At 65.7% G+C, this 57245-nt stretch carries 48 protein-coding genes (2 of these 48 cut by a window edge); 29 read left to right on the top strand and 19 right to left on the bottom strand.

Going from position 1 to position 57245, the window contains the following annotated elements:
- Positions 1 to 701, top strand: the 3' portion of a protein-coding gene (locus tag AXW84_RS19205) for a hypothetical protein (RefSeq protein WP_068237022.1). It extends 559 nt beyond the left edge of the window; the window shows 701 of its 1260 coding nt (coding positions 560-1260); its start codon lies beyond the left edge, outside the window; its stop codon occupies positions 699 to 701.
- 53 nt (positions 702 to 754) lie between these two features.
- Here AXW84_RS19205 and AXW84_RS26600 read toward each other — a convergent pair whose 3' ends face one another.
- From AXW84_RS26600 to AXW84_RS19180, 5 genes are all read right to left on the bottom strand, one after another.
- On the bottom strand, positions 755 to 1453 hold the full coding sequence (locus AXW84_RS26600) for an IS630 family transposase (RefSeq protein ID WP_082773711.1): 699 nt from the start codon (positions 1451 to 1453) through the stop codon (positions 755 to 757).
- Positions 1450 to 1812 carry a helix-turn-helix domain-containing protein gene (locus tag AXW84_RS26595; protein WP_442905548.1) on the bottom strand — a complete coding sequence of 121 codons (363 nt, stop codon included), beginning with the start codon at positions 1810 to 1812 and terminating at the stop codon, positions 1450 to 1452. Before AXW84_RS26595 ends, AXW84_RS26600 begins: the two co-directional genes overlap by 4 nt.
- A 199-nt stretch (positions 1813 to 2011) precedes the next feature.
- A complete protein-coding gene (locus AXW84_RS19190) occupies positions 2012 to 2920 on the bottom strand; it encodes a 1-aminocyclopropane-1-carboxylate deaminase/D-cysteine desulfhydrase (RefSeq protein ID WP_236943172.1) in 909 nt (302 codons plus the stop codon).
- 165 nt (positions 2921 to 3085) lie between these two features.
- Positions 3086 to 5719 (bottom strand): hypothetical protein, encoded by a 2634-nt coding sequence (locus tag AXW84_RS19185; protein WP_068237018.1) that lies wholly within the window; start codon positions 5717 to 5719, stop codon positions 3086 to 3088.
- A gap of 62 nt (positions 5720 to 5781) precedes the next feature.
- Positions 5782 to 6198: a winged helix-turn-helix transcriptional regulator gene (locus AXW84_RS19180; protein WP_068237016.1), complete on the bottom strand. Its 417-nt coding sequence runs from the start codon at positions 6196 to 6198 to the stop codon at positions 5782 to 5784.
- A gap of 99 nt (positions 6199 to 6297) precedes the next feature.
- Between AXW84_RS19180 and AXW84_RS19175 the strand changes: the two genes are divergently transcribed.
- The 4 genes from AXW84_RS19175 (at position 6298) to AXW84_RS19160 (ending at position 9718) form a co-directional block, all read left to right on the top strand.
- Positions 6298 to 7164, top strand: coding sequence for an SDR family oxidoreductase (locus tag AXW84_RS19175; RefSeq protein ID WP_068237014.1), 867 nt, complete (start codon positions 6298 to 6300; stop codon positions 7162 to 7164).
- 211 nt (positions 7165 to 7375) lie between these two features.
- The gene (locus AXW84_RS19170) at positions 7376 to 8434 is read left to right on the top strand and encodes a glycosyltransferase family 2 protein (protein WP_236943171.1); all 1059 of its coding nucleotides are present in this window, start codon (positions 7376 to 7378) and stop codon (positions 8432 to 8434) included.
- An 83-nt stretch (positions 8435 to 8517) separates the two neighbouring features.
- Positions 8518 to 8802: a TIGR03643 family protein gene (locus AXW84_RS19165; RefSeq protein WP_068237011.1), complete on the top strand. Its 285-nt coding sequence runs from the start codon at positions 8518 to 8520 to the stop codon at positions 8800 to 8802.
- A 115-nt stretch (positions 8803 to 8917) separates the two neighbouring features.
- Positions 8918 to 9718 carry a carbohydrate deacetylase gene (locus AXW84_RS19160; RefSeq protein WP_068237006.1) on the top strand — a complete coding sequence of 267 codons (801 nt, stop codon included), beginning with the start codon at positions 8918 to 8920 and terminating at the stop codon, positions 9716 to 9718.
- A gap of 93 nt (positions 9719 to 9811) precedes the next feature.
- Here the strand turns inward: AXW84_RS19160 and AXW84_RS19155 are convergent, their stop codons facing one another.
- Positions 9812 to 11461: an FAD-dependent oxidoreductase gene (locus tag AXW84_RS19155; protein ID WP_068236999.1), complete on the bottom strand. Its 1650-nt coding sequence runs from the start codon at positions 11459 to 11461 to the stop codon at positions 9812 to 9814.
- Positions 11462 to 11661: 200 nt separating this feature from the next.
- The gene (locus AXW84_RS19150) at positions 11662 to 13056 is read right to left on the bottom strand and encodes a sensor histidine kinase (RefSeq protein WP_068236996.1); all 1395 of its coding nucleotides are present in this window, start codon (positions 13054 to 13056) and stop codon (positions 11662 to 11664) included.
- 217 nt (positions 13057 to 13273) lie between these two features.
- Between AXW84_RS19150 and AXW84_RS19145 the strand changes: the two genes are divergently transcribed.
- Complete coding sequence (locus AXW84_RS19145) at positions 13274 to 14029, top strand: hypothetical protein (RefSeq protein WP_068236993.1); 756 nt, start codon at positions 13274 to 13276, stop codon at positions 14027 to 14029.
- 49 nt (positions 14030 to 14078) lie between these two features.
- Here AXW84_RS19145 and AXW84_RS19140 read toward each other — a convergent pair whose 3' ends face one another.
- The 3 genes from AXW84_RS19140 to AXW84_RS19130 all read right to left on the bottom strand — a co-directional run bounded on the left by AXW84_RS19140 (position 14079) and on the right by AXW84_RS19130 (position 17846).
- Complete coding sequence (locus AXW84_RS19140; protein ID WP_068236992.1) at positions 14079 to 14960, bottom strand: lysylphosphatidylglycerol synthase transmembrane domain-containing protein; 882 nt, start codon at positions 14958 to 14960, stop codon at positions 14079 to 14081.
- Between the two features lie 93 nt (positions 14961 to 15053).
- Entirely contained in the window at positions 15054 to 16718 is a 1665-nt protein-coding gene (locus AXW84_RS19135) for an ArnT family glycosyltransferase (RefSeq protein WP_068236991.1), read from the bottom strand.
- A 198-nt stretch (positions 16719 to 16916) separates the two neighbouring features.
- Positions 16917 to 17846: a hydrogen peroxide-inducible genes activator gene (locus AXW84_RS19130; protein ID WP_068236988.1), complete on the bottom strand. Its 930-nt coding sequence runs from the start codon at positions 17844 to 17846 to the stop codon at positions 16917 to 16919.
- 457 nt (positions 17847 to 18303) lie between these two features.
- Between AXW84_RS19130 and AXW84_RS19125 the strand changes: the two genes are divergently transcribed.
- Complete coding sequence (locus AXW84_RS19125) at positions 18304 to 19053, top strand: DUF5602 domain-containing protein (RefSeq protein ID WP_068236985.1); 750 nt, start codon at positions 18304 to 18306, stop codon at positions 19051 to 19053.
- A gap of 199 nt (positions 19054 to 19252) precedes the next feature.
- On the opposite strand, the gene AXW84_RS19120 is transcribed toward AXW84_RS19125, so the two are convergent.
- Positions 19253 to 19969, bottom strand: coding sequence for a M16 family metallopeptidase (locus AXW84_RS19120; protein ID WP_082773997.1), 717 nt, complete (start codon positions 19967 to 19969; stop codon positions 19253 to 19255).
- A 274-nt stretch (positions 19970 to 20243) separates the two neighbouring features.
- On the opposite strand from AXW84_RS19120, the gene AXW84_RS19115 reads away from it, so the two are divergent.
- The 3 genes from AXW84_RS19115 to AXW84_RS19105 all read left to right on the top strand — a co-directional run bounded on the left by AXW84_RS19115 (position 20244) and on the right by AXW84_RS19105 (position 25187).
- A complete protein-coding gene (locus AXW84_RS19115; RefSeq protein WP_236943170.1) occupies positions 20244 to 22868 on the top strand; it encodes a bifunctional UDP-N-acetylmuramoyl-tripeptide:D-alanyl-D-alanine ligase/alanine racemase in 2625 nt (874 codons plus the stop codon).
- A gap of 54 nt (positions 22869 to 22922) precedes the next feature.
- Positions 22923 to 23573: an OmpA family protein gene (locus tag AXW84_RS19110; protein ID WP_068236978.1), complete on the top strand. Its 651-nt coding sequence runs from the start codon at positions 22923 to 22925 to the stop codon at positions 23571 to 23573.
- Between the two features lie 219 nt (positions 23574 to 23792).
- On the top strand, positions 23793 to 25187 hold the full coding sequence (locus AXW84_RS19105; protein ID WP_068236976.1) for an alpha/beta hydrolase family protein: 1395 nt from the start codon (positions 23793 to 23795) through the stop codon (positions 25185 to 25187).
- Positions 25188 to 25449: 262 nt separating this feature from the next.
- Here AXW84_RS19105 and AXW84_RS19100 read toward each other — a convergent pair whose 3' ends face one another.
- Together AXW84_RS19100 and AXW84_RS19095 are read right to left on the bottom strand one after the other, a co-directional pair.
- Entirely contained in the window at positions 25450 to 26346 is an 897-nt protein-coding gene (locus tag AXW84_RS19100) for a carboxypeptidase-like regulatory domain-containing protein (protein ID WP_082773995.1), read from the bottom strand.
- A 122-nt stretch (positions 26347 to 26468) separates the two neighbouring features.
- A complete protein-coding gene (locus AXW84_RS19095) occupies positions 26469 to 27299 on the bottom strand; it encodes a carboxypeptidase-like regulatory domain-containing protein (protein ID WP_068236971.1) in 831 nt (276 codons plus the stop codon).
- A gap of 289 nt (positions 27300 to 27588) precedes the next feature.
- On the opposite strand from AXW84_RS19095, the gene AXW84_RS19090 reads away from it, so the two are divergent.
- Positions 27589 to 27846, top strand: a complete 258-nt coding sequence (locus AXW84_RS19090; protein ID WP_236943169.1) for a FeoA family protein — start codon at positions 27589 to 27591, stop codon at positions 27844 to 27846.
- Positions 27847 to 27857: 11 nt separating this feature from the next.
- Positions 27858 to 30023: a ferrous iron transport protein B gene (gene feoB / locus AXW84_RS19085; RefSeq protein WP_082773993.1), complete on the top strand. Its 2166-nt coding sequence runs from the start codon at positions 27858 to 27860 to the stop codon at positions 30021 to 30023.
- 199 nt (positions 30024 to 30222) lie between these two features.
- Here feoB and AXW84_RS19080 read toward each other — a convergent pair whose 3' ends face one another.
- Positions 30223 to 30801, bottom strand: a complete 579-nt coding sequence (locus tag AXW84_RS19080; protein WP_068236966.1) for a hypothetical protein — start codon at positions 30799 to 30801, stop codon at positions 30223 to 30225.
- A gap of 357 nt (positions 30802 to 31158) precedes the next feature.
- Between AXW84_RS19080 and AXW84_RS19075 the strand changes: the two genes are divergently transcribed.
- From AXW84_RS19075 to AXW84_RS19010, 14 genes are all read left to right on the top strand, one after another.
- Positions 31159 to 32406 carry an efflux RND transporter periplasmic adaptor subunit gene (locus tag AXW84_RS19075; RefSeq protein WP_068236963.1) on the top strand — a complete coding sequence of 416 codons (1248 nt, stop codon included), beginning with the start codon at positions 31159 to 31161 and terminating at the stop codon, positions 32404 to 32406.
- Between the two features lie 178 nt (positions 32407 to 32584).
- Positions 32585 to 34060, top strand: a complete 1476-nt coding sequence (locus AXW84_RS19070; RefSeq protein WP_068236960.1) for a TolC family protein — start codon at positions 32585 to 32587, stop codon at positions 34058 to 34060.
- Between the two features lie 17 nt (positions 34061 to 34077).
- A complete protein-coding gene (locus AXW84_RS19065) occupies positions 34078 to 34767 on the top strand; it encodes an ABC transporter ATP-binding protein (protein WP_442905547.1) in 690 nt (229 codons plus the stop codon).
- Positions 34768 to 34791: 24 nt separating this feature from the next.
- The gene (locus tag AXW84_RS19060; protein WP_068239751.1) at positions 34792 to 36036 is read left to right on the top strand and encodes an ABC transporter permease; all 1245 of its coding nucleotides are present in this window, start codon (positions 34792 to 34794) and stop codon (positions 36034 to 36036) included.
- Entirely contained in the window at positions 36036 to 37211 is a 1176-nt protein-coding gene (locus AXW84_RS19055; protein WP_068236957.1) for an ABC transporter permease, read from the top strand. The genes AXW84_RS19060 and AXW84_RS19055 overlap by 1 nt, the downstream gene beginning before the upstream one ends.
- Before the next feature lie 25 nt (positions 37212 to 37236).
- A complete protein-coding gene (locus tag AXW84_RS19050) occupies positions 37237 to 38493 on the top strand; it encodes an ABC transporter permease (RefSeq protein WP_068236954.1) in 1257 nt (418 codons plus the stop codon).
- Complete coding sequence (locus tag AXW84_RS19045; RefSeq protein WP_071892322.1) at positions 38490 to 39674, top strand: ABC transporter permease; 1185 nt, start codon at positions 38490 to 38492, stop codon at positions 39672 to 39674. Before AXW84_RS19050 ends, AXW84_RS19045 begins: the two co-directional genes overlap by 4 nt.
- 27 nt (positions 39675 to 39701) lie before the next feature.
- Positions 39702 to 40955 (top strand): ABC transporter permease, encoded by a 1254-nt coding sequence (locus AXW84_RS19040; protein ID WP_068236948.1) that lies wholly within the window; start codon positions 39702 to 39704, stop codon positions 40953 to 40955.
- Complete coding sequence (locus tag AXW84_RS19035; protein ID WP_068236945.1) at positions 40952 to 42160, top strand: ABC transporter permease; 1209 nt, start codon at positions 40952 to 40954, stop codon at positions 42158 to 42160. The genes AXW84_RS19040 and AXW84_RS19035 overlap by 4 nt, the downstream gene beginning before the upstream one ends.
- A 184-nt stretch (positions 42161 to 42344) precedes the next feature.
- Positions 42345 to 43049: a head GIN domain-containing protein gene (locus tag AXW84_RS19030; protein ID WP_068236942.1), complete on the top strand. Its 705-nt coding sequence runs from the start codon at positions 42345 to 42347 to the stop codon at positions 43047 to 43049.
- A 90-nt stretch (positions 43050 to 43139) separates the two neighbouring features.
- Positions 43140 to 44069, top strand: a complete 930-nt coding sequence (locus AXW84_RS19025; protein ID WP_071892929.1) for a hypothetical protein — start codon at positions 43140 to 43142, stop codon at positions 44067 to 44069.
- 65 nt (positions 44070 to 44134) lie between these two features.
- Positions 44135 to 45517 (top strand): sigma-54-dependent transcriptional regulator, encoded by a 1383-nt coding sequence (locus AXW84_RS19020; protein ID WP_068236936.1) that lies wholly within the window; start codon positions 44135 to 44137, stop codon positions 45515 to 45517.
- Positions 45498 to 46808, top strand: coding sequence for a sensor histidine kinase (locus AXW84_RS19015; RefSeq protein ID WP_236943168.1), 1311 nt, complete (start codon positions 45498 to 45500; stop codon positions 46806 to 46808). The genes AXW84_RS19020 and AXW84_RS19015 overlap by 20 nt, the downstream gene beginning before the upstream one ends.
- A gap of 225 nt (positions 46809 to 47033) precedes the next feature.
- Positions 47034 to 48395: an ammonium transporter gene (locus AXW84_RS19010; RefSeq protein ID WP_082773992.1), complete on the top strand. Its 1362-nt coding sequence runs from the start codon at positions 47034 to 47036 to the stop codon at positions 48393 to 48395.
- 79 nt (positions 48396 to 48474) lie between these two features.
- On the opposite strand, the gene AXW84_RS19005 is transcribed toward AXW84_RS19010, so the two are convergent.
- The 3 genes from AXW84_RS19005 to AXW84_RS18995 all read right to left on the bottom strand — a co-directional run bounded on the left by AXW84_RS19005 (position 48475) and on the right by AXW84_RS18995 (position 50755).
- Positions 48475 to 49179 carry an SAM-dependent methyltransferase gene (locus AXW84_RS19005; protein WP_068236931.1) on the bottom strand — a complete coding sequence of 235 codons (705 nt, stop codon included), beginning with the start codon at positions 49177 to 49179 and terminating at the stop codon, positions 48475 to 48477.
- 152 nt (positions 49180 to 49331) lie between these two features.
- Positions 49332 to 50120: an alpha/beta fold hydrolase gene (locus AXW84_RS19000; protein WP_068239739.1), complete on the bottom strand. Its 789-nt coding sequence runs from the start codon at positions 50118 to 50120 to the stop codon at positions 49332 to 49334.
- A 38-nt stretch (positions 50121 to 50158) separates the two neighbouring features.
- Positions 50159 to 50755 (bottom strand): hypothetical protein, encoded by a 597-nt coding sequence (locus AXW84_RS18995; protein WP_068236928.1) that lies wholly within the window; start codon positions 50753 to 50755, stop codon positions 50159 to 50161.
- Positions 50756 to 50914: 159 nt separating this feature from the next.
- Here AXW84_RS18995 and AXW84_RS18990 point away from each other — a divergent pair, with 159 nt between their 5' ends.
- The 3 genes from AXW84_RS18990 to infB all read left to right on the top strand — a co-directional run bounded on the left by AXW84_RS18990 (position 50915) and on the right by infB (position 56055).
- Positions 50915 to 51388 carry a ribosome maturation factor gene (locus AXW84_RS18990; protein ID WP_082773991.1) on the top strand — a complete coding sequence of 158 codons (474 nt, stop codon included), beginning with the start codon at positions 50915 to 50917 and terminating at the stop codon, positions 51386 to 51388.
- Positions 51389 to 51438: 50 nt separating this feature from the next.
- On the top strand, positions 51439 to 52824 hold the full coding sequence (gene nusA / locus AXW84_RS18985; protein WP_071892319.1) for a transcription termination factor NusA: 1386 nt from the start codon (positions 51439 to 51441) through the stop codon (positions 52822 to 52824).
- Between the two features lie 180 nt (positions 52825 to 53004).
- Complete coding sequence (gene infB, locus AXW84_RS18980) at positions 53005 to 56055, top strand: translation initiation factor IF-2 (protein WP_442905546.1); 3051 nt, start codon at positions 53005 to 53007, stop codon at positions 56053 to 56055.
- Positions 56056 to 56297: 242 nt separating this feature from the next.
- Here the strand turns inward: infB and AXW84_RS18975 are convergent, their stop codons facing one another.
- Together AXW84_RS18975 and mscL are read right to left on the bottom strand one after the other, a co-directional pair.
- Positions 56298 to 56675, bottom strand: coding sequence for a hypothetical protein (locus AXW84_RS18975; protein WP_068236922.1), 378 nt, complete (start codon positions 56673 to 56675; stop codon positions 56298 to 56300).
- 189 nt (positions 56676 to 56864) lie between these two features.
- Positions 56865 to 57245: the 3' portion of a large conductance mechanosensitive channel protein MscL gene (gene mscL, locus AXW84_RS18970; RefSeq protein WP_068236919.1), read on the bottom strand. 51 nt of this gene lie beyond the right edge of the window; only the last 381 of its 432 coding nucleotides appear in the window; its start codon lies off the right edge, out of view; its stop codon occupies positions 56865 to 56867.

Raw genomic sequence — 57245 nt, 5'->3', positions numbered from 1 at the left:
GCCGCGGCGGCCGGCCGGCGGGGGCCCTGCTGCTGCTGCTGCTGCTGGGGCTAACAGCCCTGGCGCGGCCCAACGGCTTTGTGGTGGCGGGCGCAGCGGTGCTGGCGGGCTTGGCCGTGCTGCACGCCCAGCGGCGGGCCTGGTTCTGGGCTGCGCTGGGCGGCGGCGTGCTCGTGGCCCCCCTGCTGCTGCGTGCGCTCGACCATCAGTTGGTGACGTACTTCCTGGTAGAAACTTACCAGCGCGGCGAGCTGATGTACGGTTCGGCGGCCTGGGCCCTGCACCCGGCAGCTCCGCTGCACCTGCCGCCGCCCGGCACGGGCCAGCTGGCGCGGGTGGGCTACTTCGCGGCTCACAATCCGGGCTTCCTGGCGCGGCTCATGGCGGGCAAGGTATTCGTGTTTTTTAGCAGCATCAAGCCCTATTATTCGCTGGCCCACCGCCTGGCGAGCGTGCTGCTACTGTGGCCGCTGTATGCCCTGGCCGTGCGCGGGGCTCGGTGGCAAGCCGTGTGGGCCCCGGCGCGGGTTTTTCTAGTTGGGGTGCCGCTGCTGCAAGCAGCTGTGGTTTCGCTCACCGTGGACGACTACGACGTGCGCTTCCTGGCGCCGGTGCTGCCGTTCGTATTCGCCCTGGCCGCGCTGGGCGTGTGGAAAAGCTGGGGAAATGTGGATAAGTTGAATGGGAAAATGGGTGAATGAAGGAATGGGTGAATGGAAGAATGGCTGTGCTGGATGAATTTCTGGCCTAGTGCCTAGTCAGGGGAATTATTTGCACAAACCTTTTGATAATGGCGGGAGAGTTTCTGTCGGGCCTTGTCAAGCGAAAATTGCCAGTTGACGGTTGCTCGCCGGGCATTGCGCTCCGCCACGCAGGCGTCGACGTGCGCGCGCAGTTCGTCTTGGGTGGGAATGCGCTGGTGCAGGCACTGGCGGGCAATGGCCGATAGTTCGAGTTCGACCATGTTAAGCCAGGAGGCATTTTTGGGTGTGTAGTGGACCTCGAAGCGGGCGGCTAGGGCGCGGGCCTGGGCGGCGGGCAGATGCTGGTAGAAGACGGCATCGGTGTGGGTGTTGAGGTTGTCCTGGACTAGCACGATTTTCTGGGCCTGGGGGTAAGCAGCGTCCAGCGCTTGCATAAAGCGGCAATAGTCGGCCCCGGTGCGGCGGGCCGACACCTCGACCAGGCGCTGCCCCGTGCCCGGCTCGAAGGCCGCCAGTAGGCAGGCCGTACCCTGACGCACATACGTGCTGCTTTCGCGCCGGGGACGGCCGACTTTGGCGGGTCGCTCGCCCACTGCGGGCTGGGCCGGCACAGGCGGCAGCGGTTCGACGGGCTGGCCGTGCAGCACGCAAGGGCGTTCATCGAAACAGACCACCGGAAACTGCGGGTCGTGGACCCGCTCATAGACGGCCAGTACGTCTTCCATACGGGCCAGGAAGGCGGCGTTCATTTCGCCCAGGCACCAGTGTTGCTGGCGGTGGGGCTGTAGCTCGTTTTTTTGAGCACCTGGCTCACGGTTTCGTGCGAAATGGTGTCCACCAGGCACGATTCTACGGCTTTGTCGGCCAGCAGGCGCAGGGTCCAGCGACTGTGCCCTATCGGAGCCGGGGTGCAGGCCAGGGCCGTGAGCGCGGCGCGGGCCGCCCCGTCAAAGCGCCGCGGACCGCCGCTGCGCGGGGCCTCGCCGAGCGCCGTGGCCAGCCCCTGCTCGACGTAGCGGCGGCGCACCTGATATACCGTCTGCACGCAGCAACCCAACTCAGCCCCGACAGGGTAGCCGCTCACCCCATCAGCCAGCCGCAACAGCATCCGCCCGCGTTGGACTGTGCGCCCGGCGTGCCGGCCTTTGCGCGTTAAGCTTTCAATAGTCAGGCGATCAGCCGATGACAGGATAAATGGTGTGAGTGGTCTTCCCATTCAACGGCAACGACCTGCCTCTCTTTTTGTTCGAAAAACTCCCCTGACTAAGCACTAGCGCCTACTCCTACTCATTCCTTTATTTACCCGTTCACCCGCTGCCGAAGCGCGCGTGCCACCCGGCCCAGCCCTGCAAGCCGCCGGTGTGCACCGCTACTACCGTGCTGCCGGGCGCGAAGTATCCTTGTCCGATCAAATCCAGCACCCCAAACAACAGCTTGCCGGTGTAAATGGGGTCGAGCAGCACACCGTGCCGGTCCTCAAACTGCCGGATAAAGGCCAGCAAATCCGCCGAGTATTTGGCGTAGCCGCCGAAATGGTAGTTCGTGGCCAGTGCGTAATTGGCGAAAACCTGCCCGGTAGCCGCACGCGTCAGCGCGTCGATGTCGTCTTTTAAGAAACCACCATTTTTCAGGGCGGTCACGCCCACGGCCGTTTCGGGGCCCCGCAAGCCGGTGAGCAAGCCGGCCAGGGTGCCGCCCGTGCCCACCGCCACGGCCAGCGCAGCGAAACCTATCTGCTGGCGAATTTCAGCCGCTAGTTCGGCCATCCCTTTCAAGGCCAACGCATTGGTGCCGCCCTCGGGCAGCAGGTAGGCGGGGCCGAATTGGGCTTGCATTTCGGCTAGGAAATCGGGCTCGGCTCGGCGGCGGTAGGTGCTACGGTCGAGGTAGCGCAGGGCCATGCCGTCGGCGGCGCAGCGGGCCAGGGTGGGGTTGGGGGCCCCGGCGGCCTCGCCCCGCACCAGGCCCGTGGTGCCGAAGCCGTGCAGCCGCCCGGCCGCCGCCACCGCCGCCAAATGGTTAGAATAGGCCCCGCCAAACGTGAGCAGCTGGCCGTGGCCCAAGCGCCGTGCCTCCAGCAAGTTATACTTGAGCTTACGGGCCTTGTTGCCGGGCAAATCGGGGCTCACCAGGTCGTCGCGCCAGAGCAGTAGGCGCACGCCGCGGGCGGTGGCCACGGGCTCGGGCAGGTCCTGGAGGAAGGGGCTAATTAACAATTGGCTAAGTCTATTGTCAATTCAATCAACCTATTGATTACTAGAAATGAAAAGGCCGTCATGCTGAGCGCAGCCGAAGCATCTCTCCCGCTTACTATATCAACTGATTAGTGCTGCGGGAGAGATGCTTCGGCTGCGCTCAGCATGACCGCCTTTTTGATTCAACTATACCGCGTCTTCCGGCTTGCGCTTAGCTACGTAGGCGCCGGTGCCCAGCAGCACCAGCACGAGGCCGATGCTGGATACCAGCGACACGGTGTTGCCGGTGGCGTATTCTTTGGGCTCGAATTTGAAGTCGATTTTGTGGGCCCCGGCGGGCACGTGCATGGCGCGCAGCACAAAATCGGCGCGGAAATACGGGGCCGGCTGGCCGTCGAGGTAGGCGTTCCAGCCGTCGGCGTAGTATACTTCCGAGAATACCACGGTGCCCGGCTGGGTGGCGTTGTAGCCGTAGCTCAACGCGTCGGGGGCGTAGGTGGTGAGGGTGATGGTAGCCGTGGTGTCGGCGTAGGTGGCGGCCTGCACGGCCGGGAATTTCACGTTGTCGACCACCGCCGTTTGGCCGGGGTTGAGGGTGGCGAGGGCGGCCATTTCGGCGTCGGGCGTGGCCACGGTTTTCACCGCGCGCACAAACCAGGCGTTGCCCAGGGCCCCGGGGTTGCGGATGACGGGCTGCTTCTCGTTGCCCGTCAGGTAGTAGCGGGTGTTCAGCATGTTGAGCACCGGCGTGCGTCGGAAGTCGCCCCCGTTTTGGCTAAACAGCGCCTGCATCTCGGGCGAAATCTCGCGCTCCACCAAATCCTGGTAGCGGCGCAGCTTGGCCCCGTGGTAGCCGCCGATGCTCTTGTGGAAGTACGAAGTTTGGGCCTCGTTGAACGGGTTTTGGATGTTCAATACCCGGTAGCTCAGGTCTTTGTCTTGCAGCACGGCTTGGTCGGCCGCGCTGGGTTCAAAGCTCTGGGCAATGCTGGTGGGCTGGAAGTTCTTCTCGCCCAAGTAGCGCTTGTCCACGCTCCACAGATCCACCAATACCAGCAGGGCCACCAGCGCCGCGGCCGAGCCCGCGCCCAGCTTGCCCTTCAGGTAGAAGTACAGCGTGCCCAGCGCCAGGCCCACAAACAGCAGCCCGCGCCACACGTCGTTGCGCAGCAGCTCGGCGCGGTCGGCGCGCAGGGCCCCGATGAGCGCGGCCGGAAAGCCACCCGGGTTCTGGGGCCCCTGCATGAGGCTGGCGTCCACGGGCGCGGCAAAATCGAAGCTGAAGCTGGCCAGCCAGGCCAGCGCCAGCACCCCGGCCGTCACGGCCCCGGCGTAGAGCAGCTGGCGCAGGCGCGCCTGGGTTTCGGGCGCGCCAGGCAACGCCGCCGGGGCCCCTGCCGCCGCGCGGGCCGCCTTGGCCAGGGCCGGGTGCATGGGCGCCGCCGGGGCCCCCAGGGGGCTAACGGGCACCGCCGCCGCGCGCGGCCGCAGGATGCGCGCCAGGGCCAGCGCCGCCAGCAGCGGCATGGCCAGCTGCGCCATCACCAGGCCCATGCTCACGGCACGAAAGCTGCGGTAGCCGGGCAAGTAGTGGAAAATAAGGCTGTTAACTGATTCGAAGTTTTTGCCCCAGGCCAGCACGAACGAGACTAGCGTGCCGGCCAGCAGCCAGTAGCGGGTGCGCTTGTCCACCACGAACAGGCCCAGCACGAACAGGAAGCACACCACCACGCCGATGTACACGGGGCCCGCCACGTAGGCCTGGTCGCCCCAGTAGGTCGGCATTTGGGAGGCGGCCTGCGGGTCGGCGCCCAGCGTGCTCAATTCGCGGGCGGTGTTCGAGTCGGGGCCCAGGGCCATGCTGCTGCTGCCGCCGTAGAAGTTGGGCACGAGCAGCGTCATGGTTTCGCCCACGCCGTAGCTGTAGGCAAAGGCGTAGTCCTCATCCTGTTGGGCAGCGCTGGCAGCCGGGGCCTGGCCGGGCGCGGCGGGCAAGGTCTTCAGCTCCGACGGGGCCCGGTTGCTGAATTTGCTGTACTCATACGTGGTGTAGAGGCGGCCAAAACTGACGCCCACCGCCAGCAGGGCCCCCACGGCCAGCAGCGCCACCCGCTGCCCAAAGGCCGGCAGGCGCCCGGCGCGGGCGGCCGCCACCAGCTCCACAATCCCGTAAATAACCACCAGCAGCCCAACGTAATAAGTAATTTGGGGGTGGTTGGCGCGCAGGTTCAGCGTGAGGCCCACGGCGAAGAGCGCGGCCCCCAGCCACTTGTCGCGCCGGAACGTGACGAGCAGCCCGCCCAGCACCAGCGGCGCGTAGGCCAGGGCAAACGACTTGGTGTTGTGGCCGGCCAGCAAAATGGCCAGGTTGTAGCTCGAAAAGCCCAGCGCCACCGCGCCCGCCACCGCCACCAGCGGCGGCAGCCCCAGCGCCACGCCCAGCACGTAGCCGCAGAGCAGCGCCAAAAACAGGTTCGACACCGCCGAGGGCAGGCCCAGCGTCAGGGCCTTCTGCAAGTACACCGATAAATCGCCGGGGAAGTGCACCGAAATCAGGTAGGTGGGCATGCCCGAAAACATGGAGTTCGTCCACAGCGGCTCGTGGCCGCCGTGGGTGGCGGCCCAGTTGCGCACCTCCTGGGCCCCGCCCTGGAACTGGGCAATGTCGTGCTGGGCCAACGACTTGCCGTCGAACACGATGGGCGCAAAGTAGGCGCAGGCCAGCACGATAAAGAACAGCACCGCCAGCAGGTGCGGCAGCGCCCGCTGCCACAGCGGCGCGGTACGGGCAAGGGAAGCAGAAGAAACAGCAGCGGCCATCGGGGCGGGGTAGGGGATAGGAAACCGGGCCCGAAGGTAAGGTTTGCGAACCAGGGCCGGCACTAGCCGGCAAACGCTTGGCGCGCCTGGGCAATGGCGGGCGCGTGCGCCGTGGCCCAGTTGCCCAACGCAATGACGGCGCCCAGCAGGCTCTGGCCCAGCGCCGTGAGGCGGTACTCCACGCGGGGCGGCACCTCGGCGTAGGCCGTGCGCGTCACCAGGCCGTCGGCTTCGAGCGAGCGGAGCGTGACGGTGAGCATGCGCTGGGAAATTCCGTCAATTTGCTTGCGCAACTCGTTGAAACGCACGGCTTCCGCGCTGCCCAAGTGCAGGATGGCGAGCAACGACCACTTGTCGCCGACGCGGTCCAGCACGTCGCGCACGGGGCAAAGCCGGGGGCCCCGCTTCGAAACGGTCAAAATATTTTGAATCGCCGCCGCTACGCTAGCGGCCTGGGGGTCAACAACGGTTACGTCCATGTGCCTGGGGAAGCTTAAAGTGCCTTCTTGCGAGGCGTAAAAAGGGCCAATACCTTTGGGTTACCAAAAGTAACCTTTAACCTTTTAACCGCCAAACGTATGATTGCCATTACCGGCGCCACGGGCCAGCTCGGCCGCGCCACCCTCCAAGCCCTGCTGCCCCAGGTAGGGGCCCCCAACCTCGTCGCCGTGGTGCGCGACCCCCAAAAAGCCCAGGACCTCCGCCCGCTCGGCGTGCAGGTGCGCCCGGGCGATTACGACGACCCCGCCGCGTTGGCGGCGGCGTTCCAAGGCATCGACACGGTGCTGCTGGTATCGACCAGCGAGTTTGACTACGCCACGCGGGTGCAGCAGCACCGCAACGCCATCGACGCCGCGAAGCAGGCCGGCGTGCGGCACGTGGTGTACACCAGCATCTTCCGGCCGTCGGCCGCGTCGCACTTCGGCTCCAATCGGAGCCACGCCGCCACGGAAGCGTACCTGCTGGCCTCGGGCCTGACGTACACGCTGCTGCGCAACACCCTGTACCTGGACCTGGTGCCGATGTTCGTGGGCGAAGGCGCACTGGCCAGCGGCAAAATCTACTTTGCGGCCGGTGCGGGCCGGGTGAGCTTCGCCCTGCGCGAAGAAATTGCCCAGGCCACCGCTCACGTGCTGGCCACCCAAGGCCACGACAACAAAGCCTACGACATTGCGCCCGCGCCGCCCTGTTCCTTCCACGGCATTGCCGCGGTGCTCGGCGAGGTAACGGGCCAGGCGGTGACGTACGTGCCCATCGCGGGCGAAGACCTGGCCGCCGGCATGCGCCAGCACCAAGTGCCCGGGCCCGTGGTGGCGATGATGGGCGAGCTGGCCAGCGCCATCGCGGCCAACGAATTTGACGCCAGCAGCCCCGACTTCGAACAACTCCTGGGCCGCAAGCCCACGGACCTGAAAACTTACTTAACCGCTGTTTACGGTAAGTAAACAAACGACAGCCGCGCCTGAAAATGCCCGGGGCCCCCGCCGTAGCGCTGGAGTTCCGGGCATTTTTTAGGGCCCCGGGCGCGGCGGGCGCCGGGGCCCCCAGCGCCGTTTGGCTTCCCGCCGCGGCGCAAAGGCCGTTCCAGTTGGGCCCCAGCGGAGAGCCCGGGGCCCCGGCCGTACCTTCGCCGTCCGTTTTTTGCCGCCGCTGCCCATGCCCACTACCTTCCCGATGGCCCCCGCCACCCCGCCGCCCTTCGACGCCGACGAGCTGATTTCCGTCGTCGTGCCGCTCTACAACGAGGCGCAGAGCGTGCGCACCCTGGCCGGCCAAATCGTGGAGGTGATGGAAACCCACGGCTTCCGCTACGAATTAATCCTGGTGAACGACGGCAGCGCCGACCAAACCTGGGGCCACATCAGCGCCCTGGCCGCGGCCAACCCGCACATCATCGGCCTCGACCTGGCCGGCAACTACGGCCAAACGCTGGGCCTGCGCGCCGGCTTCGAGCAGGCCCAGGGCAGCATCGTGGTGGCCATGGACGGCGACTTGCAGCACGACCCGGCCTACCTGCCCGAGTTCGTGCGCCTCATCCGCGCGGGCTACGATATGGTGGGCGGCGCCAAGAGCAAGCGCCCCGAAGGCTTCCTCAAAACGCTGATTTCCAACGGGGCCCACAACATCATCAGCCGCCTGTCGGGTGTGAAGCTGGAGTACTTCGGGGCCACTTACAAGGCCTACCGCCGCTACCTGCTCACCAACGTGGAGATGCTCGGCGACGCCCACCGCTTCCTGGGGGCCCTGGTGGCGCGCAAGGGCGTGCGATACATCGAGTTTCCCATCGAAATCCGGGCCCGCGAGTTCGGCACCAGCAACTACGGCCTCAACAAAGTCTTTAAAGTCATCGTCGACTTGCTGATTTTGCGCTTCACCGTGGTCTACGCCCGCAAGCCGTTCCGGCTGTTCGGCGTGCTCGGCATCCTGAGCCTGCTCATCGGCGGGGCCCTCACCTCGGGCTTCCTGGTGGCGGCCGTGTTTTTCGGGCTGAACATCTCGGCGCGCTTCCCGATGGAGTTCATCTTCAGCCTGTTCCTCATCATGGGCGGTATCTTTCTGCTGAGCTTCGGGGTGCTGGCCGAAATTGGTACTTACACCTACTTCGCCCGCCGCAACCGCCGGCCCTACGTGCTGCGGCACCTGGCGCACCACGCCGCTGGGGCCCCCGCGGCCGCTCCGGTGCCCATGCCCGCGGCGGCCGCGGCAATTAAATAGGGCCCCGGGCCGCGCCGGCCGCAACCTATCCGGCGCGGCTCCGCTTAAAGGAGCGGCGCGCCACTCCCGCGGCCCCACCCCACATGGAAATTCCCACCCTCACCGCTGAAGACACCAACCGCGTAATCGAAATGGCCTGGGAAGACCGCACGCCGTTCGAGGCCATCCTGGCGCAATTCGGCCTGTCCGAGCAAGCCGTTATTGAGTTGATGCGCCGCGAGTTAAAGGCGGCCTCGTGGCGCCGGTGGCGGGCCCGGGTGCAGGGCCGCCCCACCAAGCACCGCGCCAAGAGCGCCGTCGACGACGCCCGCTTCAAGTCGCAGGCCCAGCGCAGCATCACGTTCAACAAAATCGCCAAGCGGCCCTGATTTTTCTTTGCATCGGAGCGGTTTGGGTTAATAAAAACGGTCATGCGCGGACACTAGATGAGCATGACGGCCTAAAAACATCCTTCAGCTAACTCAAACCGCTCCATTTCCCTCAATGCGCCGGCTCATCATCAACTGCGACGACTACGGCTGGGACGCGCCCGCCACCGCCGCTATCCAGGAGCTGGCCGCGCAGCGCCGCATCAGCAGCACCACCGTGATGGCCAACCTGGCCACCGACGCCGACCTGCGCGCCCTGGGGCCCTTGCAAGCGCACATCTCCACCGGCCTGCACCTCAACCTGATAGACGGCGCGCCGCTGAGCCGCGCCTCCGCCGTGCGCACGCTGTTGGGCCCCGACGGGCAGTTTTTTAAGGGCCAGCAGCTGCTGGCGCGCTTCCTCAGCGGCCGCGTGCGGGTGGGCGAGTTGGAAACCGAGGTGGTGGCCCAACTGGCCCGCCTGGCGCGGTTCGACGTCCCCGTTTCGCACGCCGACAGCCACCAGCACCAGCACCTGTATCCGGCGCTGGGGCCCGTGCTCACCGGCATCTTGCGGCGGCACGGCATCCGTCGCCTGCGCCGCTGGAGCAGCCAGCCCGGCTACGCCCTGCGTGGCCAGCTGCTCAACGCCTTCGGTGTGGCCTCGCGCTACGGCCTGCGCGGGTTTCAATCGCCCAACGCGCTAGTGGCCGACTTCTCGGCCGCCCAGGATGCCACGCTGCCGATCTTCGCCCAGGGCCTGGCGCGGGCCTTCCGCCGGGGCCCCCTGGTGGAGTTCATGACCCACCCAGGCCTCACGAACCGCGAAACCTCGTACCTCAACCGCGTGGCCGAGTACGAATTCTGGCGCGACGCCGCGTGGCCCGAATACCTGAGGGAGAACGAGATACAGCTGGTGCGCTACGACGAGTTGTAGCGTGGACTCTGCGCGTCCGCGCGTCTCGCTTCGTCCTATTGTTAGCCGTGTAGCTGCGTTTCGCCGCGCGGACGCGCAGAGTCCACGCTACACTTACTCGTCCAAGTACTGGTGCACGAACTTGATGGCCGTGGAGCCGTCGCCGACGGCGGCGGCCACGCGGGCCATGGCCCCGGCGCGGCCGTCGCCGGCGGCAAACACGCCGGGCACGCAGGTTTCGAGGGCGAAGGGCTCGCGCTGGCGTTTCCAGCTGGTGGCGTAGCGCGGGTCGGCCACCAGGTCGCGGCCGGTGAGGACGTAGCCCTTGGCGTCGCAAATGACCGTGCCGCACACCCACTCCGTACTGGGCTTGGCCCCGATGAACACGAACAGGGCCCGGGCGGGCCGCTCCTCGGTTTGCTCGCCCACTTGCAACACCACGGCTTCGAGGTGGCCGTCGCCGCGCACCTCTTTCACCTGGGCAAAAGGCAGGATTTCGATGTTCTCGGTGCCCGCAATCTGCTCGATCAGGTAGGCCGACATGCTGCTGGCCAACGACTTACCGCGGATGACGATGAACACCCGGCGGGCGTAGGTGGCCAGGTACATGGCCGCCTGCCCGGCCGAGTTGCCGCCGCCCACGATGTACACATCCTGCTGGTCGCAGGAGCGGGCCTCGGTGCGGGCGGCCCCGTAGTACACGCCCGCGCCGCTGAGCGCGTCGATGCCCGGCACCTCCAGCTTGCGGTAGCTGACGCCGGTGGTGAGCACCACGGCCCGGGTGCGCACCTCGCTCCCATTGCTGAGGGTGAGGACTTTGTAGCCGTCCTGCACGCACAGGTTGGTCACTTCCTCGGCCAGGAACTCGGCACCCAGGCGCACGGCCTGCGTCCAGGCGCGGTGGGCCAGCTCGGTACCGCTGAGGCCCGTGGGGAAGCCCAGGTAATTCTCGATGCGCGAGCTGGTGCCGGCCTGCCCACCGGGCGCTTCGCGCTCAATCAGCAGCGTTTTCAGGCCTTCCGAAGCGCCGTACACGGCCGCGCCCAGCCCCGAGGGCCCCGCGCCAATCACCACCACGTCGTACAAATCGCCCGAGGGCTGGGTGAGCAGGCCCAGGTACTGCGTGAGGTCGGCGCGGGTGGGGCGGGCCACGGCGTGGCCGTCGGCGTACACCACCACGGGCAAGTCGGCGGCCTCGAACTCGGTGCTTTCGAGCAGCTTGGCCGCGGTGGGGTTGGTCTCGAAATCGAGCCATTCGAAGGGCACCATGTAGCCGGCCAGGGCGCTCTTGACGGCGTGCGACAGCGGCGACCATTGAAACCCAATCAGCCGCAGGCCCTGAAACGCGGGCTTGTGCTGGGCCTGCCAGGCGGCCAGCAAGTCGTGCAGCGTGGGGTAGAGCAGCTCCTGGGGCGGGTCCCAGGGCTTGAGCAAATAATAGTCGATGCGGGCCCCGTTGATGGCCCGGATGGCGGCCTCGGTGTCGGCGTAGGCCGTGAGCAGCACGCGCTTGGCGTCCGGAAACAGGGCCCGGGATTTTTCCAGCAGCTCCACGCCTTCCATGCCGGGCATGCGCTGGTCGGCCAGCAGCAGGGCCAGGGGCTCGGCGCGGGTTTGCAGCTCGCGCAAAATTTCCAGGGCCCCGGCGCCCGAGTCGGCCCGCAGTACGCGGTAGTCGCGGCGGAACTCGGCGCGCAGGTCGCGCTCAACGGCGTTGAGGACCTGCAAGTCGTCGTCGACGGCTAGGATAACGGGTTTTTTCATCAGGAGGCAAGTTATTTATTATCAGTTGGTAATGCGTAGTAAGAACAACTGATTTAGAACGTCATGCTCATCTGTCGTCCGCGTAGTGAAGCATCTCAACCGCAGCAGGAATCAATTGAATTAGTTAGTGGGAGAGATGCTTCGGCTGCGCGGACGACAGATGAGCATGACGGCCTAATTCTCTTCTGCCCTTCCTGCCCTCACGCCACCGGCAGCCAGGCGCAAAACTCCGTGCCCTGGGGCCCCGAGGTGACTTCGAGCCGGCCGCCGTGGTTTTGCACGATGCGCTGGGCAATGTCGAGCCCGAGGCCGGTGCCCTCGCCGGCTTCCTTGGTGGTGTAGAAGGGTTCGAAGATGTGGGGCAGCACATCGGCCGCAATGCCGGGCCCGTCGTCGGCCACGCACACCTGTACGAATCCAGGGGCCAGGCGGGTACGCAAGGTAAGGCCGCCGCCGGGGGGTAGCGCGTCCACGGCGTTGTCGATGAGGTTGGTCCACACCTGGTTGAGGCTGCTGACCTGGCCGCGCACGAGCGGCAAATCGGCCGCGTAGTCGCGGGTAAGCCGGATGTTTTTGGCCCGCAGCTGGTGCCCAAAAATGTTGAGCGTGCTCTCGAGCCCGGCCGCCGCGTCGAGGGGTGCGAAGTCGCCGCCGCGGTCCATGTGCGAGTACGTTTTCACGTTGTCCACCAGCGTGCTGATGCGGCTGCTGGCTTCCTGCACATCGCGCAGCAGCCCCTGGGTGCTGAGCTGCCCTTCGAGCCAGGCGAAGGCGGCGGGGCGGGCGGCGGGCGGCAGCAGCGCGGCCACTTCTTCGAGGGCGGGGCGGGCCAGGCCGGCGGCCAGCAGGCCCCCGGCCAGCGCCGAGCCGTCGGGCACGGCCTGGGTTTCGAGCCAGTCGGCCAGCTCGTCTTCCGCATCGGCCCGGTCCAGGGCCGAAGCCGTGGGGGCCCCCGCTGCGGCGGGCTGCGGGTGGGCCAGCAGCGTGAGGGCGTGCAGGGCCTCGGGGGCGGGGCAGTGGCTGGCTAGGGCCGAGAGCAGCGCGGGTTGGATCCCCAGCCGGGCCCCCAGCGTAGCGGCGGCCCGGCTGATGGCGGCGGCGGGGTTGTTGAGCTCGTGGGCCAGGCCGGCGGAGAGCTTGCCCAGCGCCCGCAGCTTCTCGTCGCGCTCCTGGCCGCGGGTTTGCTCGCGCACCCGGTCGCTCATCAGGCCCACTAGGCGCTGGATCAGCTCGGGGCTGGTGCGCTCCAGCTCGGGGAATAAGTCGCGGTGCAGCAGCAAGATGTGGGTCTCGCCCACGGCCACGCCCCGGCCGCCGATGGTGCGCAGCCGCGAGTAGGGCAGTACCCCGCTCACCTGCCCCGCCTCGATGCGGAACACCGGCTCCGCACGGCCGTTGCGCTCGGCATAAAACTGGAGGCCGCCCGCTAGGATGGCCATCATGTACTGGGCCGCGTCGCCGGCTTGCACCACGGTTTCGTCGGGGCCGTAGCGGCGGTCTTCGCCGTGGGCCAGCAGCCAGGCCAGGGTATCGTCGGGCAGCCCGGCAAAGGCCGTGACGGTGGATAAATCGGCGGCGGTGAGGGGAGCGGGCATGGGCGGGGAAGAGAATGGGCCGGCGGGACAACAAATTTCGGCCGGTTTCGGCCGGTAAGGTGCGCTGGCATGCATTTGCCCCGGCTATATACTGCGCAGCCACTGTATATTGCGGGGCCACTGCGCGCTTGGTTTTACTGCTTATTATCAACCCAATATGCAAATTTCTCCCAGGTTGTTGCTGCTTTTCGCTGGGGTGCTCGGTTTGCTTTCTCTGATGAGCCAGAAGGCTGCGCCGCTGCCCGCGGAAAGCGCGGCGTTTGGCCGCGCTGCGCTGGCTGGCACCGCGTTGCGCCCGGCCGAAAAGCTAGGGCAGTACACGAAATACAACTTTGGGCCCCTGCTGCTGCAAGCCTCGGCCACGGTGGTCGTGGGCTTCATCGGGCCCGATTACCAGCGCCTGCGGGTCAAGGTGTTAACCGTGGACAAGTCGGGGGCCGACCCCGCGCTGTACCAAATCACGGGCAAAACGGAGGTGGCCGGCCTGGTGCGGGCCTTTCGCGGCACGCTGCGCTTGCAGCAGGTGCGCGAAGCCACGCCGGTCAAGCAGCTTTATGCGTCCGAGGAAGGCCCCTTGCCCGACATGGCCGTGGCCGGCGTCGCCGTGGGCCGCTACGAGTTGACCGAAAGCCCGGCCCAGGACCACACCGGCATCTTCCGCGGCGTGGCCGTTATGCGTTGGTACCTTGACCACCGGCACCGCCTGCACTACGACGACATCAACAAAATGTCGGACAGTTTTTGCAACAACCAGTTTGCCGGCAGCTGGACGAGCTACGCCACCAAAAAGACGCAGCGCTGCAACTGGGGCGACTACCGCATCCCCAACGCCGGCGATTTTGACACGGGCGCGGGTGAACTCAGCCCCGCCGAAAAGTATCTGACCAACGGCTGGCAGGACTACGCCGCCGGCCAAAACCTATCGGTTAACAGCGCGGCCCGGCGGCGGGAGGAGCGGACGTGGTGGAAATGATTGGCGCGCAGTTCGCGTGAGCCAGCCCGACGGCCGGGGCCCCGGCCCGCTAAGGCGCAGTTGCCTCTGCTCCCTTGAAGCTGAACACCGCCCCGGGCAACGCCACCGCCGCCGTGATGAGGTAGAACGTGAGGCTGACCGTGACCGACACGGCCGCGTCGAGGTGCAGCACCTGGGCCCCCAGCACGAAGGTGACCTCCCGGGCCCCGATGCCGCCCACCGTGAGCGGCAGCACCGCCACCACCGACGATACGAGGAAGACCACCAGGTAATCAATAACTTGACTGCTGGTGCCGGTGCCCGCCAGGATGGCCCACGCGCACAGCACCTGGGCCCCCTGCACGCCCAGGCCCAGCCACCCCGCCCGCCCGAACAGCGGCTGGAACTCGGGGAAAAACCGGCCGCTGCCCCAGTAGCTGGCCGCCACGCCCACCGGCACGCCGGCCAGCACCAGCCCCCGCCAGGGCAGTGGCACGGCCGGCACGAAGGCCAGTAGCACGCCCACCAGCACGCCCAGGGCCAGCACCCCGCTTACCCGGTCGAGCAGCAGGGCCCGCACCAGGGCCGTGGTTTTGCCGGGGAAGCGCTGGCGCAGCAAGTACACCTTGTAGCCGTCGCCGCCGATGCCGCCGGGCAAAAACAGGTTGTAGTACATCCCCAGCCAGTACAGGCGCAGGTTTTCGTCCTCCGACAGCGGCACGCCAATGGCCCGGAAAAAGTAGTTCAGCCGCCGCGCCGACAGCCACTTCGACAGCGTGAACAGGCCCGCCGCCAGCGCCAGCCACCCCGGCTGCGCCGTGGCCAGCACCCGCCGCACATCCCGCACGCTAATGCGCTGGAAAACAAAGTAAAATGCCCCTACCACAAACGCCAGCTTGGCTCCCAGAATGAGGGCCTGGCGCAGCTTCGGGCGGTGGGAGAGAAGGGGCATTGAGAATGAATTTTACTATTGGCACTGTTTGGTTAGGCCGTCATGCTTCGACTGCGCTCAGCATGACGGCCTTGGGCACCAAGCACCAAAATATTAGCGGTGGTAAGTCGGGTCCAGGTAGTCGGCGGGGGGGCAGTTCTGGGGGCCCTGGCCGGGGGCGGGCTCCGGGTTGTCGAACTTGACGAGGTTGAGGTGGATGCGGCGGTCAATCACAAAGTCGAAAAACCGGCGGTAGCGGCGGCCTTCGAGGTAGCAATCCTCGGCCAGGTAGTAGGCCCCCAGGTCGGTGGGGGCGGGCAGGGCGCGGGTGATGGCGCCCCGCTCGCGGGTGATGTAGAAGGCCTCGTCGTTGTCGAGGCGCGAGTCTTTGTACACGTACAGCGGCTGGCCCTTAGTCAGTTGGCCCACCCGGATGCTGGCGGCCCGGTAGGGCACGATGTCGTTGGTTTTGTAGCGCGCCGGCAGCACAAACCAGTTGAAGCCCACCCGCAGGCACAGCAGGTAGGCGCACAGCACCACCAACCGCTGCGCCGGCAGCGTGTGGTAGAGGTAGGCCAGCCCCACCAGGGCCCCAAACACCAGCGCCGTTTTGGGTAGCAAATGCGGCACGTCGGCGATGCGGGCCAGGAACGGCGGCGCGAGCAGCGCCAGGGCCACCACCGACAGCACCAGCAGCAGCACGCCGTCGACCACCCGGTTTTGCCAGGGGCCCTGGGCCTGGTAGTGGTCGTAGAAGTAGATCATCACCGTGATGAGCAGGGGGATGAGCGGAAACAGGTAGCGCGGAATGGTGGCCGGCGAGAGCCAGAAAATGGGCGTCAGGGCCAGGAAGATGACGGCGTTGAACTTCAGAAACGGGTGGGCCTGAATGGTTTGCCACCAGCCCCGCCGCACCAGGCACACCACCAGCAGCGTCCAGGGCGCAAACCAGCCCAGGAAATCGAACGGGTAGGTGAGCACGTGCACCACGGACTTGTACAGCGGCTGCTCGGCCACCGTGCGCTGGCTCGACTGGTCCCAGAGGGTGTAGAAGTAGTCGTGCAGCGAGTTGTAGCGGCTGTACACCAAAAAGTAGCTGCCCACGATGGCCACAAACACCCCGATGCCCAGGAAGTGGGCCCCTGAAAACAGCCGCTTGAAGTTCTTTGAGTACGTGCAAAACACCAGCAGCGTGATGCCCTGAAACGCCACCGACGGCAGCCCCTTCAGCATGAAGCCCACCGCCGTAAGGGCGTAAGTGAGCACGAACAGCCGCCGCCACTGCCCCTTCTCGGCAAAGTAAAACACGGCCGCGAAGCCCAGGTAGGTTATCCAGGCGTGCAGCGTGTCGATGAGGCCCTGGAAGGCGTCGTAGAACAGCATCCGCCCGCAGGTGATGAACGCAAACGCCGCCACAAACCCCAGCCGGGGCCCCAAGTACCGCCGCACCACCCCGAACAGCGTGGCCGCGTAGCCCAGCAGCGACAGCACCGTGGGCAGCCGCACCACCAGCTCCGACTGGCTCCCGGTGAGGTTGAACAGCCCCAGCAGCAGCCAGTTATACAGCGGCGGCTTGTTGTAATAGTACACGCCTTGCAGCGTCGATACGAAATAGTTGCCCGAGTCCTTCAGCTCCAATGCCACCAGGGCCCTAATCGGCTCGTCCACTTGCAGCGGCAGCAGCCCCAGGTGAATGAACAGCGCCGGGCCCAGCGCCAGCAGGCACAGCACCATCAGCGCCCACGGGCGCTGCTGAAACCACAGGGTAAACGACGACATGCGGGCAAAGGGACGGTAAACCACAAAACTACGGCCCCAAACCGGCTGTAGCGTGGACGCTGCGAGTCCGCGCGGTTGAACAGGAATGGCGCGGCTGTAGCGCGGACTTTGTAGTCCGCGGCGCTCGCTTCGTCCTACCGGTCATTGTTCAGCGACCGTTCAGCCGTGCGGACTCGCAGCGTCCGCGCTATGAATGCGCTAGCGCCAGCGCACTTTGGCGCCCGACTGGCCGGCCCATAGGCGCTCGGGCACACTTTCCAGAATGAGCTGGCGCAGGGCCGTGAGCAGGGGCACGCGCACGAAGCCGTGGTGCACCACCAGGCTCACCTCGCGCACGGGCTGGGGGTCGACGAAGCGCTTTACCAGCGGGTTCGTGTCCAACTCGTCGAGCACGGCCAGCTCGGGCACCAGCGTGTAGCCCTGGTGGCGGCGCACCAGCTCCATCAGCGTTTCGATGGAGCCGCTCTCGTAGGTCACGTGGGCGTTGGGGTCGGTGGTGGCGGCGCACAGGTTCAGCACCTGGTGGCGGAAGCAGTGGCCCTGCTGCATCAGCCACATGCCGGGGGCCTTGAGGTCGGCGGCCTCGATCTGGGCCTTGCCGGCCAGCGGGTGGTTGGCCGAAACGTAGGTCAGGAACGGTTCCTCCAGCACGGGCAGCTCGCGCAGCTGGCGGTCGTCGAGGGGCGTCACGAGCAGGCCCACGTCAAGGCGGTGGTCCTTGAGCTGCACCATGATTTCCTCCGAGCGCAGCTCTTCCACCCGCACTTGCAACTGCGGGTAGGCCGTGGTGAGGCCCACCAAAAAGCGCGGCACCAGGTACGGGGCCAGCGTGGGGATGACGCCCAGCCGCAGCTCGCCCACCATCTCGCCCTTCTCTACCTGCACCAGCTCGCGCAGCTGCTGGGCCTCGCGCAGCACCTGCCGGGCCTGGGCTATCACCTTCACGCCCACCGCCGTGGGCTCGGCGCCCTTCTTGTTGCGGTCGAACAGCAGCACGCCTAGCTCGTCCTCCAGCTTCTGCACCTGCACGCTGAGGGCGGGCTGGGTCACGAAGCTTTTTTCGGCCGCCAGCCCAAAGCTGCGGTGCGTATCGAGGGCCACGAGGTAGGTGAGCTGCTGAAGATTCATGCCCCAAATATAACGGTTGGTTATATAATTATTTTAAAAGGCAGATTTGATTATGATAGCTGCTGGCGGGTTCCCAGTTCCGCCGCGGCTTGCCGGCAGTGCGGAACGCCCCGGTTTGCGGCTTGCTAATACTCCGGCTCGGTAATAGCTGCCGCGGCCAGCGCGGTTCTGGGGCCCTGAAACCGCGCATTGCCAGCCGTTTGGGCCCCGAGGTGGTGGCGGGCAACACCAGCGTTGTTGTGCCGTGCTAGCGCGGCGTCGTGCCGGCAAAGCAAGGAAGCAGCCAGGCCAACCCGCCGGTGGGCCCAGCTTGGGCCGGTTTAAGGTGCGAGGAATAAATAATTGGCCAATGACGGAAATTTATATAATATATATTATATTTATAATATAAGCCTGGCGCGCTGGCGACGTTCGGTGTCGCGCCGGGGCCTTTCATTCACATTTGCCACCCTCTGCTATGAAAAACCTGTGGTTGTGCGTCAGCCTTGCCCTATTGCTCGGCGCGTGCGCGAAAGACGATGCTAACCAGCCCAGCACCCAAACGGCCCCCGCCGTGGCCATCGGCAACGGCAAGGCCAACACCTGGGTCAACCTCGACGGCCAGGGCAACCCCACGGCCATGGGCTTCACGCTCAGCAAGGGGGCCCTCGACCAGCTGCCCGCCACCCTGCCGGGCACGGACTTCATGCTGGCGCTGCCCGACGCCGCCACCCAAAAAACCCCGTTTCGGCACGTCATGATTAACTGGAATCCGCTGGGCCACGAGCCGGCCGGCATCTACGACGTGCCCCACTTCGACTTTCACTTCTACATGATGCCGATGGCCGAAGTGATGCAGATTCCGCCCTACGCCGTGAATCCGACCGGTTTCGACAAGGTGCCGGCCGCCGCCTACCTGCCCACCGGCTACGTGAAAAACCCCGGCGGCGTGCCCGCCATGGGGGCCCACTGGACCGACGTGAGCAGCCCGGAGCTGCACGGGCAGCCGTTTACCGAAACCTTTATTTATGGTAGCTATAACAGCCACGTCACCTTCTGGGAGCCCATGGTAGCCCTGAGCTACCTGCGCACCAACCCCACGCTGGAGCAGGACATCAAGCAGCCGGCGCAGTACGAAACACCCGGCTACTACCCCACCCACTTCAGCATTCTGGCCAAGGCCGACGGCAGCTACGACGTGTCGCTCAGCAACTTCGTGAAGCGGTAGGCCCCGGCTGGGGCCCCAGAAAACCTGTCGGCGTTGTCATTCCGACGAAGGAGGAATCTGGGTAAAACCAGTTGAGGTTAGTCCTCAGATTCCTCCTTCGGCGGAATGACAGCGCCCTGTTTGGACAGGCGCTAAAAGCGAAGAAGCCGTGCCGACGACTCGGCACGGCTTCTTCGCTTTTAGCGTGGACGCTACCTGATTACAGCGGCTTCTTCAGCGAGTCCTGAAACTTCTTTATTTGCGGGGCCACCACTTTCTGGTCGCCCACCACCACGATGGTCATGGCCTCGGGGCGGATGTACTGGCGGGCCGTGGCGCTCACCTGCGCGGGCGTCACGGCGTTGATGTTTTTCACCTGCTCGGTGAGGAACGAGTCGGGCAGGCCCTGCAAGTCCAGGTTGTTCAGCTGGCTGATGATGCCGCCGGGGTTGGAGTTGCGCAGCACAAACATGCCACTTTCGTAGTTCTGGATGCCCTTCAACTCGTCGGCCGAGGGCGGCGTTTTCTGAAGCCGCTCGATTTCGTTCACGATTTCGTGCAGCGAATTGTAGGTGTCCTTGGTCGTCACGTCGGCGCTTTCGCTCCAGTCGCCGGTGTGGTAGTGGGTGCCCACCGAGCTGTAGGGCGAGTACGTGTAGCCCTTGTCCTCGCGGATGTTGCGGGTGATGCGCGAGCCAAACGAGCCGCCGAGCAGCGAGTTCGTCACCCGCAGCCCGTTGGGCAGGGTGTAGTACTCCACCGGAATCTGAAAGGCGGGTCCGGCCGGGGCGGGCGCGGGTGCGGCGGCCGTGGCCGTAGCAGCGGCTGGGGCCGGGGCCGTCGTCACGACGGCGGCGGTTTTGGGGCTGCACGCGCCCAGGGCCAGGGCCCCCAGGGCGCAGCGCACGCCCCGGCGCAACAAGTCAGTATGTTTCATTCAGCAGAAAAGGAGGGTGAAAGATAAATGAATCTAGGTAACGCAATATTAAGAGGATTCTTGCCCCAGAATGTAGCGTGGACGCTGCGAGTCCGCGACGAGCGCAGCGAGTGTGCTAATAGCCCGGTCAATCAGCCCGGTCAATCGTCATACTCGCTGCGCTCGTCGCGGACTCGCAGCGTCCACGCTACACCAAGCGCCGCGAGTATCGCCCTGCTCGGTCAATCGTTACACGCGTCCACGCTACATCGGGCGGGGCCCCGACCTTTGCCCCGTGCTACCTCCCTTGCTCTTCGCTGATTTGCCGGCCCTGCTGGGCGGCCACCTGCTCCAGGCCCCCACTGGGCCGGCCGCCGTGCGCCACCTAGTGCTGGACAGCCGCCGCGCCGGGCCGCCCACCGGGGCCCTGTTCATCGCCCTGCGGGGCCCCAGCCACGACGGCCACCGCTACCTGCCGCAGGCCTACGCCCAGGGTGTGCGCCTGTTCGTGGTGGAGCAAGGCGCCGCGCTGCCCGGTGGCCTGGCGGCGTACCCGGGGGCGGGGTTTGTGGCCGTGGCCAGCCCGCTGGGGGCCCTGCAAGCGCTGGCCGCCGCGCACCGCCAGCAGTTTGCGGGCCCCGTGTGGGCCATCACGGGCTCGAACGGCAAGACTATCGTGAAGGAGTGGCTGGCCCAGCTGCTGGGGCCCGATGAGGTCATTTGCCGCTCGCCGCGCTCCTACAACTCGCAGGTGGGCGTGCCGCTGAGCGTGTGGGAGTTGAGCCCCGAGCGCCACACGCTGGGCCTGTTCGAAGCCGGCATTTCGGAGGTGGGCGAGATGGCGAAACTGGCCGCCGTCATCCAGCCCACCGAAGGCATCTTCACCACCCTCGGCACGGCCCACGACGCCGGCTTTGCCTCCGAAGCCGAGAAGCTGCGCGAGAAGCTGCGGCTGTTCGAGGGGCCCCAGTTCCGGCGCCTCTACTACTGCGCCGACCAGGGCCCCGTGCGCGACGCCGTGGCCGCGCTGGCCCTGCCCGGCTTCGGCTGGACGCGCCACGACGCGCCCGGCGCGGCCCTGCGTTTCCGGGTGGCGCCGGCTGAGGCGGGCCGCACCGCCGTGAAGGCCCGCGCCGGCGCGCTGGGGCCCCGGGCCGACTTCGTGTTGCCCTTCGCCGATGAGCCCTCCGTTGAAAACGCCCTGCACTGCTTGGCCGTGCTGCTGGCCCGCGGCGTGGCCCCAGCCGAAATCCAGCGCCGCCTGGCCCGCCTCCAGCCCGTGGCCATGCGCCTCGAAATGAAGCAGGGCCGCCACGACAGCTACCTGCTCGACGATACCTATAATAACGACCTCGCCGGCCTGGCCCTGGCCCTGGCCGCGCTGGGCCGCCAGGCCCGCCCCGGCCGCCGCACCCTCATCCTCAGCGACGTGCTCGAATCGGGCCTGACGGGCCCCGCGCTCTACGCCCGCGTGGGGGCCCTGCTGCCCGCCCACGGCGTGACGCGCTTGGTGGGCATCGGCCCGGAAATTTCGGCGGAGTTAGCGGAATTAAAAATTAAAAATGATGAATTAAAAATGCCTTCAAAGGCACCAGTTGCAATCAGCGAAGTTTTTAACCCAAATCAACTTTCAATTTTTAATTCTGAATCTTTAATTCAAACCTACCCCAGCACCGAGGCCTTCCTGGCCCAGCTCAACCCGGCCGATTTTGCCCACGAAACCATTTTGGTGAAGGGCGCGCGCCGTTTTGGGTTCGAGCGCATCGTGGCGGCGTTGCAGGCGCAGCAGCACGGCACGGTGCTCGAAGTGAACCTCGACGCGCTGGGCCACAACCTCCAGCACTTCCGCCAGCAGCTGCGGCCGGGCACCAAGTTGATGGTGATGGTCAAGGCCTTCGCCTACGGCGCGGGCTCGTACGAAGTGGCCGGCCTGCTTGAGTTCCAGCGGGCCGACTACCTGGCCGTGGCTTACGCCGACGAGGGCGTGGCCCTGCGCGAGGCCGGCATCGGGCTGCCCATCATGGTGATGAACCCGGCCCCCGACGCCTTCGAGCTGCTGCGCCGCCACCGCCTGGAGCCGGAAATCTATTCCTTCGAAATCCTGGAGGCGTACCTGGCCGCCTTCGCGGCCCCGGCGGGCGGCCCGCGGCCCGCGGCCCACTTCCCGCTCCCCCACATCCACCTCAAGCTCGACACGGGCATGCGCCGCCTGGGCTTTGAGGAGGCCGACGTGCCGGCGCTGGGGGCCCTGCTGCGCCAGCACCGGGCCCGCCTGCCCGTGGCCGGCGTCATGACGCACCTGGCCGCGGCCGACGACCCCGCCCACGACGACTTCACCCGCCAGCAGCTGGCCGCGTTCGGCCGCATGGCAGGGGCCCTGGAGGAAGCCCTGGGCCGCCCCGTGCTGAAGCACGCGCTGAACTCGGCCGGCATCCGGCGCTTCCCCGAGGCGCAGCTCGACATGGTGCGGCTGGGCATCGGGCTCTACGGCGTCGATGCCAGTGGGCTGGATGCCACTGCCCTGCGCCCGGTGAGCACGCTGCGCACCACCATCTCGCAAATTAAAACCCTGCCCGCCGGCGCCACCGTGGGCTACGGCCGCCGGGGCGCGGCCGGGGCCCTGGACCGCCGCATCGCCACACTGGCCATCGGCTATGCCGACGGCTACGACCGGCGCTTCGGCAACGGGGCGGGCGCGGTGCTGGTGCACGGCCAGCCGGCCCCGCTGGTGGGCTCGGTGTGCATGGACATGTGCATGGTAGACGTAACGGATATCCCCGAAGCCCGGGCCGGCGACGTGGCCGTGGTGTTTGGCGCGGGGCTGCCGCTGCCGGCGCTGGCGGCCCGCATCGGCACCATCGCCTACGAGCTGCTCACCAACGTGAGCGAGCGGGTGAAACGGGTATTTGTAACGGAATAAGCCAACGCCGGGGCCCCCGGCTGCGTATGGCAACATTCATTTACTGAAATTACCATGTACAAGCCCTTCCTCTCCCTTGTAGCCGCCACCGTATTGCTCGCCGGCTGCGAAACCAAAAAATCTGAAACCAAAGAAACCTTGGGCGACGCCAGCGCCGACACGGCCGTGATGGCCCGCGACGGCAAAACCGCGGGCGATGTGGCTGCCAACGCCGGCGACGCTGCCAAAGGGGCCGTGGCCTCCGCCGGCGCGGCCATCAGCAACGCCTGGACGGTGACCAAGGACAAGCTCAAAGACGTGAAGTTCACGGAGGTGAACCTGCCCGGCGTCACGGTGCGCGGCGACAGCGACTACAACGTGTACAGCGTAGACGAAGCCGTACTCTTCGACACCGACAAGGCTACCGTTAAGCCCAGCGCTGCCAAGGCCCTAGCGCAAATCACAGGTTCCATCGGCCAGCGCTTCGCCAAAAGTGAGGTGCGCGTGATGGGCTTCGCTGATTCGCGCGGCGACAAGGACTACAACAAGGACCTGAGCGAGAAGCGTGCCGAGGCCGTAAAAAACTACCTCGTCACGACCGGTAAAATCGATGCCGGCCGCGTGAGCGTGGAGCCCATGGGTGAAGCCCAGCCCGTGGCCAGCAACGCCACAGCCGCCGGCCGCAAGGAGAACCGCCGCGTCGAAATCGCCGTGCGCACCCGCTAGGTCTACCGGTTAAAATGCAAAGCCGGGCCCCGGGTCCGCCAAGTTTTTGCCGTGATGGGCAGGACTTGGTGGCCCCGGGGCCCGATTTTGTGCTTTAGTAAATTGGTTAAGTACCAGCGTCTAACTATTCTTACATTAATAGTTTCGAAAATCCGCCCGCAGTTGTTATTTTGCAGAATGTTTACTCGCAGAATACAATTTAAGCGCGCTCGATTTGCAGTGTGGGGCCTGCTGCTGTTGGCCCGTCCGGCCAGTGCCCAGGGACCCACGCCCCCGACCGGGGCCCTGGATCAGCCACCTGCTGCGCCTCTCGACGGCTTCTGGAAAGGCCCTCTAAAAGTGCCCGGCGGCTCACTGGAAGTCGTTTTTCGCTTTCTCAAGCTTACCAGCGGCGATTACTTTGGTACGCTCGACGTGCCCTTGCAAAAGGTAAGCCATTTGGAGGTGCAGGTAACGCAAAGCCACGACACGGTGCAATTCTATGCCCCGGCGGCGGGCAGCCGCTTTGTGGGCGTGCTGGCGGCCAAAGGCCAGCAGCTGGTGGGCACCTGGCAGCAGCCCGGCTTTAAGGTGGCGATGACGCTGGCCCGCTCGGCCGCGCCGGTGGCGACGGCCGCGTCCACGCGCCTCACCCCGCCCTACCGCGAAGAAAACGTAGCGTTTGGCGGCGGCGCCGCGGCGCCGCGGCTGGCCGGTACCTTCACGGTGCCGGCGGGTCCGGGGCCCTTCCCGGCCGTGGTGCTGGTGAGCGATGCCGGCGTACAGGACCGCAACGGGGCCGTGGACGGGTACGCCCCGCTGGGCCAGCTGGCTGACTACCTCACCCGGCGCGGGGTGGCCGTGCTGCGCTTCGACGACCGCGGCGTGGGCCAGGCCGGGGCCCCCGCGCCCGAGCCCACCGCCGCCGAGCTGGTGAGCGACGCACAGGCCGGCCTAAGTTTCCTGCGTAACCGGCCCGAGGCCGACTCGTCCCGGCTCGGCCTTATCGGCCACGGCGAGGGCGGCAACGTGGCGCTGTTGGCGGCGGCCCAGCCGCTGCCGCCCGATTTTGTGGTGGCGCTGGCGGCCGCCGGGCTGCCCGGCCGCGAGCTGGTGCTCCAGCAGCAGAGCACCACGCTGCGGCAGCTCGGCACTGATAATGCGGAGCTGGCCGCCATCGCCAAGCGCCAGCAAGCCGTGTTCGACGTCATTGGCCGCACGCCCGACAACGACCTGGCCCGGATGATGGTGACTAACCTGCTGCGCCACAGCAACAGCCCCACCGACGCGGCCACTGCCCAGCGCCGCGCCGCCGAAATGACCACCGCCCGCTACCGCTACTTCCTTGAGTTCGACCCAGTTGCCAACCTCAAATTTGTGGCTTGCCCCGTGCTGCTGCTCAACGGCACGGCCGACGGCTTCGTGAGCGCCGACGCCAACCTAGCGGCCTTGGAAAAAGGCCTTAAAGCCAACAAATTGCTCATGGTAAAGAAGTTGCCCGGGGTCAACCACCTCTTTCAGCCCGAGCCTGGGCAGTGGCCTGTGGTGGCTGGGCAGCCCAAGCCCACGTTTTCGCCCCTGGCCGAAGAAACCATCCGCGCCTGGATTACCGAGCGCGGCCCCGCCAAGAAGTAGGGCCCCAAAGGCATCGAAAAAGCCCCCGGCAACATGCGTTGCCGGGGGCTTTCTTTTGGTGGTTGGCCAGCGCTGGCCAGGTATAAAGCGTAGGCTTCTTCCTGAATTAAGAAAAGGCAAAAAAACCGTCATGCTGAACGCAGTGAAGCATCTTTCCCGCTGAGTAATTCAATCGGGCAACGACGCAGTAAAGATGCTTCACTGCGTTCAGCATGACCGTTCTATAGTTTTACCTGTCCAAGAACTCCGTGCCCAATGGGCCCTACTTGGTGGCGTCCACTTCGGCCCGGATCATGGCGTTGTAGCGCGAGGCGCCGTTGGCCAGGGTAATCAGGCTCCAGCCGCGGCCGATGGCGTAGAGCCAGGTGCGGCTGTCCTTGAACTCGAAGGTGGGCCGCAGGATTTGGCCGTAGGGCGTGTAGTTGTCCATAAAGTTGGTGGTGTAGAACTTGTCGCCGCTCACAATCCACTCCATGGCCACGTAAAATCCTTCGTCGGGGGCCGGGATGTTGTACGAAGTCAGGTCCACGTCGAACCAGCCGCCGCCGCGGGCAGCCGACACCACCACGTTGTCGAGCAGCAGGTCCGAGTTCGGAGCGTTGTAGTTGCCGTCGGCCCGGTAGAGGCGCACGCGAAACGGCTCGCGCGGGAAGCCGTTCTCACCGATGTAGAACGACACCGACCGGATGTAGCCGAATTTTTTCTGCTTGTCGTTCTTCATCAGGGCCGCGTACTGCGAGCCGGGCAAGCCCTGGATCATGCCCAGGCCGGGGGCCGTGGTGTGGGCCCCCAGCAGGGCCGGCTTCATCTGAGCGGCCTTCACCGTCACCTCGGCCAGCCGCACGCTCTGCTTGGGCAGCTCAATGATGAGGTCCTCCATGTTGGCCCCGCGCTTCACGCGGATGGCCGTGCGCCGGAAGCCCAGCGCCTCAACGACGACCGAATCGTCGAGGCTGCGCTCGGGCATAGCCAGCTGGAAGTAGCCGTACTCGTTGGTGAGGGCCCCGGTGCCCTCGTCGCGCAGGCTAATGGAAGCAAACGCCACGGGGTCTTTGGTGGTCTGGTTCACTACGCGGCCGGTGATGCGGCCCTCCTGGGCGCGGGCCAGGCCCGGCAGCAAGCCGGCGCTTAATAGGAGAAAAAGTAGTTTCTTCAGCATGGAAGCGGGAGGTATAACGGGTAGCGGATGGAACGGCCCGCAGCGCGGGGCGCGGGGGGCGCCGCTGAGCGCGGGGCCCCAAAAAATAAAATAGGCAGGCGAATAGTTTGGCTTACTGGCGGTTACTTAATCATGTCCACGTCGGCCTTGATCATGGCATTGTAGCGCTGGCCGGTGCCGTTGGCCAGCGTCATCAGGTTCCAGCCCTTGCCGATGCTGTAGGTCCAGGTGCGGCTCTCCTTGAATTCAAACGTGGGCTTCATGATCTGGCCGTAGGGCGTGTAATCGTCCATGAAGTTGGTGGTGAAGAACTTGTCGCCGCTCACCACCCATTCCATCGCCACAAAAAATCCTTCGTCGGGCGCCACCACGTTGTAGGGCGTCAGGTCCACCGTGTACCACTGGCCGCCCTGCGGGGCCGACACCACCACGTTCTCGGTCAGCAGGTCGGTGTTGGGGGCGTTGTAGTTGCCGTCGGCCTTGTAAATCCGCACCCGGAACGGCTCGCGCGGAAAGCCGTTCTCGCCGATGTAGAACGACACGGTGCGCACGGCCCCCAGCTTTTTCTGCTTGTCGTTCTTCACAAAGAAGGCGTATTGCGAACCCGCCTGGCCCTGGATCATGCCCTCGCCGGGGTTGTTGGTACGGGCCCCCAGGGCCGCGTTTTTTATTTTGCCGGCCTTCACCGTCACTTCTTTCAGTGCCACGGCTTGCTTGGGCACTTCAATGGTGAAGTTGTCGAGGGCGGCGCCGCGCTTCACGAGCACGGTTTTGCGCAAGTAGCCCAGGGCCATGATGAGCAGCGTGTCCTGCGCGTTTTTGGTAGGCGCGGGCACCACAAACTGGCCGTGCTCGTTGCTCAGGGCCCCCACCTGCTCGTCCTTCAGGCCAATGGACGTGAAGGGCAAGGGCTCCTTGGTGGCTGCGTCCACGATGGTGCCCTTAAGTAGCACTTGTCCGGACTGTGCGTAAGTATAGGCAGGTAGTATAACCCCGCATAATGCAATAAAAAGTAAGCGTCTTAACATGATTAGATAGTTCAGCGGTAAATACTGCAAATTCAGACGGAAAGATATTAGAAAAAAAATTGTCTTAAACAATTACGCAGGATTTCGTGTCATTGGTTTTCGCCCGGGTACCTGGGGGGCCCCGGCACCGCCCCGATTCGGGGCCCTCGCGATTGGCAGCAGCGGCGTACCTTTGTTTAAAGACTTTCTAAATAGAATGCCGTACACCCCTGCTGTGGCTGCTCCTTCCCCCGTCCCTACTCCCCGGCGCACGGCCCGCGACTTGCGCGTGGGCGAAACCGGCACCATTTGCTGCCTCGAAGACCCCGTGATGGCCCTGCGCCTGCTCGACATGGGCTGCGTGCCCGGCGTGACGGTGCGCCTGAGCGGCCGCGCCCCCTTCGGCGACCCGCTGATGCTGGTGCTCGGCGACGAGGAGTACACGCTCTCGCTGCGCGGCAGCGAGGCGGCCACCATCTTGCTTAAGGACTAACTACCAAGGGGATGGCAGAGGCTTGGACAACTGCGGCGGCGGCGGCCGTGGGCCCAGGGGCCCCGGAAGCGTCGGCGCGGCCCATGCGCATCGCCCTCATCGGCAACCCCAACTCGGGCAAAACTTCGCTCTTTAACCAGCTCACCGGCCTCAACCAAAAGGTGGGCAACTTCCCCGGCGTGACCGTGGACCGCAAGAGCGGCTGGGCGCAGCTCACGCCCGCCCGCCGCGCCGAGATTGTGGACCTGCCCGGCACGTACTCGCTCTACCCCAAAAGCCTCGACGAGCGCGTCATCACCGACCTGCTCTACGACCCGTCGTCTACGAGCTACCCCGATTTTGTGGTGGTAACGGTGGACGCCAGCAACCTGCGCCGCAGTTTGCTGCTGTTCAGCCAATTGGCTGATCTGGGCCTGCCCGCCATCCTGGCCCTGAACATGACCGACGTGGCCGCGCGCCACGGCGTGCACATCGACCTGGGGGCCCTGGAGGCCGAGCTGGGCGTGCCCGTGGTGCCCATGAACGCGCGCAGCGGCAGCGGCGTGGCGGCCCTCAAAATTGTGATGGCCGAACGCCTGGCCGCCCCGCCCGTGCGCTTCTGGCAGCCCGATTCGGCGGTGCACCCGCTGGTGCAGCGGCTGCGCTCCCACTTCCAGCTGCACAGCGACTACCTGGCGCTGCACTACGCCCAACAGGCCGAGTACCTGGCTTTCCTCAGCGCCGAAGACCGCGCCTACGTGCAGGGCCTGGTGCAGGAATACGCCTTCGACGGCACGGCCCAGCAGGCCAGCGAAACCATCGGGCGCTACGCCCGCATCAACGAGATTCTGCTCGAAACCGTGACGGTGACGCGCACCGAGCAGCGCGAGCCCGTCAGCAACCGCATCGACCGGGTGCTCACGCACCGCGTCGGCGGCTACCTGATTTTTCTGGCCGTTTTGTTCCTGCTGTTCCAGGCCATTTTCGCCTGGGCGCAGTACCCGATGGACCTGATTGACCAAGGCATTGGGGCCCTGAGCGGCTGGCTGCAAAACACGCTGCCGCCGGGGCCCCTCACGCGCCTGCTGACGGAGGGCGTGCTGGCCGGCCTGGGCGGCGTGCTCATCTTCATTCCGCAAATTGCGCTGCTCTTCGCCTTCCTGGCGGTGCTGGAGGAAACCGGCTACATGGCCCGCGTTACCTTCCTCATGGACAAGCTGATGCGGCCCTTTGGGCTGAGCGGCAAGAGCGTGGTGCCGCTGATTTCGGGGCTGGCCTGCGCCGTGCCGGCCATCATGGGGGCCCGGACGATTGAGAGCTGGAAGGACCGCATGATCACCATTTTCGTGACGCCCCTCATGTCGTGCTCGGCGCGCATTCCGGTGTACACGGTGCTGGTGGCGCTGGTGGTGCCCGACGAGCGCGTGGGCTTTTTCAACCTGCGCGGCGTGGTGCTGATGGGCCTGTACCTGCTCGGCCTGCTCTCGGCCCTGGGCTCTGCCTGGCTCCTGAAAGTGCTGCTGAAGGCCCGCGAGCGGAGCTACTTCATCATGGAGTTTCCGGTGTATAAGTGGCCGCGCTGGAAGAACGTGGGCCTCACCATCTACCAAAAAGTGCAGGCCTTCGTGTGGCAGGCCGGGCAGGTGATTGTGGCCATCTCGGTGCTGCTGTGGGGCCTGGCCAGCTACGGCCCCGGCCAGCGCCAGGAAGTGGCCGAAGCCCAGGCCCGCCGCGAGGCCGCCGTCCACCGCTGGACGCCCGCCGAGCTGGGCCGCCAGGTGGCCTCGGCCCGCCTCGAAAATTCCTACGCCGGCTCGTTCGGCCACGCACTGGAGCCGGCCATCCGCCCGCTGGGCTTCGACTGGAAAATCGGCATCGCGCTGCTCACCTCCTTCGCCGCCCGCGAGGTATTCGTGGGCACCATGAGCACCATCTACAGCGTGGGTCAGGACGCCGACATGGGCACCGTGCAGCAGAAGCTGCGGGCCGAAAAAGGGCTCGATGGCCAGCCGTTTTTCACGCCGGCGCGGGCGTTTTCGCTGCTCGTGTTCTACGTCTTCGCCATGCAGTGCATGAGCACGCTGGCCGTGACCTACCGCGAAACCAAAAGCTGGCGCTGGCCCGCCGCCCAGCTCGTGTACATGACCGGCCTGGCCTACGCCGCCTCCGTATTTGTCTGGCAAATCTGGGGCAGCTAAGGCCCCTGGCGCGGCTTGGTTCGCGCGGTTGCCTTGCTACCGAGAGAGGCAAAAAAGGCGTTCATGCAGAACGCAGCGAAGCATCTTTACCGCGCCACTAATCCTGATTACTACTGCGGGAAGGCTACTTCGCTGCGCTCTGCATGACCGCCTCTTCTTAATGACCTTTTGCGTCGTATATCCTCTAATCACAGGGCCCTTAGCGCGGCTTGGTCCGGTTGTGCAGGTACTGGCCCATGGACACGTAGAACCTCTTCGCGGCCAGCTTGGGCAGGTGCACAATGACGGCGGTGCACTTACTATCCAGGGCCTTGCCGTTGGTTTCAAAAGCAATGCCCTTGGCGCCCGCGTCGTAGAGGTAGCGCACGCCGCCGGGCACGCTGTAGGACGTGGCCAGCGGCAGGGCCCCATAGGCCGCCCGGATGTTGCGCAGGCGCGAACCCGCGTGCAAGCCATTGGCCAGCTGGAAGTAAGGCGACGTGGCCCGCACTACCTGTACGGAGCGGTGGCTGCCGTCGTCGCCGGGCGGCGGGGCCGTGTACACGTCCAGCTCGGTGGGGGCCCCGTGGGCCGGCCGCGCCCCGTACCACGTGGCCCAGGCTTTGCCCATGGCCCCGTCGCTGCTGTTGGGCGGCGTGGTGGGCAGGTGGGCGGCGGCCGGGGCCAGGCCCAGCTGCACTTGCCCCAGGCTGCGGCCCGGTACCACCAACTGGTGCGGCGTGGGGGCCGCCCCCAGCAGGGCAACCGTCAAAAGCAGGAAGCCAGCACGAATTTTCATAGGCAAGAGCAGGAGTAACCTCCGTTTGTACGCGGCGAAAGGTAGGGAGTTAGCTACGCCGTAGCGCCGGGGCCTCAAATCTGCACTGCTAAACGGGATAGGCGCGTCGTAGCGCGGACTCTGCGAGCCCGCGCCTCTCGCTTCGTCCTGCCGATTATCGTTGAGCGACCGTTCAACCGCGCGGACTCGCAGAGTCCACGCTACACTTGTCCAATTGCGGGCAGGTGTCCACAAATGGACAGTTTTTCAAGCTGTCGTTTCATAAATTATGATATAAAGTATTGAAATACAATTTATTATAAAATTGGCACGCGGCTTGGCAAAGTAGGGGAGAACCACCCCCTACAGTGCCCGCAAATGGACAGAGCCCTTGCCCCATCCGTTCAAACGAACCGCCGCCGCCGCCAGTGGCTGCTGGGCCTGGGGGCCCTGGCGCTGGCCGTGGCCGGCTGGTGGGCCCTGCGCAAAGCCTTGCAGCCCAGCCTGCGCCGCGCCGACGTGCTGACGGCCCGCGTGGAAACCGGCGACGTGGAAGCGGCCCTCACCGCGGCCGGCACCATCATCCCGGCGCACGAAGCGGTGATTTCCAGCCCCATTGCCAGCACCATCCGGCGGGTGGCGGTGGCCGTGGGGGCCCAGGTGGCGCCCGGCCAAACCATTCTGGAGCTTGATAAAGAAGCCTCACAGGGGGCCCTGGCCAAGCTCGACGACGAGCAGCTGCGCAACCAGAACAAGAACGACCAGCTGCGCCTGGCCCTCGAAGGCCACCTCAACGACCTGGGGGCCCAGGCGGCCTCGCAGGCCGTGAAGGTCAGGAGCTTGCAATCGACGCTGCGCGACGAGCAGCACTTGCTGGAAATTGGCGGCGGTACGGCCGAGGCCGTGCGCCAGGCTGAGCTGAACCTGGCCGTGGCCCGCCTCGAAGCCGACCGCCTGGCCCGCCAGCTCGCCAACCAGCGCCGGGCCAGCGCCGCCGACGTGCGCGAGCTGGGCTACACCGTGTCGATGCAGCAGCGCAGCATTGCCGAGCTGGCCGGCAAGCTGCGGCAGGCCGACATCAGCAGCCCCCAGCCGGGCGTGCTGACCTGGGTGAACGACAACCTGGGGGCCGCCGTGCCCGCCGGCGAGCCCCTGGCCCGGGTGGCAGACCTGAGCCGCTTCCGGGTGCGGGCCACGCTGTCAGACGCTTACGCGGGCCAGCTGCACCCCGGCGACCCCGTGGTGGTGCGCGCCAACGGCACCGACCTGCGCGGCACCGTGGCCAGCATCAGCCCGGCCGTGGACAAGGGCGTGGTGACCTTTTACGCCCAGCTGGCCAACGACCACGCCCCGGCCCTGCGCGCCAACCTGCGCGCCGACGTGTTCGTCATCACCCGGGCCCACCCGCATGTGCTGCGCCTCAAAAACGGCCCCTTCTACCAGGGCGGGCAGGAGCAGGCGGTGTTCGTGGTGCGCGGTGGCAAGGCCCTGCGGAAAGTGGTGCGCTTCGGCGACAGCAACTTCGATTACGTGCAGATAACCAGCGGCCTGCAAGCCGGCGACGAGGTAGTGGTGTCGGACATGAAAGACCACCTGGAAACGCCCGAGCTGGCACTCCACGACTAATTAAGAAGCATAAGAAGCAAAAAAAGGCCGTCATGCAGAGCGCAGCGCAGCGGAGTCGAAGCATCTCTTCCGCAGCAGTAATCCTGATTAGTTGAGCAGTAGAGATGCTTCGACAAGCTCAGCATGACGGCCTTTTCAGAACCAAGGCATAAGCCACAATTTGACAGCACACTTGCTGATGAAATTCTTCTACTTATTCATAATCAGCGTGCTGGCCTTCGCGCCCGTCCGTGCCCAGGGCCCCACTGCCACCGACAGCCTGACACTGGCCGCCGTGGTGGCCCAGGCCCAGGGCCGCGCCGCCGTGGGCCAGCAGGCGCGCACCAACCGCGAAACCGGCTACTGGACCTACCGCGCCTACCAGGCCAACTACCGCCCGCAACTGGGCCTGACGGGCGTGCTGCCGAACTTCAACCGCCTGATTGCGCCGGTGGTGCAGCCCGATGGCACCACGGCCTTCCAGTCGGTGCGCTACAACAACTCGACGCTGGGCGTGGCCGTGACGCAGAACATTGGCCTGACGGGCGGGCAGGTGGTGCTGGGTTCGCAGGTGCAGCGGTTCGACAACTTCAACGGCGGCACCAAGCAGTATAACAACCAGCCCTTTACGCTAGGTTTGACGCAGCCCATCGGCTACTTCAACCCGCTGCGCTGGGCCCGGGCCGTGGAGCCGCTGCGCTACCGCGAAAGCCAGCGCCAGTTTGCCGAAGACCGCGAAACCGTGGCCCAGCGCGCCACCGAGCTGTACTTCGACGTGCTGGTGCAGCAGGTGAACGCCGCCGTGGCCGCCCAAAATGCCCGCGCCACCGCCGAGCTGCTGCGCGTAGGCCAGGAGCGCTACCGCCTGGGCCGCCTCTCGCAGAGCGACTTAATTCAGCTGGAGCTGAACTTGCTCAACGCCCAGCAGGCCCAAACCCAGGCTGGCCTTGACGCCGAAAACGCCGCCGTGGCCCTGGCCGCCTACGCCGGGCTGCCGGGGCCCCAGGCTGGAGCCATTGCCGCGCTGGCCGTGCCGGTGCCCGCGCCGGTACCGCCCGTGGTGCCCGCCGAGGCCCTGGCCCAGGCCCGCCAGCACCGCGCCGCGCCCCTGGCCTTCCAGCGCCGGCTGCTGCTGGCGGCCCGCGACGTGGCCTACGCCCGCGGCACCACCGGCTTCCAGGCCACACTGCTGGCCAACCTGGGCTACGTGAACCAGGCCGACCGCCTGAGCGCCAGTTACCTGAGCCTGCAAAACCAGCAGCAAGTCAGCCTAGCCTTCAGCCTGCCGCTCGTGGACTGGGGCCGCCGCCAAAGCCTCGTGCGCACCGCCGAGCTGAACCGCGACCAGGAGCAGCGCAACGTGGCCCAGGACGAGGCCACCTTTGCCCAAACCGTGCTGGTGCAGGCCCGCCAGCTGGGGCCCCTGGGCCAGCAGGTGGGCCTGGCCGCCCGCGCCGATTCGCTGGCCCAGCGCCGCTACGCCATCACCCGCGCCACCTACGAGGCCGGCCGCCTCAGCCTCACCGACTTAATCATCGCCCAGGCGGCCAAGGACGGGGCCCGGCGCGGCTACATCCTGGCCCTGCGCGCCGGCTGGGTAGCCCACTACCGCCTGCGGGCCCTCACGCTCTACGATTTTGACCGCCAAGTTGCCCTCAGCGACGACCCTTCCTAACCCCTTCTTTCTCCCTCATGCAAACCTCCGCCGCGCCGGTGCTCCAGCTCACCGACATCGAGAAAATCTACCAGACCAAAACCATCGAAACGGTGGCTTTGCACCGCATCAACCTCACCATCGGGCGGGGCGAGTTTGTGTCCATCATGGGGCCCAGCGGGTGCGGCAAGTCCACGCTGCTGAGCCTGATGGGGCTGCTGGATGAGCCCACCCACGGGACCGTGGCCGTGGACGGCCGCCCCGTGCAGTCGTACTCCGACAAGGAGCTGGCCGGGCTGCGCAACCTGAAAATCGGCTTCGTTTTCCAGAGCTACCACTTGATAAATGACCTCGCGGTGCTTGATAACGTGGAACTGCCGCTGCTGTACCGGCCCGGGCTGGGCGGCAAGGAGCGCCGCCAGCGGGCCCTGGCCGCCCTCGACAAAGTGGGGTTGAGCGCCCGCACGGGGCACTTCCCGAGCCAGCTCTCGGGCGGGCAGCGGCAGCGGGTGGCCATTGCCCGGGCCCTGGCCGGGGCCCCGGAAATCATCCTGGCCGACGAGCCCACCGGCAACCTCGACTCGGTGATGGGCGAGGAAATAATGGACCTGCTGCTGGGCCTGAACCGCGACCATGGCACCACCATCGTGATGGTGACCCACGACGAGCAGCAGGCCCTGAAAACCCAGCGCCTCATCCGCCTTTTCGACGGCAGCCAGGTCGGCTAATCCACGCTTTTGCGCGCCAATACCATGCTTTTAAGCTACTTCAAAATTGCCTGGAAGGTCTTGCAGCGGCGCAAGTTCTTCACGTTTATCAGCCTGTTCGGCATCAGTTTTACGCTGATGATTTTGCTGGTGGTGTACGCCCTGTACGACCACACGGTGGGGCCCCACACGCCCGAAAAGCGCGTGGACCGGCTGCTGTTCGTGACGCACCTGGGGCTGTGGTCGCCCAACAGCCAGGGCAATTCCAACCCCAGCTACTCCTTTCTGAACCGCTACGTACGGCCGCTGCGCACGCCCGAAAAGATATCGCTGGCCACGGGCGGCGGCTACGCGGTGGCCTACGTGGGCAACACCAAGCTGAAGCTCAGCCAAAAGGGCACCGACGGCGCGTTCTGGCAAGTGCTGGACTTTGAGTTTCTGGCCGGCCGGCCCTACTCGGTGCAGGAAGTGGGCACCGACGCCCGCGTGGCCGTCATCAACGAGAGCACGGCCCGGCGCTACTTCGGGGCGGTGGCGGGCGCGGTGGGCCGCTCCATCGAGGCCGACGGCACCGCCTACCGGGTGGTGGGCGTGGTGCGCGACGTGCCCGCCGCGCGCTACCTCAGCACGGCCGACATGTGGATTCCCCTGGGCCTGACCGTGGACGTGCACGAGCCCAACTACTTCGGCAACTGCATGGCCATCCTGCTGGCCCCCAGCGCCGAAGCCCTGCCGGCTATGCAGGAGGAGTTCAAGCAAGTGATGCGCCACGTGCCCGTGCAGGACCCCAAGCAGTTCACCGAGCTGCGGGTGTACGCCGACACACTGCTGGGCTTCGCGGTGCGCAACCTCGTGACCGACACCGACGGGCCCGACGACGGCGTGGCTTGGTTTGGGCGGGTGGCGCTAGGGCTGGCCCTGCTGTTTATGCTGCTGCCGGCCCTGAACCTGGTGAACCTGAACGTGAGCCGGATGCTGGAGCGCTCCTCCGAAATCGGGGTGCGCAAGGCCTTTGGGGCCACGGCGGGGCGGCTGGTGGGGCAGTTTCTGGTCGAGAATATTTTCCTCACGCTGGTGGGCGGGGTGCTGGGCCTGGGCCTGGCCGCCGGGGCCCTGGCGCTGCTCAACGGCAGCAGCGTCATCGAGTATGCGCAGTTCTCCCTGAACGGGCGGGTGTTTGCGGTGGCGCTGGGGGCGGTGCTGTTTTTCGGGTTGCTGTCGGGGGTGTACCCGGCTTATAAAATGTCGAAGCTACCCGCAATTCAGGCCCTAAAAGGAGGAACCAAGTAATGCTGAAACACTTATTTACCCTCATCTGGAACCGCAAGCGCGCCAACGGCCTGCTGATTGTGGAGATTTTCCTGGCCTTCGTGGTGCTGTTTGTGGTGGGCAGCCTGCTGGTGTACCGCTGGCAGAACTACCGGGCCCCGCTGGGCTTTGCCTACGAACAGGTGTGGGAAGTGGACCTCGACCCTGGCACCCAACCCAAGGCCGAGCGCTACGCCACCCAGCAGCAAGTCATCCAGCGCCTGAAGTCGCTGCCCGGTGTGCGCAGCGTGACGCGCACCAGCTCGAATACGCCGTTCACCAACAGCCATAATTCGAGTAACATCGAGCGTCCCGACCAGCGGATTTTCCGGCCGCCCAGCAACGTTTACAACTTGGACGACGCGGCCGCCGACGTGCTCCAGCTGCCCCTGGAGGAAGGCCGCTGGTTCGACCGGCGCGACGACGGGGCCCCGGTGGTCGTCATCTCGCACGACATGAAGGAGCTGATGTTCCCGACCGAAACGGCGCTGGGCAAGCTCGTTGTGGCCGACGGCAACCGGCGCATCGTGGGCGTCACGGCCGCCTTCCGCGCCGACGGGGATTTCGCGGACCCCAAACAGGCCATTTTCCTGCGCAACGGCGTGCAAGACACCACCTTCGACCACCTGCGCACGCTGCTGGTGCGGGTGCAGCCCGGCGCCGGCGGGGCCCTGGAAAAGCAGATGAGCGCCGACATCCGCGCCATCGGCCCGAGCTGGAGCAGCAACATTACCCCGCTCTCGGAGGCGCGCGACAAGCAGATGAAGGCCGTGCTGATGCCGCTGGTGGCCCTGGTCATCACCTGCGTGTTCCTCGTCGTGAACGTGGCGCTGGGCCTGTTCGGCGTGCTGTGGCAAACCATCAACCAGCGCCGCTCCGAAATCGGGCTGCGGCGGGCCATCGGGGCCAGCGCTGGCGGCATCAGCGGGCAAATTCTGGGCGAGATTCTGGTGGTGGCCACCTTCGGGCTGGCGCTGGGGCTGCTGGTAGCGGCGCAGTTCCCGCTGCTGGGCGTGCTGGGCGTGCGGGTGGGCGTGTACGCCACCGCCATGGCCCTGGCCGCCGGGCTGGTATACCTGCTTACGGTGGTGTGCGCGCTGTACCCCAGCCGGTTGGCGGCGGGCATCCAGCCGGCAGTGGCGCTGCGCGAAGAATAGGTCAGTTTCTAAAACCCGCCTTTTTATGCTCTGGAATTACTTAAAAATGGCTTGGAAGGTCTTGCAGCGGCGCAAGTTCTTCACGTTCATCAGCCTGTTCGGCATCAGCTTCACGCTGATGATCTTGCTGGTGGTGTACGCCATGTTTGACCACACGGTGGGGCCCCACGCGCCCGAAAAGCGGGTGGACCGGCTGCTGTTCACCAGCTCCCTGTACTACTGGTCGCCGCAAATAGAGAACGGCGGCCACCCCAGCTACTCGTTTCTGGAGCACTACATCCGCCCGCTGCGCACGCCGGAAAAGGTGTCCATCAGCACAGGCCACGGCACGGCCGTGGCCTACGTGGGCAACACCAAGCTGGAGCTGGACCAGAAATACACCGACGGCGAATTCTGGCAAGTGCTGGACTTTGATTTCCTCGAAGGCCGGCCCTACAACCCGCAGGAAGTGAGCGCGGCGGCCCACGTGGCGGTTATCAACGAGAGCACCGCCCGCAACTACTTCGGCACCGCCCGCGGCGTGCTGGGCCGCACCATCGTCACCGATGAAGTTCGCTACCGAGTAGTGGGCGTGGTACGCGACGTGCCCGCCTCCCGCGGTTTCACCTACGCCGAGGTGTGGATGCCCATCACGACCAGCACCCAGGACATCCACAACGCGGAGTACATGGGCTCTTGCATGGCCATTTTGCTGGCCCGGCGGGCCGCCGATGTGCCAGCCATGCAGCAGGAATTTGCCCGGGCCGTGCGCCAAGTGCCCCCGCCCACGGCCGTGTACAAGTGGTGCACGGAGGTGCGGCTCTACGCCGGCTCGCTGCTGGCCACCACGGTGCGCGAGCGGCTGGGCGAGGACGGCCCCGACGACGGGGTGCCCTGGTTCGGGCAGGTGAGCGCCGGGCTGCTGCTACTGTTCATGCTGCTGCCGGCCCTGAACCTGGTGAACGTCAACGTCAGCCGCATCCGTGACCGCAGCTCCGAAATTGGGGTGCGCAAGGCCTTCGGGGCCACCAGCGGGGCCCTGGTTCGGCAGTTCTTGGTCGAAAACCTGTTTTTGACGGTGCTGGGCGGGGCCTTGGGCCTGGGGCTGGCCGCGGCGGCCCTGCACCTCATCAATACCAGCGGCCTGGTGGCCTACACGCAGTTCGGGCTTAACGGCCGGGTCTTCCTGGGAGCCGTGGTCATCATCCTGCTTTTTGGATTGCTGTCGGGGGTGTACCCGGCCTACAAAATGTCGAAACTCCAGGCCGTGCAGGCCCTTAAAGGCGAAAGCAACCCCGCATGATCCGCCACCTGTTTACATTGATTTGGAACCGCCGCCGGGCCAACTTTCTGCTCATCACCGAAATGTTCCTGGCCTTCGTGGTCCTGTTCGTGGTCGGCAGCCTGCTGGCCCACTACCAGCGCAACTACCGCACGCCGCTGGGCTTCGCCTACGCGCAGGTGTGGCGCGTGGACCTCGACCCCGGCACCCAGCCCCCGGCCAGCTACCTGGCCACGGTGCGGCAGGTGGTGGCGCGGCTGCGGGCCCTGCCGGGCGTGGTGGCCGTGGCCCGCACCTCGGGCAACACCCCGTTTTCGGGCAGCACCAACGCCTCCAAGGTGGGCGCGGGCACCGAGGGGCTGCGGGCCACCCCGGCCAGCGGCCACTCGGTGGAAGACCCCCTGCGCGAGGTGTTGCAGCTGCCCGTGGTGGCGGGCCGCTGGTTCGACCGGCGCGACGACGGCGCGGCCCTGCCGCCGGCCGTGCTCACCCGCGACCTGGCCGGGCAGCTGTTCCCGCAGCAGTCGCCGCTGGGGCAGGTGGTGGCGCGCAACGACGAGAAATTTCGGGTGGTGGGCGTCGTCGAGCGGTTCCGGGCCGACGGGGACCTGGTCGCGCCGCGGCCCGCCCTGCTCATGCGCGTCAGCCCGCAGGACACCGCCCTCGGCGAAGCCTCGACCCTCCTGCTGCGGGTGCAGCCGGGGTCCGGGGCCCAGCTGGAGCGGCAAATGAGCACCGAAACGCTGGCCATTGCCAAGGGCTGGCGCGTGAGCATCACGGCGCTCCCGAAGCAGCGCGCCGCCCAGCTGAAGGAGGCCCTGACGCCCCTTGGGGCCCTGGTGCTGGTCTGCGTATTCCTGGTGGTGAACGTGGCGCTGGGCCTGTTTGGTGTGCTGTGGCAAGCCATCAACCAGCGGCGCGCTGAGCTCGGCGTGCGCCGGGCCATGGGGGCCACGGCGGGGGGCATCAGCGGGCAGGTGGTGGGCGAGGTGCTGGTGCTCACCACGTTTGGCCTGCTGCTGGGGCTGCTGGTGGCGGTGCAGTTTCCGCTGCTGGGGGCCTTCAACGTGCCGGCCGGCGTGTACTTCACCGCGATGGCGGCGGCGGCGGCCGGCCTGTACGCGCTGGCGGTGGGCTGTGCGCTGTACCCCAGCCGGTTGGCGGCGGGTATCCAGCCGGCCGTGGCCCTGCGCGAAGAATAACATTTCCTTCTTTAAACCCCACCCGCCATGCTGTGGAACTACTTGAAAATCGCCTGGAAGGTGCTGCTGCGGCGCAAGTTCTTCACCGCCATCAGCCTGTTCGGCATCAGCTTCACGCTGATGATTTTGCTGGTGATATACGCCTTTTTCGACTACGCCGTGGGGCCCCACCGGCCCGAGCTGCGCACCGACCGGCTGCTGTTTGTGAACCGCATGCAGCTGCTCTACAAAGGGGGCGGGCAGAACAATTCGAGCGTGGGCTACGCCTTTGTGAACCAGCAAATGAAGGCCCTGCGCACGCCGGAAAAAGTATCCGTCAGCGAAGCCAACCCTGGCACGGCGGTGGCCTACGTGGGCCAGCACACGCTGAAGCTCGACCAGCGGCGCACCGACGGCGAATTCTGGCAGGTGCTGGACTTCGACTTCCTCGCCGGCCGGCCCTACAACTTGCAGGAGGTGGGCGCGGCGGCCCACGTGGCCGTCATCAACGAAACCACGGCCCGGCAATACTTCGGCGCGGTGGCCGGCGCGGTGGGCCAAACCGTGGAGGTGGACGCCGTGCGCTACCGGGTGGTGGGCGTGGTGCACGACGTGCCCGTGATGCGCCTGCTCACCTACGCCGACGTGTGGGTACCCATCACTACCACGCCCGACGACCTGCGCAAGCCCGACCTGCTGGGGGCCTACCAGGCCATTGTGCTGGCCCGGGGCCCCGGCGATGTGCAGCGGGTGCAGGACGAGTACGACCAGCTTATTACCCGCCAGCCCCTGCCCGACCCCCAGAAATACGCGCGGCTGGTCTCGCACGCCCTGCCGCTGATGACCAACCTCACGGCGCGCTTCAGCGGCGGCGAGCTGGCCCCCGGCGGCGGCAACCGCTTCCTGGGGCTGCTGGGGCTGCTGGGCCTGCTGTTCATGCTGCTGCCGGCCCTCAACCTGGTGAACATCAACGTGAGCCGCACCCTGGAACGTTCGGGTGAGATTGGGGTGCGCAAGGCCTTCGGGGCCACGGCGCGCCGGCTCACGGGGCAGTTTCTGGTCGAGAATATTTTCCTCACGCTGCTGGGCGGCGTGCTGGGCCTGGGGCTGGCCGCCGGGGCCCTGCACCTGCTCAACAGCAGCCAGTTCATTCCGCATTCGGAGTTTGCCCTGAACGGGCGCGTGCTGGGGATGGGGCTGGGCGTGGTGCTGTTTTTCGGCATCCTGTCGGGGGCCTACCCGGCTTACAAAATGTCCAAGCTACAGGCCGTTAAGGCTCTGAAAGGAGACAACGCCGCATGATCCGCCACCTGTTCACCCTGATGTGGAACCGCAAGCGCGCCAACGGCCTGCTGGTGCTCGAAATCCTGCTGGCCTTCGTGGTGCTGTTCGCCGTGAGCAGCCTGGGCGTGTACCTGTGGCAGAACTACCGCGCCCCGCTGGGCTTCGCCTACGAGCAGGTGTGGGACGTCAGCCTGAGCCCCGGCGGCCAGCCCAGCCGCGGGCAAGTGCTGGGTACCCTGCAACAAATCATCCAACACCTGAAAGATACCCCCGGCGTGGCCGGCGTGTCGCGCAGCGAGGGCAACACGCCCTACGCTTTTGCTTCCAACAACGGCGACCTGTCGGCGGGCGAAGGGACTAACAAGCGCGTCTGCGAAGTGGCCAACTACTACAACGCCAGCCCCGAATTCCGGGAGGTGATGGGGTTGCAACTGAAAGCCGGCCGCTGGTTCGACCGCCGCGACGAAGCCGCCAACAGCCGCGCCGTCGTCATCACTGAATCGTTGCGCGACGCGCTGTTCGCGCCCGGCGAGTCGCCGCTGGGCCGGGTCATCGAAGGGGGCCCCACCCGCATGCTGCCCCAAGCGTGGCGGGTGGTGGGGGTGAGCGGGCCCTACCGCGGCGATGGCGAATTGAGCGAGCCCAAGCCCGCTATTTTCTTGTACGTCAGCCCGCAGGACACCACCGATGCCCTCACCACGCTGCTGGTGCGGGTGCAGCCCGGCAGCGGGGCCGCGCTGGAAAAGAAAATCAGCGACGACATCCGCGCCCTCAACCCTACTTGGTCAAGCACCATCACCCCGCTGGCCAACCAGCGCCGCGTGCAGTTCAAGCAGCTGCTCACGCCGCCCGTCATCCTGGGCGTGGTGAGCCTGTTTTTGCTCATCAACGTGGCGTTGGGGCTGTACGGGGTGCTGTGGCTCAACATCAGCCAGCGGCGGGGCGAGCTGGGCGTGCGCCGGGCCATGGGGGCCACGGGCGCGGCCATTAGTGGGCAGGTGGTGGGCGAAATCCTGGTGCTCACCACGTTTGGGCTGGGGCTGGGGCTGCTGGTGGCCGTGCAGTTCCCGCTGCTGGGGGTGCTGGGCGTGCCGGCCGGGGTGTACGGCACGGCCATGGCTATGGCGGCGGCGGGCCTGTATCTGCTGGCCACAGGCTGCGCGCTGTACCCCAGCCGGTTGGCCGCGGGCATCCAGCCGGCGGTGGCCCTGCGCGAGGAGTAACGATCCCGGGGCCCCACCGACGCGGTACGGCGTCGTTTTTTAGGGCCCCGGGCAACCGGCGATGCTCCCGTCGCATCTAACGTCCCGGCTGTACCAGGTTTATTTGCTGGCTGCTGTAACGAACCGGTCCGGGGCCCGGTAGCCGCGCCAAATCCTTGCTTCACCTTCTTCTTTCTCTGTTCGCATGAAAAATTTCGTTCTCCCCGCCCTGCTCTGGTCGCTGGCCCTGGTGCCCGCCCTTGCCCAAACCACCGACGCGCAGGTGCGCCCGGTGGCCCCGTTCCACGCCATCAAGGTCGGTACCGGCATTGCCCTGGACCTCACCGCCGGCCACGGCCAGCGCGTGGAGGCCAGCGCCGCCACTACCGAAATGCGCGACCGCATCAAAACCACCGTGGAGGACGGCGTACTCGTCATTCGCTACGAAAATCCCGACAGTGATACCCGCCGCAACACCAGCACCCAGCACCTGCGCGTGGCCGTAACGGCCGACCAGCTCACGGCCCTCACGGCCGGCAGCGGCGCGGCCGTGGACGCCAAGGGCGACTACGCGGCCCCCAATTTCCAGCTCGACGTGTCGTCGGGGGCCTCGCTGCGGGCCGACATTGCCACCACCGACCTCACCGTGCGCCAGGGCAGCGGCAGCGTCATCACCCTCAAGGGCAAGGCCCCGCACCTCGACATCCGCACCGGCAGCGGCTCCGTCTTCAACGGCAAGGACCTGCAAACCGACAAGTGCGAGGCCCAGGCCAGCAGCGGCAGCACCCTGAAAATAGCCGTGCGCGAGGCCCTGGTGGCCGAGGCCAGCAGCGGCGCCAGCATCAAGTACCAGGGCGCGCCCACCGTCACGAAGCACACCGGCAGCGGCGGCAGCGTGCGCAGCATGTAAATGGCTAGGCTACCGGTTTAACGGATTGCGCAGAAATTGTTCATCATTTTAGCGCTCATCCCGCCTCCTCTACCTCGTTTGCTCCACTACATGGCCCGGTTAGTTGCCCTATTTACCTTGCTGCTTGCTACCCCCGCCTTTGGGCAGCAGCTGCCTTGGATTCCCTTTAGCTGGTCTGGTACCACGCTGGCCGGCCGGCACTTCGACAAAGCGGCCATCATGGTACCGGTCACCCTCGACAACCTGCCCCACCGCTTTCTGATGCAGCTGGACCTGGGGGCGGTGACAACGGTGGTGTACGGCAATCCCCTCCAACCCTACCTCGAAAAATACCCTGCCCTGAAAGCCAAGCTCGACACGACGCGCACATTCCGGATGCAAAGCCAAAAAAATGCGATGCTGACCCACGTGGCCCTCAAGCTGGGTCCGGTGAGCTTCGGGCAGCGCGACGTAGGCACCTTCAAAAATTTTGGCGACTCGCTCACGGCAGCCGCGCTGGCCGACGCGCACCCGGTACATATTGGCACCGTGGGGCCCGACCTTTTTCAGGGCAAAGTGCTGGTTATTGACTACCCGCACCAACGGTTTTGCGTCACGGACAAGGTGCCGGCGGCATTTGCCCACGCTTCTTTTCAGCCTTTCAAGCTGAAGGATGGGCGCATCAAGATTCCGTTGCGCATCAACAACGTCACGCAGGACTTGCTCTTCGATACCGGCTCCAGCTTGTTTGCGCTGCTCACAACCCGGCCGCGGGCAGCGGCCCTGGCACCGGGCGCGGTGCAGGATTCGGTCAAAACTTCGACCTGGGGCACCTATTACTACGTGTACGGCCGCCGCGTGCAAGCTCCTGTTTACTTCGGCCGGCAGCCGCTGCCAACCGCCCTGGTGTATGCCGACAACCTGGATAAGTTTGCTGATTTTTACCGCCAGGAAAATATCTGGGGCATTACTGGCAACGCCTATTTTTTGCACAACGTCGTCATTATTGATTATAGAAACCACGTTTTTGGCGTGCAGTAAGCTCCCCCGGCCAGCGTCAATTCTGCCCCAGAACCTGTGAAACCCGCTCTACTCTGCCCCAACCCGTGGTTCTGATTGTTGACGACGACCTGGCCGTGCGCACCTCGTTGGGCCTGCTGCTGAAGCAAGCCGGCTACACCACCCGCGCCGCCGACGGCCCCGCCGGGGCCCTGGCCGCCGTGCGCGCCGAAACGCCGGCCCTGGTGCTGCTCGACATGAACTTCTCGCGCGCCACCACCGGCGACGACGGGCTGGCCTTGCTGCGCGAAATCAAGGCGTTGGCCCCGCTGGTGCCGGTGGTGCTCATCACCGGCTGGGGCTCCATTGCGCTGGCCGTGGCGGGCATGAAGGCCGGCGCCGCCGAATTCGTAACCAAGCCCTGGCACAACGACGCCCTGCTCCAGACCATCGGCACGGTGCTGGCGCTGCGGGGCCCTGGGCCCGCCGCCGGGGCCCCGCCCGGCCGCCGGGCCCTGGACAAGCAACTATCCCTCAGCGCCATCGTGGGCGAAGACGAGCGCCTGCTGGCCGTGCTGCGCCAGGTGGGCCAGGTGGCGACCACTGACGCGGCGGTGCTCATCGAGGGCGAAAGCGGCACCGGCAAGGAGCTGATTGCCGAGGCCCTGCACCAGAACAGTCGCCGCCGCGGCCAGCCCTTCGTGAAGGTGAACCTGGGCGGCATCTCGTCGTCGCTGTTTGAGAGCGAGCTGTTTGGCCACCGGCGCGGGGCCTTCACCGACGCCAAGGCCGACCGGGTGGGCCGCTTCGAGCTGGCGAACGGCGGCACCATTTTCCTGGATGAAATCGGCGAGTTGGAGCTGGCCAGCCAGGTGAAGCTGCTGCGCGTGCTGCAAGACCGCACCTACGAGGTGCTCGGCGACAGCAAGCCGCGGCGGCTGGACCTGCGCGTGGTGGCCGCCACCAACAAGAACCTGGCGGAGCTGGTGGCCCAGGGCCGCTTCCGCGAAGACCTGTTCTACCGCCTCAACCTCATCACGCTGCGCCTGCCCGCCCTGCGCGAGCGGCCCCACGACGTGCCGCTGCTGGTGCGCCACTTCCTGGCCCAGCTGCGCGCTACCTACCAGCGGCCCGGCCTGCGCGTGGGGGCCCCCGCGCTGCACTGGCTGCAAGCGCAGCCGCTGCCCGGCAACATCCGCGAGTTGAAAAACCTGGTCGAGCGCGCCGTGCTCGTCAGCGGCCACGACGAGCTGACGCCCGCCGATTTCCAGCAGAGCGGGGCCGCCACGGCGCCATTCGCCGCCCCCGGGGCCCCGCCCGTGCCCGGCACGCTCACCCTCGACCAGCTGGAAGCGCAGGCCATTCGCCAGAGCGTGGCCCACCACCAGGGCAATTTGAGCCGGGTGGCCCGGGCCCTGGGCCTCAGCCGCGGGGCCCTGTACCGGCGCCTCGACAAATACGGCATTCCTTATGATGAGCCTGCGGGTTAAGTTTCTACTCTTCGTCGTGGTCATCCACGCCGTGCTGCTGGCGCTGGCCGCCCAGTTGCGCACCACCAACGCCGTGCTGTTCGTGGCCACCGAGCTGCTGCTGCTGGGCAGCCTGGTGCTGAGTGCGCAGCTCTACCGGGGCTTCGTGCGGCCGCTGCAGCTCATTGCGGCGGGCACGGCGGCCATGCAAGCGCGCGATTTCACCCTGAAATTCGTGCCCGTGGGCCAGCGCGAAATGGACCAGCTCATTGGCGTTTACAATTCGATGATTGACGCGCTGCGCCGCGAGCGGGTGAGCCAGCACGAGAAAAGCATCCTGCTCGAACGCCTCATCGAAGCCTCGCCGGCCGGCGTATTAATCCTTGATTTTGAAGGGAATGTGGAGCAGGCCAACGCGGCGGCGGTGCGCTTCATCGGCCCGGCGCCGGGGCCCCCGGCCTGGCTGGGGCAGCCGCTGGCCGCGCTGCCGGGGCCCTGGGGCCCCGCGCTGGGGGCCCTGGCCGAGGGCCAGCCGCGGGCGCTGCGCCTCTCGGGCCTGCAAGCCTACCGCGCCCACGCCGCGCACTTCCTCGACCGCGGCTTCACGCGGCGGTTCGTCGTGCTGGAAGAGCTGACGCAGGAGCTGATCAAGCAGGAAAAGCAGGCCTACGAGCAGCTCATCCGGCTCATGTCGCACGAAATCAACAACTCCATCGGGGCCATCAACTCCATTTTGGGCAGCTTCCAGCGCTACGCCCCGCAGCTCGCGCCCGCCGACCGCCCCGATTTCACCGAAGCCCTCGACGTGAGCATCACCCGCAACACCCAGCTGGCCAGCTTCATCGCCGACTTTGCCCGCCTCGTGCGCCTGCCCGCTCCCCAGCTCGCGCCCACCGACGTGCACGCCCTGCTGCGCAACCTAGGCCGCTTGCTGGGGCCCCAGAGCGCCGAGCGCCGCGTGGCCTGGCACTGGGCCTTGGCCGCCGCCCCACTCGTCATCGAAGCCGACGCCCCGCAGCTGGAACAAGCCCTGCTGAACGTGGCCAAAAACGCCCTCGAAGCCATCGGTACGGACGGCAATATTTGGGTGCGCACCACGGCCAACCCGTTCAGCATCAGTATTGAGAATGATGGGGCCTCGCTCACGTCCGAAGTGCGCGAGCGGCTGTTTACGGCGTTTTTCAGCACCAAGCGTGGCGGGCAGGGCATTGGCCTCACGCTGGTGCGCGACGTGCTGCTGGCCCACGGCTTCGCGTTTGGCCTGGCCACTGGGCCCGAGGGACGCACGGCCTTTACCATCGGCTTGCCGTGAAAGGCCCCGCGCTTCGCTGCCGCGCCCGGTGGGCCGCGGGCCTGCCGGGCAGGTAGCGCGCGGGGTGGGCCCGCGGGGGCCGCTGCTGCGGTAGCGGTTGGCTAGGCGTGAACATTCGGGTGAAAATTAAAAAAATTAAAATGCCTTATTAAATAGGAGTGGTTTTTATAAATAATCTATATTTTTGTCGAAGACGACCCTTGAAAACAACCTATCCTTCGACAAATGATAACTGAACTCGAATCAGACGGTATCGAAACCGAAGCCGGCGCAGCCCGCAAGCAGCGGGTATCGGCCGTCTGCCTGGGCGTCTTGCTCGTGCTGGCCTGCGCGGCGGCCTTTGTGCCCCAGGTGCACCCCGAGGCCAAGCCCAAGGCCTTCGAGCCCGCCGACATCGCCTGGATGCTGAGCGCCTCGGGCCTGGTGTTGCTGATGACGCCCGGCCTGGCCTTCTTCTACGGCGGCATGGTGAACAAGAAGAGCGTGATTTCCACGCTGTTGCAGAGCTTTATTGCGCTGGCCGTGATTTCGATGCTGTGGTACGTGGTGGGCTTTTCGCTGGCCTTCGGCGACAGCATCGGCGGCTTCGTGGGCAACCCCGGCACGTTTTTCCTCTTCAACCACGTGGGCACGGCCCCGCACCCACGCATCGCCCCTAACTTGCCGCTGGTGCTGTTCGCGGCGTTCCAGCTCAAGTTTGCCATCATCACGCCGGCCCTCATCAGCGGGGCCTTCGCCGAGCGCATCCGGTTCTGGGGCTACCTGCTGTTCATCAGCCTGTTCAGCCTGCTCATCTACTGCCCCCTGGCCCACTGGACCTGGCACCCCGACGGCTTTCTGTTCAAGTGGGGCGTGCTCGATTTTGCGGGCGGCACGGTGGTGCACATCTCGGCGGGCTTCGCGGCCCTGGCCGGCGCCCTGGCCCTGGGCCGCCGCCAAAGCCACGCCGACGGCCACCAGCACGTGCCGCCCAACGTGCCCTTCGTGCTGCTCGGCACCGGCCTGCTGTGGTTCGGCTGGTTCGGCTTCAACGCCGGCTCGGCACTAGCGGCCAACGCGGTGGCCGTGCAGGCGTTCTTCACCACCCACATGGCCTCGGCCGCCGCCATGCTCACCTGGATGCTGATTGAAGTGGTGCGCGGCCGGCGGCCGTCGGCGGTGGGCGCGGCCGTGGGGGCCGTGGTGGGCCTGGTGGCCATCACGCCCGGCGCGGGCTACGTTAGCTACGGCCCGGCGCTGTTCATTGGCGTGGTGGCCGCGGCCGTCAGCGCCTTCGCCATCGAGTTGAAAAACCGCACGACCCTCGACGACACCCTCGATGTGTTCCCGTGCCACGGCGTGGGCGGCATCGTGGGCATGATTTTAACGGCCATATTTGCCAAGGAGGGCGGCTTGGCCACCACCGGCTCGGCGGTGCTGCTCTGGAAGCACCTGGGGGCCCTGGTGTTCATTTCGGCCTTCACGTTCAGCGGCTCCTACCTGCTTTATAAGTTCACCAACCTGCTCATCCCCATTCGGGTGAACGCCGAGAACGAAGCCTACGGCCTCGACACTACCCAGCACGGCGAAACAGTGTTGGTAAGCTAAGTTTGTAACCAAAAAAGAGGGCCCCGGCGGTGAAACAGGTTCGCCATCGGGGCCCTCTTTTTGTGCTCTTAGTATATTTTTATACTCCTAGTACAAATACGGTTGGAATTTTGTGCAATTCCGGTGCCGCTTGCCGCCGCCATTCGCTCACCGGCCGCGTGCAGATGAACTCGCCCGCCCCCGTCACATCGGCCGCTACGCACAGCCGCGTGGCGGGCTGCAAATGCGCCAATAAATCCAGAAATAGGGCCCCGTTGCGGTAGGGCGTTTCAATGAACAGCTGGCTTTGGTTGCGCTGCTGGGCCTCGCGCTCCAGCGCCTTGATGGCCGTGGCCCGTGGCCCTTTCTCGATGGGTAAGTAGCCGTGGAAGGCAAACTGCTGCCCGTTCAGGCCCGAAGCCATCAGGGCCAGCAGCAGCGACGAGGGCCCCACCAGCGGCACCACGCGCAGGCCCAGCCGGTGGGCCTCGGCGGCTAGTGCCGCGCCTGGGTCGGCAATGCCCGGGCAGCCGGCTTCGCTGAGCACGCCGGCGTCCAGGCCCTCGCGCAGCAGCGGCTCCAGCGCGGCGCGCACCTCGGCCGGCGTGCTGTCTTTGTCAATCACGCCGAAACGAATGTCCTCAATCACCCGCGCCGGGGCCACGCTCTTCACGAAGCGCCGCGCCGTGCGGACGTTTTCCACCAAAAAGTAGGGGAGGCGGGCCACGGCGGCCACCACCTGCGGCGGCAGTACCTGCGCGGCCGTGTCGTCGGCCAGGGGCGTGGGGATGAGGTAGAGCGGCAAGGGGAAATTGGGAGATGAAGAATTTACTCAATGAGGTCGTCATGCTGAGCTTGTCGAAGCATCTCTCCCGCGTAAGTAATTATTTGCTGCTGCGGGAGAGGTGCTTCGGCTGTGCGGACGCTAGATGAGCACGACGGCTTTTTTCTACAAGGCTACTGCCCCACAAATGCGCGCACCAGCTCGTACACTTCGTCGGGCTTTTCGGCGTGCAGCCAGTGGCCGGCGTCGGGCACAGTGGCCACTTCCGAATTCGGGAACAGCGTCGGGATGACGTACAGCTTGTCGTTAGACGTGATATAATTCGACTTGCCGCCGCGCACGAACAAGGCCGGTTTCAGGAACGGCTCGCCCGTGATTTCTTCGCCCACGGCCGCCATGGCCCCGGCCAGCACCGGCAGGTTGATGCGCCAGGCAAAGGCGTTTGTCTCGTCGCGGTACAGGTTTTTCAGCAGGAACTGCCGCACGCCCACTGCGCGGATGTGCTGGCCCAGCGCCGCGTCGGCCTCCTGCCGGTTGGTGATGGCGGCCGAGTTCACGGCGCGCAGTCCGGCCAGCACCTCGTCTTGGTGCGTCATGTCGGAGAAGCCGGGCGCGATGTCGAGCACGATGAGGCGGGCCAGGCGCTCGGGGTGGCCCAGGGCGAAGCGCATGGCCACTTTGCCGCCCATACTGTGGCCCAGCAGCGCCGTGTCGGGGCCCAGGCCGAGGTGGTCGAACAGGGCCCCCACGTCGGCGGCCATGGCGTCGTAGCTGTGGTCGGGGCTGTGAAACGAGCGGCCGTGGTTGCGCAAATCCACGCTCACGACGCGTAGGCCGGCGTCCTGGGCCCAGCGGCGGGCCAGCGTCTGCCAATTATCCAGCGTGCCAAACAAGCCGTGGAGAATTACCAGCGGCCGGCCCTGGCCCTGGTCGAGGTAGTGCAGTAGGGGAGAAGCGGACATGGGGCAAAGGTCGGGCGCGGCCGCCGGTTGGGCCCCGGCTACGCCCAGGCCCAAGCCACGGTGCGCCGGTCGGTGGGCACCGAACGCAGGAACACGGTCAGCGGCTCCAGGTCGGCCAGCAGCGAGGTAAGCACGATTTCACGGCCGTCGTGCAGCAGCAAGCGCACGTAGTTATACGGGGCCCAAAAGGTGGCCCGGGTGCGGCACGTCACGCGCTGCACCCGGGCAATGTCGCGCCGTTCGAAGTACTGTCGCTGGCCGTGCTGGTACACTTCGAGGCGGTTGGCCTGGGGCTCCAGCACCAGCACGGTTTCGTGGTTCAGCACCCAGTAGCGCAGGTGCAGCACCGCCGCCGGGGCCCCCAGCGCCAGCGCCACGGCCACCAGCGCGGCGGCCAGGCCCCACTCCAGTGGGCTGGCGTTGCCGTGGGGCCCCATGGCCAGGGCCGGCACCACGCTCAGGCCGGTGCCCAGCGCCAGCAGGGGCCAGGCCAGCAGCCGCAGCTGCCGCGCCGCCGTGACGCGGTAGGTGTGGGTGCGCTTGCCAAACCAGCCGGCCACCCACCGCGCCGCGCCCAGCACCAGGGCCAGCACCGCCAGCACTTCGAGCAGCGGGCGCAGCAAAACAAATTTCATAAGGCGGCCAAAACGGTACGGCGGCCAAAGGTAGGGGCCCCCGGCGCGGTTTGCTTTGGCGGCGGCAACGCCGTACCTTTGCACCCGAAGTTTGGTATTCAATCTGAAAAGAGGGGACGCGCAGTCCCCTCTTTTTTTGTCCTAGCCCCGGGTTAATTTATGGTCCTCGACCGCGCTTTAGTGCTGCAAATGCTCCACGACGCCATCGGCGACGACGTGGACGTGTTCCTGGTGAATCTTACCGTCTCCGATTCGGTTTTACCCAAGGTGACGGTCACCCTCGACGGGCCCCAGGGCTTGGGCATCGAAGAGTGCGCTAAGGTGAGCCGCCGCCTGGCCCGCCGCATCGACGAGCACTACGGCGAAGAAGCCGCCTACTCGCTCGAAGTGACGAGCCCCGGCGCCGACCAGCCCCTCACCGACCCGCGCCAGTACCAGCGCCACATCGGCCGCTCGCTGGCCCTTAAGCTGGCCGACGGCACCGAGAAAACCGGCGAACTGCTCGCCGCCACTTCGGAGGGCGTCGAGATTGCCGAAGTCGTTAAAGTCAAAACCAAAAAAAGCATCCTGCCCGCCGCCTTTTATCCTTTCGGGGACATAAAGGAGGCCACGGTTGTTATCTCTTTTAAGTAAGCCAGTTAGCGGGTACCCGTTGCCGGGGCCCCGCACTACCGACCATTACTATGAACAGCAACGAACTAATCGAATCCTTCGGCGAATTTGCGCGCAGCAAAAACATCGACCGGCCCACGATGATGTCCATCCTGGACGAGGTGTTCCGCACGATGATTCGCAAGAAGTTTGAGGAGGACAGCAACTTCGACGTCATTATCAACCCCGACAACGGCGACTTAGAAATCTGGCGCAACCGCGAAATCGTGGACGACAACTCGGAGGACATCTGGGACTTCGACAAGATTCCGCTGGCCGAGGCCCAGAAAATTGAGCCCGACTTCGAAGTAGGCGAAACCCTGCCCGTGTCCATCAAGCTCGAAGACTTCGGCCGCCGCGCCGTGCTCATGGCCCGCCAGACGCTGATTCAGCGCGTGAAGGACCTCGAGCGCGACAACCTGTACCAAAAGTACAAGGACCAAGTGGGCGAAATCGTAACCGGCGAAGTGTACCAGGTGTGGAGCCGCGAGGCCCTCATCATGGACAAGGACGACAACGAGCTGGTGATGCCCAAGGGCGAGCAGATTCCTAAGGACCGCTTCCGCAAGGGCGACACCGTGCGCGCCGTGGTGCACCGCGTGGAAGTCATCAACGGCACGCCGAAAATTATCCTTTCGCGCGCCGCCCCGGCGTTCTTGGAGCGATTGTTTGAGCTGGAAGTGCCCGAGATTTACGACGGCCTCATCACCATCAAAAACGTGGTGCGCGAGCCCGGCGAGCGCGCCAAAGTGGCCGTGGAAAGCTACGACGAGCGCATCGACCCCGTGGGCGCCTGCGTGGGCATGAAGGGCAGCCGCATCCACCCGGTGGTGCGCGAGCTGGAGAACGAGAACATCGACATCATCAACTACACCGACAACCTGGAGCTGTACATCGCCCGGGCCCTGTCGCCGGCCAAAGTGGGCTCGATGAAAATCAACCCCGAAAACGGCCGCGTATCGGTGTTCATGAAGCCCGACCAGGTGAGCTTGGCCATTGGTCGCGGCGGCGCCAACATCAAGCTGGCCAGCCGGTTGGTGGGCATGGAAATCGACGTGTTCCGCGAAGCCATTGACTACGAGGAAGACATCTCGCTGGAAGAATTCAGCGACGAGATTGAGCCCTGGATCATTGCCGAGCTGAAGAAAATAGGCCTCGACACCGGCCGCGCTGTATTGGCCGTGAAAAAAGACGACATCGTGCGCCGCACGGAGTTGGAAGAAGAAACGGTGGACGACCTCTACCGGGTTATCCGTCAAGAGTTTGCCGACGACGACGACCTCGACGAGCGGCAGGCCGAAGCCAGCAAAAAGCCAGCCCCCGTGGCCGAAAATGTGGAAACAGCAACTGAGGCCGGGGCCCCTGCTCCAACCTCCGAGGAAACGGGCGCTGGCTCAGCCGCCGAAGCGGCCCAATGACGGCCGGGCGGCTGGTACGGCAAGGAAGTTAAATCGCGCCAGTGGGCGCGGTTTGCGCCTCGCTGGCAAGATTTAATGTAATACCTTTGTACTTAGAAGCGTATCGTTCGCGAGAAATATAGAATGGCGGAAGCAACCCCGAAACGGCTACAACAGGCGGCCAAAGACCTGGGAATTGGCATGGACACGGCCGTTGCGGCCCTGGCCAAAAAAGGAACACAAGTAGAGAATAAGCCCACCACGAAGCTGACCGCGGACCAAGTGAGCTTGTTGGAGAAGGAGTTTGCCTCGTCGGCGCTCGACCGGCAGGAGTCGCAGAAAATCATTCAGGCCAAGCGCCAGAGCGATTTGGACGCGGTACCTAAGCCTGCGCCCACCCCGCCGCGCCCCGCGCCGGCAGTGGCAGCGAAGCCTGCGCCCACGCCAGTCTCTACACCGGCCCCGGTATCTACGCCGTCCCCGGCCCCGGTGGCTGCCCAGGCAGCGCCCGAGGCTCCGGTAGCGGTGGTAGCACCGGCTGCCCCTGCGCCCGAAACGCCCTCTGTGCCTGGCCTGAAAGTGCTGGGTAAAATTGAGCTCGACAGCCGTGGCCGCGTGGTACCCCCCCGCCCCAAGCCTGTAGAGGCGCCTACTGCGCCAGTTGCAGCCCCTCCGGTAGCCGCCCCGGCACCCGTAGTAGCTGCTCCGGTAGCCGCGGCGCCCGCCCCGGCTCCAGTTGCCCCGCAGCCAGTGGCTGCGCCGGTGCAAGCTGCTGCCCCAGTGGCGGCGCCCGCCCCGGCTCCGGCCGCAGCGCCCGTTGCGGCGGCTGTTCCTGCGCCGGCTCCGGTTGCTCCCGCGCCGGTGGCTGCCGCGCCAGTAGCCGCTGCCCCCGTGGCGGCCGCGCCGGCCGTTGCAGTAGTTCCCGAGGCTGCGGTTCCCGTGGCCGAAGAGCCGGCCGGCACCATTACTGCCAAGGCCGACCAGCTGAAAGGCTTGACGGTACTTGGCAAGATTGATCTTTCCGCTGCCAACAACGACCGCCGGGGCCCCGGCGGGCGCGGCCCCCGGCCCATTGCGTCGTCCGATGTTAACAAGCGCGGCTTGCCCGCTGGCCCCGGCCAGAAGAAGCGCGCCCGTTTACCTGGCCCTCCCGGCACGGGCACCGGCACCACTACTAACACGCCCGGCACGGGTGGTGGCTACCAAGGCAACCGCCCCAACCAAGGTGGCGGTGGCCCCAGCCGCCCCGGCCAGCCGGGTGGCAACCGCCCCGGCCAAGCCGGCGGCAATCGCCCCGGCCAGCCCGCTGCGCCCCGGCCCAACGCCCCGGCCCTTACGCCGGAGCAGGCTGAAAAGCAGATCCAAGAGCAAATCAAGGCAACGTTGGCCAAGTTGGGTGGCAACAAAACCAACCAGACCAACCGCGCCAAGTACCGCCGCGACAAGCGCAGCATGCTGGCCGAGGACCGCGAGGCCCTGCGCGCTCAGAATGAGCTGGACGCCAAGACCCTCAAGCTCACCGAATTCATCTCGGCCAACGACTTAGCCTCGCTGATGGACGTGAACGTGAACGAGGTCATCAAGGTGTGCCTGGGCATGGGCATGTTTGTGTCCATTAACCAGCGCCTCGACGCGGAAGCCATCACCGTGATTGCCGATGAATTCGGTTATGACGTAGAATTCCTGTCGGCCGAGGAAGAAGAAATCAGCATCGATGCCGGCGACGTAGAAGAAGACCTGCGCCCCCGGGCCCCCATCGTGACCATCATGGGCCACGTTGACCACGGCAAAACGTCGCTGCTTGACTACATCCGCGACGCCAACGTGGCCCGCGGCGAGGCCGGTGGCATCACGCAGCACATCGGCGCCTACGAGGTGAAAACTAAGAACGGCAACCCGATTACCTTCCTTGACACTCCGGGCCACGAAGCCTTTACGGCCATGCGGGCCCGCGGTGCCAAGGTGACGGACATTGCCATTATCGTGGTGGCCGCCGACGACTCGGTGATGCCCCAGACGAAGGAAGCCATCAACCACGCCCAGGCGGCGGGGGTGCCCATTATCATCGCCCTCAACAAGATTGACAAGCCTAGCGCCAACCCGGAGAAAATCCGCGAGGAGCTGTCGCAGATCAATATTCTGGTGGAAGAATGGGGCGGCAAGTACCAGAGCCAGGAGGTATCGGCCAAGTCAGGCCTCGGCATTGAGGAGCTGCTGGAGAAAGTATTGCTCGAAGCCGAACTGCTGGAGCTGAAAGCCAACCCCGACCGCAATGCCATTGGCACCGTTATCGAAGCCTCGCTTGATAAAGGCCGGGGCTACGTCACCACCGTGCTGGTTCAAACCGGTACTCTGAACGTGGGCGACATCGTACTGGCCGGCCCGCACTACGGCCGCGTGAAGGCCATGACCGACCACCGCGGCAAGAAAATGAAAACGGCGCCGCCCGCTACGCCGGTGCAGGTGCTCGGCCTGACCGGGGCCCCGCAGGCCGGCGACCGCATCCAGGTGATGGAGACGGAGCGCGAAGCCCGCGAAACGGCTACCCAGCGCTTGCAGCTGGCCCGTGAGCAGAGCATCCGCACCAAGAAGCACATCACCCTCGACGAGATTGGCCGCCGCCTGGCGATTGGCTCGTTTAAGGAACTGAACATCTTGGTGAAGGGCGACGTGGACGGCTCGGTGGAAGCCTTGTCGGACTCGCTGCTGAAGCTGAGCACGCCGGAAGTGAAGGTGAACATCCTCTCGAAAGGGGTAGGCGCCATCTCAGAAAGCGACGTGCTGCTGGCCTCGGCCTCCGATGCCATCATCATCGGCTTCCAGGTGCGGCCCTCGCAGAGTGCGCGCAAACTGGCTGAGCAGGAGCAGATTGACGTGCGCTTGTACAGCATCATCTACAACGCCATCAACGAGGTGAAGGATGCCATGGAAGGCATGCTGGCCCCGACGGTGCAGGAAGTGGTGGTGGCCAACGCCGAGGTGCGCATCGTGTTCAACATTACCAAGGTCGGCACCATTGCCGGCTGTATGGTGACGGACGGCACCTTTACCCGCCGCACCCGCGTGCGGGTGGTGCGCGACGGCATTGTGCTGCACACCGGCGAGATTCAGGACCTCAAGCGCTTCAAAGACGATGTGTCGGAAGTGCGCCAGGGCTACGAGTGCGGTATTTCCATCAAAAACTTCAACGAGTTGCAGGAAGGCGACAACATTGAGGGCTTTGAAGAGAAAGAAATCAAGCGGACCCTGTAAATCACGGATTTTCTGGATTCAAACGGAGGCTTCGGACTTTGTAGCCAATTCATTAAAAGCAAAAAGGCGACCTTCTCAGGTCGCCTTTTTGCTTTTATACTCGCCTTTTATACTCGCAGGAGAGAAGTCAACGAAAAGTATTTCTAGGGCTGTGGCGCGGGCTGCCAAGAACTGAGCCTGGGGCCCCGTAGCAGCCTATCTCCAAAATCCAAAAAATCCGTCCTAATCCAAAAATCCGTGATTTAGAAGAACAGGAAGTGCTTTTTGCGGCGGGGGTGCTTGTGCACCAGGGGCTTGCCCGACGGGTTGGCGCCGCCGGCTGGGTGCATCTGGCCGCGTTCCTGCTTGCCCGAGCCGGGCGCGGCCTTGAACTTGCGCACCGTGAAGCCACCGGCTTTGGTATCGTACTGCCGCGCGGGGCCCGCCGCCCGGCCAAGGGTGGTGTTGCCGGTGGCCACACCAGCACGCGCTTCCAACACCTGCATCTGCTGGTTGTGCTTGATTTCTTCGGCCGTCAGGCTAGGCTGGCGCGGGTCGGCCGGGGCCGACTGGGCGAAAGCGGGAACGGCGGCCAACGCACTTAGGGTAGCGAGGCCAACGGCGGCGAATAGGTTTTTCATGCAGCAGGGAAGAGGCAGGGAATTGGAGAAGCACCGCGGCAACCGGCAATAATTAAGATAAGTTCGCTCGGGCTAACCCGGCCGCGCGCACCGCTGGGGGAGCTGCAAAAATGAAGCCCGGCCGTCTGGCCGGGGCCCTGCTTGCCAGGGCCCCGGCCAGACGGCCGGGCTGGGCCAGCTAACGGCGAATTATAGCCGGCCGCCGGCCCGCAGCGCGTCGCGGATTTCGGCAAGCAGCACTTGGTCTTTGGTGTCCACCGGGGCCACGGGGGCTACTTCTACGGGCGCCTTCTTTACTTTATTGGTGGCCTTCACAATCATGAAAATGATGAGGGCGATGATGAGGAAGTTGATGACGGCGTTGATGAACAAGCCGTAGTTAAGGGTGCCGGCCCCGGCCTTTTTGGCGTCGGCGATGGTAGCATAGTGCCCACCGTTTAGCGCCACGAAGAGGTTAGTAAAATCGACGTGGCCCAGGCCTAGGCCCACGATGGGCATGATGATGTCGTCGGTGAGCGAAGTGACAATCTTGCCGAACGCCGCGCCGATAATGACGCCCACAGCAAGGTC

The organism is Hymenobacter sp. PAMC 26628, assembly GCF_001562275.1.
Taxonomy (GTDB): Bacteria; Bacteroidota; Bacteroidia; order Cytophagales; family Hymenobacteraceae; genus Hymenobacter.
The sequence above is the reverse complement of the archived record's forward strand: the minus strand, read 5'-3'. Positions and strand labels throughout refer to the sequence as shown.

Bases quoted from the DNA above. Each gene is read 5' to 3' on its own strand.
- AXW84_RS19050 (WP_068236954.1), top strand. From the start codon at position 37,237: ATGCTCTGGAATTACTTAAAAATGGCTTGGAAGGTCTTGCAGCGGCGC.
- AXW84_RS19070 (WP_068236960.1), top strand. From the start codon at position 32,585: ATGAAATTCTTCTACTTATTCATAATCAGCGTGCTGGCCTTCGCGCCC.
- AXW84_RS19035 (WP_068236945.1), top strand. From the start codon at position 40,952: ATGATCCGCCACCTGTTCACCCTGATGTGGAACCGCAAGCGCGCCAAC.
- AXW84_RS19030 (WP_068236942.1), top strand. From the start codon at position 42,345: ATGAAAAATTTCGTTCTCCCCGCCCTGCTCTGGTCGCTGGCCCTGGTG.
- AXW84_RS19065 (WP_442905547.1), top strand. From the start codon at position 34,078: ATGCAAACCTCCGCCGCGCCGGTGCTCCAGCTCACCGACATCGAGAAA.
- AXW84_RS19125 (WP_068236985.1), top strand. From the start codon at position 18,304: ATGAAAAACCTGTGGTTGTGCGTCAGCCTTGCCCTATTGCTCGGCGCG.
- AXW84_RS18975 (WP_068236922.1), bottom strand. From the start codon at position 56,675: ATGAAAAACCTATTCGCCGCCGTTGGCCTCGCTACCCTAAGTGCGTTG.
- AXW84_RS19100 (WP_082773995.1), bottom strand. From the start codon at position 26,346: ATGCTGAAGAAACTACTTTTTCTCCTATTAAGCGCCGGCTTGCTGCCG.
- AXW84_RS19160 (WP_068237006.1), top strand. From the start codon at position 8,918: ATGCGCCGGCTCATCATCAACTGCGACGACTACGGCTGGGACGCGCCC.
- AXW84_RS19045 (WP_071892322.1), top strand. From the start codon at position 38,490: ATGATCCGCCACCTGTTTACATTGATTTGGAACCGCCGCCGGGCCAAC.
- AXW84_RS19130 (WP_068236988.1), bottom strand. From the start codon at position 17,846: ATGAATCTTCAGCAGCTCACCTACCTCGTGGCCCTCGATACGCACCGC.
- AXW84_RS19120 (WP_082773997.1), bottom strand. From the start codon at position 19,969: ATGAAACATACTGACTTGTTGCGCCGGGGCGTGCGCTGCGCCCTGGGG.
- AXW84_RS19025 (WP_071892929.1), top strand. From the start codon at position 43,140: ATGGCCCGGTTAGTTGCCCTATTTACCTTGCTGCTTGCTACCCCCGCC.
- AXW84_RS19010 (WP_082773992.1), top strand. From the start codon at position 47,034: ATGATAACTGAACTCGAATCAGACGGTATCGAAACCGAAGCCGGCGCA.
- AXW84_RS19180 (WP_068237016.1), bottom strand. From the start codon at position 6,198: ATGGACGTAACCGTTGTTGACCCCCAGGCCGCTAGCGTAGCGGCGGCG.
- AXW84_RS19015 (WP_236943168.1), top strand. From the start codon at position 45,498: ATGATGAGCCTGCGGGTTAAGTTTCTACTCTTCGTCGTGGTCATCCAC.
- AXW84_RS26595 (WP_442905548.1), bottom strand. From the start codon at position 1,812: ATGCTGTTGCGGCTGGCTGATGGGGTGAGCGGCTACCCTGTCGGGGCT.
- AXW84_RS19080 (WP_068236966.1), bottom strand. From the start codon at position 30,801: ATGAAAATTCGTGCTGGCTTCCTGCTTTTGACGGTTGCCCTGCTGGGG.
- AXW84_RS26600 (WP_082773711.1), bottom strand. From the start codon at position 1,453: ATGAACGCCGCCTTCCTGGCCCGTATGGAAGACGTACTGGCCGTCTAT.
- AXW84_RS19150 (WP_068236996.1), bottom strand. From the start codon at position 13,056: ATGCCCGCTCCCCTCACCGCCGCCGATTTATCCACCGTCACGGCCTTT.
- AXW84_RS19110 (WP_068236978.1), top strand. From the start codon at position 22,923: ATGTACAAGCCCTTCCTCTCCCTTGTAGCCGCCACCGTATTGCTCGCC.
- AXW84_RS19055 (WP_068236957.1), top strand. From the start codon at position 36,036: ATGCTGAAACACTTATTTACCCTCATCTGGAACCGCAAGCGCGCCAAC.
- AXW84_RS19165 (WP_068237011.1), top strand. From the start codon at position 8,518: ATGGAAATTCCCACCCTCACCGCTGAAGACACCAACCGCGTAATCGAA.
- AXW84_RS19040 (WP_068236948.1), top strand. From the start codon at position 39,702: ATGCTGTGGAACTACTTGAAAATCGCCTGGAAGGTGCTGCTGCGGCGC.
- AXW84_RS19135 (WP_068236991.1), bottom strand. From the start codon at position 16,718: ATGTCGTCGTTTACCCTGTGGTTTCAGCAGCGCCCGTGGGCGCTGATG.
- AXW84_RS19140 (WP_068236992.1), bottom strand. From the start codon at position 14,960: ATGCCCCTTCTCTCCCACCGCCCGAAGCTGCGCCAGGCCCTCATTCTG.
- AXW84_RS19075 (WP_068236963.1), top strand. From the start codon at position 31,159: ATGGACAGAGCCCTTGCCCCATCCGTTCAAACGAACCGCCGCCGCCGC.
- AXW84_RS19060 (WP_068239751.1), top strand. From the start codon at position 34,792: ATGCTTTTAAGCTACTTCAAAATTGCCTGGAAGGTCTTGCAGCGGCGC.
- AXW84_RS18990 (WP_082773991.1), top strand. From the start codon at position 50,915: ATGGTCCTCGACCGCGCTTTAGTGCTGCAAATGCTCCACGACGCCATC.
- AXW84_RS19175 (WP_068237014.1), top strand. From the start codon at position 6,298: ATGATTGCCATTACCGGCGCCACGGGCCAGCTCGGCCGCGCCACCCTC.
- AXW84_RS19185 (WP_068237018.1), bottom strand. From the start codon at position 5,719: ATGGCCGCTGCTGTTTCTTCTGCTTCCCTTGCCCGTACCGCGCCGCTG.
- infB (WP_442905546.1), top strand. From the start codon at position 53,005: ATGGACACGGCCGTTGCGGCCCTGGCCAAAAAAGGAACACAAGTAGAG.
- nusA (WP_071892319.1), top strand. From the start codon at position 51,439: ATGAACAGCAACGAACTAATCGAATCCTTCGGCGAATTTGCGCGCAGC.
- AXW84_RS18995 (WP_068236928.1), bottom strand. From the start codon at position 50,755: ATGAAATTTGTTTTGCTGCGCCCGCTGCTCGAAGTGCTGGCGGTGCTG.
- AXW84_RS19145 (WP_068236993.1), top strand. From the start codon at position 13,274: ATGAGCCAGAAGGCTGCGCCGCTGCCCGCGGAAAGCGCGGCGTTTGGC.
- AXW84_RS19000 (WP_068239739.1), bottom strand. From the start codon at position 50,120: ATGTCCGCTTCTCCCCTACTGCACTACCTCGACCAGGGCCAGGGCCGG.
- AXW84_RS19155 (WP_068236999.1), bottom strand. From the start codon at position 11,461: ATGAAAAAACCCGTTATCCTAGCCGTCGACGACGACTTGCAGGTCCTC.
- AXW84_RS19170 (WP_236943171.1), top strand. From the start codon at position 7,376: ATGCCCACTACCTTCCCGATGGCCCCCGCCACCCCGCCGCCCTTCGAC.
- feoB (WP_082773993.1), top strand. From the start codon at position 27,858: ATGGCAGAGGCTTGGACAACTGCGGCGGCGGCGGCCGTGGGCCCAGGG.